We start from the raw sequence: 56,898 nt of genomic DNA, 5'->3' as shown, positions 1-56,898 counted from the left end.
GCACGAGCCTACGTTGTTGGGGGGTCCGTCGCCCAAGCACTCTTTCGAGTGAGTCGGTCTAGAGGCCTATACCTGATCAAGACCCTCTTCCGGGCGAAAAAGTGATGCAACCCGGGCCATCGCCACCCATTGGGCGGTAGGAAAGGTGCGGCGCTTCAGCACCACGCGTCACGTGATGTCACGCATCGTGACCAGTACCGTCACCACTGTCGTCAGTACCGTCATCAGCGTCGTCAGTACCGTCATCACCGCCGTCAGTAGGGAGTGCCGGGTGAGCCAGCCGGAGATGCAGCCCGAGGGGCCGCCCCAGGACGGGCGGGACGACGGGGCGGCAGGGCCCCGGCAGGGCGACCTGACCGGGCGGCCGTTTCCGCTCGGGGACTGGGGGGAGCCGGCGGAGCGGCTCGAGGAGCTGTACCGGTGGGTGGAGCGGGGGGCTCTCGACACGGCTTCCTGGTATCTCGCGGATCGGGTGTGGAAACGGTGGGGCGCTCGGGGGCTGCGGGGCGGGGCCGCGCTCGGGGCGGTGGCCGGGGCGGCGCTTCCGCTGCTCGATCTCGCCGGGGTGGCGGGCGGGATTGCCCCTTGGGGGTATCTGGGGCTGCTGCTCGGGGTCGCGTGCGTCGCGGGGGACCGGTTCTTCGGGGTCACTTCCGGGTGGATAAGGGATGTGGCCACCGCTCAGGCCGTGCAGCGGCGGCTTCAGGTGCTGCAGTTCGACTGGGCGTCCGAGAGTGTGCGGGAGGTGCTGGGGCCGACGGAGGGGATGGCGAGTGAAGCCGCTGAGCGGTGTCTCGGGGTGCTGCGGCGGTTCTCCGAGGACGTGACCGAGCTGGTGCGGGCCGAGACCGCGGACTGGATGGTGGAGTTCCGGACGGGGCCCGCGCCGCTGGGGATCCAGTCGTCCCTGGCCGGGGCGCCCCGGTCCGAGGGCGCGGCGCCCGGGCGGCTGCCTCTGCCGCCGGGAACCCGGCCGAACATGCCTCGGCAGCGGCCGCCAGAGCCTCGGTGAGAGCCGGTTGTTTTTCGCCCCCTCCGCGCCTACCCGTCCCGTGCCTGAGGGCTGCGCCCCCAGACCCCCCGCTATCGGCCTGAACGGGCCGCGCCCGCCGTGCCCGCCGCGCCCAGCGCCACCGCGCTCGCCGCCGTCGCGGTCAGGACCGATCTTCTGCTGGGGCGCATGTGTCCTCCCGGGGCTGACGCGAACCATTGGTACCGGACGGCTTCACCAATCGTCGTGTACGCGACAACCCGCGGGCAAGAGCCCCTCACCCGTCGCCGCAGATCTTCAGGCCCACCGGCGTCCCGCACGGCAGATGCCCGTGGGTGCGGATCACGTCCTGGCCGCTGCCGCGGCTGATGTAGGAGAGGAAACTGGAGGCGAGGGAGTCGGCGGGCGGCTGGCCGTAGGTATAGGCGTACTCGATCTCGCGGTACGGGTAGTCGCTGGTGCCGTGCTCCAGGTCCTCGACGGACGGGGTGTGGCCGTCGAGGTTCAGCTCGTGCAGGCCTTTGTAGCCGGTGGCGCTGTTGAGTTCGCTGTAGCCGATCGCGCCGGGGAGCCGGGCGACCGTGCTCAACACCTGGTCGGTGGAGTCGAGTTCGCAGCGCACGACCGGGGCCGTGGTGTCGTCCTTGTGGACGCAGTCCAGCGAGGAGTTCGCGATTTCCCCGCGGGCCAGGACCCGGCGCTGGAACACCTGCCGGGTACCGGAGTTGGCGTCCCGGCTGACGAGGAGGACGGGCCGGTCGGGGCCGCCGAGCTTCTTCCAGTTCGTGATCTCGCCGCGGTAGAGGCGGCGTACGTCGGTGAGCGAGAGGTTCTTCAGCGGGATGTCGTCGTTGACGACGAGCGCGAAGACCGAGACCGCGATCCGGTTCTCGCGCAGTCGCGGGAGGCCGCTGGTCTTGGGGCCGTCGGAGAGGGCGACGACGGGCGGGGAGCCGTTCTTGGACTTCGCTCCGGCGGCGTCGAGTTCCCGTACACCGGCCGTGCTGCCGTGCGGATCGACCGTGATGGTGGAGCCCGCGCAGTCCTCCTCGTACTTCTTGGCCAGTTCGCGCATCACGGGTTCGAAGGCGGTCGAGCCGGTGACCGTGAGCGTGCCCCGCTCGCAGCCGATCGGGGGCGGTGAGTCGTCCCGCAGGACGACGATCAGCGCGAGGGTGACGACGCACGCGGTCAGCAGCACGGTGATCAGCCGGGCGGCGCGGCTGAACAGCGGCGGCTGATCGTCCGGTGTCGTACTGCGGTTGGGGCTCACCTCGCCGTCCCGCAGCCCGCCGATCAGCCGTATCCCGCGGCCCACGTCGCCGCCCGACAGCAACACGAGCAGCTTGAAGTGCTCGCCCCGGTTGAGTGGGACGCGCGGGATGCGCAGGACGCCGTCCTCGTAGCTGAGGCCCGCGGCCGGGGTGAAGTGGTCCATGAGGTGGTCGGTGCCGGGGGGCTGGGTGACGGACACGCCCCGGATGGTGCGGTCGGTGAACACCGCGGTCAGGCCGTGCCGTTCACGGCTCGTGTAGTCGTCCCCGGCGATGCTCTGCGAGCCGTCGTTCTCGATCCGCAGCAGCACGAGGGTGGCGTCGGTCATGCCCGGCGTCTCGTCGAACAGCCCGAGCCGTACGTTCGCGCGCCCCGAGCGCACGTCGTCGCCGATCGGGTTGTCCATCTGGACCCGGTACCCGATCCGCTTGCGCCGCGGCACCCGGCGCTCGTACCAGACCATCACGGCGGACGCGGCGACACCGATCACGGCGGTCCCGACGGCCACCACGTTCTCTGCGCTCAGCCACTCCATTTCGAGCCACTCCCCCGAGCCGACGGTGCGGTCACCGTACGGCTCGGGGCGGGAACAGCCGGGATACGCCGGATGAACTTCAACACCCTTTCAAAACAAGGCAGTTGGTCGGTTCTCCCGTTGTCGCGTCAGCCGCTCTTCGTGTACGTCAGCGCCTCGCCCGAGTCCGTGTTCACGCGGCGCAGGCTGCCGTCCGAGAGGAGGGTGATCTCGGAGGCGGCGCCCGGGGAGCAGGAGGAGGCGGGTTCGCCGACGGTGACCTCGGAGGGGCCGATCTCCAGGGGGCCGCCGTCAGCCGGGGCCGCCGTCAGCGTGGCCTGGAAGACACAGTGGTACGTGCCACTGCCGGCCGGGCCGTCCGCGGTGAGCGAGAGCACCGTGTCGCCGACCTCGCCCTGCTGGATGACCAGTTGGCGGGTGTTGTGACCCGTCGCGTTGTCGATGCTCGTGTCCCAGGTGCCGAGGTACCCGTCCGGGATCGTGCCGCTCGCGGGGGACTGCGTGGTGGGCGACTCCGACGTCGGGGAGGACGGCTCCGACGTGCTCGGGCCCGGTGTCGTGGGCGCGCTGGAGCCCGGGGACGCCTTGGCGTCGCCGGTCTTGTCGCTCCCGCCGCCCTTCATCAGCGCGTACACCGATCCGCCCGCGCCGAGCGCGACGACCAGGGCCACCGCGATCAGGGCGACGGTGGAGCGGCCGCTTCTGCGGGAGGGCTCGGGGTGCGGGGCGAGCGGGCCGCCGCCCGGCCCGTACGGAGGTGCCGCGCAGCCCGGCCCGTACGGGGGCGTTGCGCTCCCCGTGCCGTACGGGGTCGTCGAACCGTGGGCGGGAGGCCCGCCCCAGCCGCTCTGCGGATAGCCGTACGCGGGGTGCGGGGCGCCCGGACCAGGGGGCTGGGGGTGCTGCTGGGGATAGCCGTAGGCCGGGTGCGGGGTGACGGGCGGGGTGGCCTGAGGGGCTGACGGAGGGGCTGCCTGGCCCGCGTCGGCACCCGTGCCCGCGATCGCCGTGGGGAGGTGGTCGAACGGGGCGGGTTGTCCCGGTGGGGGCTGGGTGGAGCCCTCCTCGGCGGGGGTGGGGGCGTGTTCCGGGGAGGCCTCGGGCGGGGCGGCGGGGCTGGGCACCGGGGCGGACGGCGGCTTGGAGAAGTCCGGAGGCAGGGGCGGGGGCGGAGTTGGGGCTGCGGCTGGGGCCGAGGGTGAGGCTGAGACCGGCGGAGGCGCGGACGGGGCGCTCGACGCGGGGGCCGTACCCGGCGCGAGAGCGGCACCCGACGGCACGGAGGCCCCATCCGGCGAGATGGGAGCCACACCCGGCGGCACAGGGGGTACACCTGGCGCCACGGGAGCCCCACCCGGCACCCCAGGCCCCGCCCCCGTCCCCTCATCCGGATTCTCCGTATCCAGCAACTGCACCGCATGCCGACCGAGTTGGGCCACCAGCGCGCTCGGCAGCCACGGGTCACGCGTCCGCCCGCCGGAGACGGTGTCCTCCGCGCCGGTGCGTTCCAGGATCTGGTCGAGGGTGGGCCGGGCGGCGGGGTTCTTGCGCAGACAGTCGCGTACGAGGTCGGCGAGGCCCTCCGGCACTCCCTCCAGGTCGGGTTCCTCCTGGGCGATGCGGAACATCATCGCGTGCACACCGCTGCCGGCCGCCCCGAAGGGAAGGGCGCCCGTGGCGGCGTACGAGAGGACCGAGCCCAGGCAGAAGATGTCGCACGCGGGTGTGACGCGGTCGCCGCGGACCTGCTCGGGGGCCATGAAACCGGGCGAGCCGACGAGCGCGCCGGTCCGGGTGAGGCCGCCTTCGGTGACGGTTTCCAGGGCGCGTGCGATCCCGAAGTCGATGACGCGGGGGCCGTCGATGGTGACGAGCACGTTCGAGGGCTTGAGGTCGCGGTGGATGAGGCCCGCGGCGTGGATGTCCTGAAGGGCGTGGGCGAGCCCGGCCGCGAGGATGCGGACGGACCGCTCGGGGAGCGCGCCGTGGTCGTGGCCGACGACGGTCTGCAGGCTGGGCCCGGCAACGTAACCGGTGGCCAGCCAAGGGATCTCGGCCTCTGTGTCGGCGTCGAGCACGGGCGCGGTCCAGTACCCGCCGACCCGTCGCGCGGCCTGCACCTCCTGGCGGAAGCGGGCCCGGAACTCCTCCTGTTCGGCGAGCTCCTGGCGGACCAGTTTGACCGCGACGGTACGTCCCCGGTCGGACCGGGCGAGATACACGTGCCCCATCCCGCCGGCACCGAGCCGCGCCAGCAGCCGATACGCCCCGATCCGCTGCGGATCCCCCGACCCCAGCTTCTCCATGGCCGCGCCCACCCTCCCCCGCACGTGTGCAACAGACCGAGGATAGTGCGGCCGTACGGGGAGGTGGATGAGGCGGTGTCTACGGTTCCGTAACAGCCCGCGCCGTTTCTGTGACGGCCGTCGTAGCGTCCGTCCCGGCGCCCGTCCCGGCGCCCGCCGCGAGGTCGTCGAGCACCGCGGAGAGCCGCTCCAGCACCCGTACGGTCTCGGCGAATCCGTCCTCACCGAGGGCCTCCGCCAGCCGGTCGGCGAGGGCCGCGTGGCCGGGACCGATCTTGGCGACGGCGGCGCGGCCGTCCTCGGTCGGGGAGAGCAGTTTGGCGCGGCGGTGGGCGGGGTTGGGGAGGTACTCCGCCAGGCCCTTCTCCACGAGCAGATCGGCGATGCGCTGCACACTCTGCCGGGTGATGCCCATGACTCGGGCGATCCCGGAGACGGGGAGAGGTTCGGGAAGTACCGCGCCGAGCACCTGCCACCAGGCGGCGGTCAGTCCGGCGGGCCGGGCCAGCTCATCGGCGACAGAAAGGAATTGGCCGTTCAGCCGGAAGACGCCGAGGGCGGTGCGGCTGAGCAGGTCCTGGCGCTCCCGGCTCACTGCCCCGCCTTCTCGAGTACGGCGTACGCCTCCGCGTCGGAGTCGTGGAACAGCCGGTACCAGGCGTCCAGCACCTCCCCCTCGTAGACACCGAGGAGCCGGAAGACCTCCCGCGCGAAGGCGACGGGTTCGGTCGGGCCCGCGGTGATCAGGTTCCCGTCGGTGACGGCGTCGGTGTCGACGTACCGCTCGCCGCCCTCGTACCCGGTGGCGGCGAGGTAGAAGGACACGGCGCTGGTGTGGGCACGGTCGTCGAGCAGGCCTTCGCGGGCGAGACCGGCGGTGGCCCCGCAGATGGCGGCCACGGGCACGCCCACGTCGAGGAATTCCCGCGCCTTGCGGGCGAATGGCGCGAGGTCGTCGCCCGTGTCCCAGAGGTCCGCGCCGGTGAGAATCAGCAGCGAGCTGTCGTCGGGGCGGACCTCGTCGAGGGCGAGGTCGGGCTGGATACGGACCCCGCCGATCGTCTTCACCGACTCCCTGGTGGGACCCACCGTCCGGATCTCGTGTCCGGCGCGGGCGAGATACGCGGTCGTGTGACCCGTCTCCCAATCGGCGAAGGTGTCGTAGACGGCGAGGTGCACCGGCTTGCGGTTCATGACGCTCACGGCGGTCATGGCGTTCATGGCTCCTCCTCGGGCAGGCCCAAGCATTATGTAAGCATGCTGTCAATTCGACAGCATGCTGTCAATTACCCTTGGAGGGCGGATCCCAGGCGACCAAGCCCGACAGACTGTCGCGGAAAGCCCCGGACCGCAGACAAGACGCCGATGTCGCGTCCACACCGTGGACATTTACGCTTCGGCGCATGACCCCTCAGCCCAACCCCCAGGTCGGCGCCGCCGTGAAGGCCGCGGACCGTGCGCACGTGTTCCACTCCTGGTCCGCGCAGGAGCTCATCGACCCGCTCGCCGTCGCCGGCGCGGAGGGGTCGTACTTCTGGGACTACGAAGGCAAGCGGTATCTGGACTTCACCAGTGGGCTCGTCTTCACCAACATCGGGTACCAGCACCCGAAGGTCGTCGCCGCGATCCAGGAGCAGGCCGCAACCCTGTCCACGTTCGCGCCCGCCTTCGCCGTCGAGGCGCGTTCGGAGGCCGCGCGGCTGATCGCCGAGCGGACCCCGGGCGACCTGGACAAGATCTTCTTCACCAACGGTGGCGCCGAGGCCGTCGAGAACGCGACGCGCATGGCCAAGCTGCACACCGGCCGTCCGAAGGTGCTCTCCGCATACCGCTCGTACCACGGTGCCACTTCCGCCGCGATCAACCTCACCGGTGACCCGCGGCGCTGGCCGAACGACAGCGGCGCGGCCGGTGTCGTCCACTTCTGGGCGCCGTTCCTCTACCGCTCGCCCTTCCACTCCGAGAGCGAGCAGCAGGAGTCCGAGCGGGCGCTTCAGCACCTCGAGGACACCATCGCCTTCGAGGGGCCGGGCACGATCGCGGCCGTCATCCTGGAGACCATCCCGGGCACGGCGGGCATCATGACGCCGCCGCCGGGCTACCTCGCGGGCGTGCGGGAGATCTGCGACCGGTACGGGATCGTCTTCATCCTGGACGAGGTCATGGCGGGCTTCGGCCGTACGGGCAAGTGGTTCGCCGCCGATCACTACGACGTGACGCCCGACCTGATGACCTTCGCCAAGGGCGTGAACTCCGGGTACGTGCCGCTGGGCGGTGTCGCGATCTCGGGCGCCATCGCGGAGACCTTCGCCCGTCGGCCCTACCCCGGCGGGCTCACCTACTCCGGGCATCCGCTGGCCTGTGCCGCCGCCGTCGCCACGATCAACGTGATGGAGGAGGAGGGCATCGTCGACCAGGCCGCCCTCATCGGCGAGACCGTCCTCGGGCCCGGGCTGCGGGACCTCGCCGAGCGCCACCCCAGTGTGGGTGAGGTGCGCGGTACGGGTGTCTTCTGGGCCCTGGAGCTGGTGAAGGACCGGGAGACGCGGGAGCCGCTGGTTCCCTACAACGCCGCCGGTGAGGCCAACGCGCCCATGGCCGCGTTCGGGGCCGCCGCCAAGGCGCGTGGCCTGTGGCCCTTCATCAACATGAACCGCACCCATGTCGTGCCGCCGTGCAACATCACTGAGGCCGAGGCCAAGGAGGGGCTGGCGGCGCTGGACGAGGCGCTGTCGGTGGCGGACGAGCACACGTTGTGACCGCGTAGGGAGTTTTTCGCCCCCTCCGCCCCTACCCGTCCCGTACCTGGGGGCTGCGCCCCAGACCCCCCTTCGGCCTGAACGGCCTCGTCCTCAAACGCCGGACGGGCTAAGAATCAGCCCCTCCGGCGTTTGAGGAGCGGGGTCTGGGGCGGAGCCCCACGGACGGGAAGGGAAGGGGCGGCGGGGGCGGGGGCGAAAAAGCCTCTCCGTAACCGCACCGCGTATGGTGGCCTGCTCGAAGAGATATGCGAGTAGACCACTACGTACCCGTACGCGGAAGGGAAACGAGACACCATGCCCGGCACCGGCGGCAATGGCGCCGTAACCCGCAGCACCCTGCGCCAGCAGATCGCGGACGCGCTCCGCGACGAGGTGCTGGCAGGCCGTCTCCAGCCGGGCCAGGAGTTCACGGTGAAGGAGATCGCCGATCAGTACGGCGTCTCCGCGACCCCCGTCCGGGAAGCCCTCGTCGACCTGTCGGCGCAGGGCCTGCTGGAGGCGGACCAGCACCGCGGCTTCCGCGTGCACGAGTACTCACTGGCCGACTACCGCGGCATGATCGAGGCCCGCACCCTCGTCACGGACGGGATATTCCGCAGTCTCACCGAGGGCGCCATGAAGCGGGCCGATGACAACCCGCGCGCGAGCGCCGCCCTCGCGGGCGTCCGCCGCCGCGGCGAGGAGGCCCAGCGCGCGGCCACCGCCGGCGACCTGAACATCCTCATCGGCTACGACCTCCGCTTCTGGCGCGAGCTGAGCGGCCTCTTCGGCAACCCCTACCTCGCCGACTTCCTGCACCGGCTGCGCGTCCAGACCTGGGTCTGCACGGTCCAGCACCTGCGCCAGGTGGCCGACCTGAAGGGCCACCTGTGGTCCGGCCACACAGAGCTCGTGGACGCGCTGGCCCGCCGTGACGCGGTCGCGGCGCACGCCATCGTCACGGCGTACAACGAGCACTCGCTCGCGCTCATCGAGCGCCTGGCCGCAGAGTGAACCTCGCAGCAGGACCGAGCGGAATCATCAGCCCGTCCGGCGGCGGAATCGGCAGCACGTGCGGCGGCGGAATCTTCAGCCCGTGACACGGCAGAATCTTCAGCCCGTCCGGCGTTTGAGGACGAGCCCTTCGGGCGATCGGGGGTTTGGGGGCGGAGCTCCCGAGCACGGCCACCCCGACCTCGGGTCACCAGGAACCCGAGTTGTGCACCAGGACTTCCCAAGACCGCCGCGCGCACTACGCTGCCCTGACCACCGTGCACCCCAAGGAGCTAGAGGAGCCGTCTGTTGGCCTGTGACCTGTGGCTGGTCCCGCTCGTCGACGTGTTGTGCCACACCCCCGACAACCCCTTCGCCGAGGAACTCGCGCTCTACGACAAGGTGCTGGGCGAGGCCGGACTCCCGCCGGTGCCGGTGTACGCGTACATGCCGGGGCTGTCCGGCGATGTGGCCCCGGTCGCGGGGTTCGACTACGACGCACTGCACTTCCTGCGCCGGGCGTATCTGCTCCAGATGTGCGGGCTCGCGGTGACTCCGGTGGACGAACTGGGCGGCGACTACGAGCAGTTGCTGGAGATGTTCGAGACGAACGCCCAGCAGTCGCACCTCGTCTGGCACTACGACCACGCGGGCGCGTACGTCCCGGTCGACTTCCCGCACCCGCTCGCCAACGACGAACTCCTCGCCGGGGGCGGCCCCCTGGGCTCCTCCCACACCCTGCTGCGCGAACTCGAATTCGTCGCCCCGTCGATCGGCATCGACCCGGCGAACCCTCCGGCCGCCCCGGAGCCCCCCATGGCCCCCACGGAGTTGGAGGAGCCCGCGGCGCCCGCCCCCTACGACTCCAGTCCCTTCGCCCGCGAACGGCACGTCTGGCTGGGCCTGCACGCGGCGGCGACACGGAGCCTCGCCCAAGGGTCGATGATCATCTTCAGCTAGGGCGACTGTCCGCCCGCGCGAGACCGACGGCCGGGCAGCGGCGACACCAAAGCCGCCGCCCGGCCGAGGCGACCGGACGGGCACCGTGCCATCGGGTGGCTCGCGGCGAGATATCGTCACCCACTGCGCCCGGCGCGAGGCGGCCCTCGTCAGGGGTGGGCAGCCCCTTGCGCCGTCCGGCGGCGGCCAGGCAGAGCGCGGGTGTGGTCGGATGGCTGCCGGACCAGGTCCACCCAGGCGATCGGCCCGCACGGCCGGAGCCGTACGGGCCGAAGCCGGCAAGGGCAGCGGTCAATGGACGTGCTCGCCTGCGGTCCAGCAGGCGGTCCCGCTAGAACACCGCCGTCCCGTCCTGCGTCAGCTTCCAGTTCGTGACCGCGAAGTCCGCCGGGTCCAGCGAGCCCTTCTCCGTCACGTAGTCGATCATCAGCTGGCGGATCTCGTTGGTGGAGCTGTAGGCGATGTCGGCGGAGGCGATGTGCGGGTAGCCGCTGCCGCCGTTGGCGCGGTAGTTGTTGACGGCTACGACGAAGACCTGGTCGTCCGCCACCGCCGTGCCGTTGTAGGTGAGGTTCTTGATGCGGGAGCCCTCGGCCTGGGCGATGTCGATGTCGTACGAGACGCCGGCGGCGGTGTCGTACATGTAGTCCCAGAAGTTGTTGGCGTTGGTGAGGGTGGCGGTGTCCACCTCCGTGCCGGAGGCGACCTGGTGGTAGTACTTCGCCGCGTACTCCAGGTAGTCCTTGAGCTGGGCGCCGGTGAGCTTCTTGCCGTACAGGGTGTTGTCGTAGATGTAGAGGCCCGCGACATCTCGGATGGTCACGTCGCCCTGGGGGATGTCGGCGGTGCGGCTGAAGGGTGCCGCGACCGAGATCAGCGGGAGTGCGGCGTCCGCCGTGGACAGGCCGGTGGCCACCGTCGCCATCTGGACCTGGTGGATGAAGTCCATCACCGGGACGTCCTTCCAGCACGCCTCGGCCGCCGACAGGTCCGCCGTACAGGTGCCGACGGCCGTGTTGACGTACTTCACCACCAGGTCGTGGTCGGCCTTGAGGAGCTCGGTGATCTCCTCGTCCTCCGCGACCGTGTTGCTGTTGAGGGTCTGCGCCTTGGTGCTGGTGACCTTCCACTGGCCGCGGACGAGTTCGAGCTCGAAGTCGAAGACGGTCAGGCGCATGCCCCAGCAGTACGGCTCCGACAACACCACGTCCTTGCCCGTCTCGGTGTTCGTCACCGTGTACGACGAGACCTCGGTGTGCGTGTGGCCGACCAGGATCGCGTCGATGCCGGGGACCTGCTCGGCGACGAGGTTCGACGCGTTCTCGACGTACGGGAGCTCGGTGCCGTACGACGAACTGCCGTCCAGGCCCGAGTGGTCGGTGAGGAAGACGACGTCACAGCCGAGCGCGCGCATGCGGGGCACGTACTTCTTCGCCTGCTCGACCAGGCCGGTGAAGGCCATCTTGCCAGACACGTTGTCCTTGTCCCACAAGGCGATTCCGGGGTTCGTGAGCCCGAGGATGCCGACCTTGATGTCGGGGGCGCCGGGGACGCGGATGCACTTCACGGTGTACGGCTGGAAGGCGGGGCGGAGGGTCTTCGCGTCGAGCGCGTTGGCGCCGAGCAGCGGGAAGTGGCACTGCTTCTCGAACTTGCGGAGCGTCTCGATGCCGTAGTTGAACTCGTGGTTGCCGAGCGCGGCGGCGTCGTACCGCATGGCGTTCATGGCGACCGCCATGGGGTGCTTGGGGCCCTTCTTCCCGTCCGTGCCGAGGATCGGGTCGACGCGCGCGTAGTAGTACGCCAGCGAGGTGCCCTGGATGATGTCGCCCGCGTCGACGAGCAGCACGTGGTCCTCGCCCTTGGCGGCGCGCTGCTGCTTGATGAGGGTGGCGACGCGCGCGACGCCGACGGAGTTGCCCTTGCTGTCCTTGTAGGCCGCGTCCGTGTAGTAGTCCCAGTCGAAGACGTGGCTGTGCAGGTCGGTGGTGCCGAGGATGGAGAACGTCCAGGTACGGGGGGCCTTTTCGGGGTGCCGGTCGGCGGCCTGGGCGGGGGTCGCGGCGGCCGTCCCCGCGACGGCCACGGCCGCGCCGGTGACGGCCGACTTCTTCACGAACTCCCGGCGGTTCAGGGGATTGACGGGCATACGGGACTCTCCTGGGACTGGGGTGGCGCGGGCAGGGGAACGAGCCGTGCGGGGACTACACGCGTAGATCGTGGTCGCGGACGTACCCCTTCCGAAACCAGGAACACCCCATCTCCCGGTCAATTAAAGGTCAGTTCGCGCCGTCCCCGACGTGCCGGCCCCGCTCCCGGGCCCGCTCCCGGGCCCCGGCCGCACTGACGCCGGGCTCAGCTGGACTCGCGCACCACCAGTCGGCACGGAACCGTGTGCACGCCCGGCACCGGTTCGTCGGAGTCGATCGCCTCCAGCAGTCGCAGCGCCGCGATCCGGCCGATCTCGGTGAGGTCCATGTCGATCGTGGTGAGCGGCGGGCGGCAGGCCAGCGCCATGGTGTCCCAGTTGTCGTAGCCGACGACCGCGATGTCGCCGGGGACGTCCACGCCCCGCTCGCGGAGCGCGTCCGCCACGCCCCGGGCTATCTGGTCGTTGCCGCAGAAGAAGGCCTCCGTGTCCGGTGCCGTGCGCAGGACCGCGTCGGCTGCCCGGCGGCCCCACGCCTCGCTCCACTCGCCGAAGTGAACCCGGCCGGTGGCCAGTTGGAGCGAGGAGCGCCCCAGGTGCTCGACGGCGTGGCGGGCGCGGTCGCGGGCGGCGGCGTGGTGTTCCGGGCCCGTGACGTGCGCGATCCGGGTCCGGCCCGCGGCCAGCAGGTGTTCCACGGCGAGCTGCGCGCCGCCCCGGTCGTCGGAGACGACGGAGGTGTCGGCGGGGTCGGTGGACGGGGAGAGCGCGTAGACGATGGGGATCGGGTCGACGCCGGTCAGCGGTGGGCGGGGATCCGTCCTGCGGCCGGTGACGATGATGCCGTCCACCCGGCGATCCATGAGGTTGCGCAGATGGTGCTGCTCCCGGATCGCGTCGCCCCGGGTGTCGCACAGCAGCACGGAGATCTTCCCGGCGCCGAGCGCGTCCTCGGCGCCGAGCAGCACGGGGGTGCTGAAGCGGCCGATGCCGTCCGTCGTCATCAGCCCCACCGTCCAACTGCGGCCCGTGTGCAGGCTCTGCGCGTGCTGGTTGGGCCGGAATCCGAGCGCCGCCACGGCGTCGAGAACCCGCTGCCTGGTTTCGGGCCGCATCCGCCCGCCGCCGTTCAGCGCCTTCGATGCCGTGCCCACGCTGACGCCCGCGAGGGCGGCGACGTCGGAGAGCTTGGCCCGGCCGGCGGAAGGTGAGTGCGGAGCAGAGGTCACGGGCAATCCTTTTCCTTCGCGTCTGCTGCGACATCGTCGTCGACAACGGACGACAGTAGCGGCCTCATCGTGCCAGTCACCAGAACCGCGTGCCAGATCCTGAGCAAGCAGAAAAATATCTGTCACGAGCCTTGACCCGATTCCGCCAACTCCCCTCTACTTTCCGGCAGGAAAACGGTTGCCCAAACGCGTTTCCGACGAGAACCGGAGAACCATGCCCCGCACACGCCCCGCCCAGCCCGTCACAGGCCCGGTCCGCCTCGGCCCGGACGCCCGCGCCGCGCTGCGCCCCGCCCCCGCCTCGATCACCGAAGGCTTCTGGCGCACCCGGCGCGAGGTCAACGCGCGCACCTCCATCCCCCAGGGCCCGGAGCTGCTGGAGTCGGCGGGCAACCTGCACAACCTGCGGCTGGCGGCCGGCACGGCCGAGGGCGAATTCCAGGGCGCGTACCCGTTCGTCGACACCGACGTCTACAAGTGGCTGGAGGCCGCGGCCTGGCAGCTGGGCCAGGAGTCCTCCGCCGACGGTGACCTGGGCGCCGAGGTCGAGCGGATCACCGCCCTGGTCGTCGCCGCCCAGCAGCCCGACGGCTACCTCAACACCTGGTTCCAGCTCCTCAAGAACGGCGAGCGCTACCAAGACCTGCGCTGGGGCCACGAGTTGTACTGCGCGGGCCACCTGATCCAGGCGGCCGTGGCCCACCACCGGACCACCGGCCGCCCCGAACTCCTCGACGTGGCCCGCCGTTTCGCCGACCACGTCGACTCGACGTTCGGCCCTCCCGGCAGCGGCAAGCAGATCGACGGCATCGACGGCCACCCCGAGGTCGAGACCGCCCTGGTGGAGCTGTACCGGGAGACCGGCGAGCGCCGCTACCTCGACCTCGCCGGCTACTTCGTCGACCGCCACGGCCACGGCCTGCTCGGCGGCGAGGCCTACTGCCAGGACCGCGTCCCACTGCGCGAGGCGACCGACGTCGAAGGGCACGCCGTACGACAGCTCTACCTCCTGGCCGCCGCCGCGGACCTGGCCACCGAAACCGGGGACCTCGAACTGCGCACCGCCGCCGAGCGGTTGTGGCAGGCCATGGTCGCCACCAAGACCCACCTCACCGGCGGGCTCGGCGCCCACCACGACGAGGAGGACTTCGGCGACCCCTACGAACTCCCCAACGAACGTGCCTACTGCGAGACCTGCGCCGCCATCGCCTCGATCCAGTGGAGCTGGCGCATGGCCCTGCTGACCGGTGAGGCCCGCTACAGCGACCTCATCGAGCGAACCCTCTACAACGGCTTCCTCGCGGGCGTCTCCCTGGACGGCGAGAGCTGGCTGTACGTCAACCCACTCCAGGTCCGCGACGGCCACACCGACCCCGGCGGCGACCAGTCGGCCCGCCGCACCCGCTGGTTCCGCTGCGCCTGCTGCCCGCCGAACGTCATGCGGCTGCTGGCCACTCTGGAGCACTACCTCTCCTCCACCGACGACGACGGCCTCCAGATCCACCAGTACGTCACCGGCCGCTACACCGGCGACCTGAACGGCACCCCGCTCTCCGTCCGCGCCGAGACCGACTACCCCTGGCACGGCTCCATCGCCCTGACCGTCGAGGAGACCCCGACGGACCGCCCCTGGACGCTCTCTCTCCGCATCCCGCAGTGGTGCAACGAGTACCGAGTCCGCTGCGGCAACGAGACGTACGACGCACCCGTCACCGACGGCTGGCTCCGCCTGGAACGCACCTGGACCCCCGGCGACGAGCTGCTCCTGGAACTCGTCCTCGACCCCCGCCTCACCACGGCCGACCCGCGCGTGGACGCCGTACGCGGCTGCGTGGCCATCGAACGCGGCCCCCTCGTGTACTGCCTGGAACAGGCGGACCACCCCGGCGGCGGCCTGGACGACATCGTCATCGACACCACACACCCGCTCGCCGTGAAGCACCGCCCGGACCTGCTGGGCGGAGTCACCACGGTCGTGACCGCCGGAAGCCGACGCCGCATCCCCGAGACGGGCTGGTGGCCGTACACCCCCGCCTCCGACGCCGCCCCCGACGACGGCGCCCCCGTCGAACTGACCGCGATCCCCTACTACGCCTGGGCCAACCGCGAGGACGGCAGCATGCGCGTCTGGCTGCCCACCTCCTAGGCCCGCCCCCTCCGCTTCTCGCCCCGCCCACGACAACGAGGTCACTCCGTGAGAAACACCCGCCGCACCCTGGTCGCCGCCATAGCCACCGCCTGCGCACTCGCCTCCGTCACCGCGTGCGGCGGCGGCTCCGGCTCCTCCTCGTCCGGCAACTCCGGGACGTACACCTTCTGGGACCCGTACCCGCAGTTCGACGCCTCCTCCGACTGGGGCAAGCGCATCGCGAAGTGCGGTACCGACGCCGGAGTCAAGGTCAAGCGCACCGCGTACGACACCACGGACCTGGGCAACAAGGCGCTGCTGGCCGCCCAGCAGGGCAACGCACCCGACGTGATGCTGGTGGACAACCCGGTCGTCTCGACCCTCGTGGAGGCCGGAATCCTCAACAAGACGAGCGACCTCGACCTGGACACCTCCTCGATCCAGAAGAACATCATCGGCGCGGGCACCCTCGACGGCTCCGCCTACGGCGTACCGATCGGCGCCAACACCCTCGCCCTCTACTACAACAAGAAGGTCCTGTCGGCCGCGGGCGTCGACCCCGCCTCCATCAAGGACTGGACGTCGCTGACAGCGGCCTTGAAGAAGGTCAAGGCAGCCGGCAAGAAGGGCATCACCTTCTCCGCGATCAACACGGAGGAAGGCAGCTTCCAGTTCCTGCCGTGGTTCTGGGGCGCCGGCGGTGACCTGACCAAGCTGAACTCGGCCAAGGGCGTGGCCGCGCTGTCGCTGTGGAAGCAGTGGGTCGACGCGGGCTACGCGCCCAAGGACGTCATCAACAACACCCAGACCACCAGCTGGCAGGAGTTCGCCACCGGGGACTACGCGTTCGGCGAGAACGGCACCTGGCAGCTGGCCAACGCGGAGAAGGCCGGTTTCCCGTACGGCGTCGTCAACATCCCCGCGCAGAACGGCGGTTCGGCACCGGTCCCCACCGGCGGCGAGTTCGTCACCGTGCCCATCCAGAAGGACACCTCCCGCTACGACGTCAGCAAGAAGATCGTCACCTGCCTGACCAGCTCCGAGAACCTCCTGGCAAGCGACACCACGCTGACGTACGTCGCCGCCACCGCCTCCGTCCAGACCCAGCAGGTCAAGGCGAACCCGAAGCTCAAGCCGTGGGTGGAGGCGGTCGCCGCGGCCCGGGGCCGCACCAGCAACGGCCTCGGCACCAAGTACCCCACCATCTCCCAGCCCCTCTGGACCGCCGTACAGGCAGCCCTGTCCGGCGCCAAGGGTCCCCAGTCCGCCCTGGACACGGCCCAGACGACCGCGTCGAAGGGCTGACGGTTCTCGCCCCCTCCGCCCCTGCCCGTCCCGTACCTGGGGCTCCGCCCCAGACCCCGCCAGGGGGCGCTGCCCCCTGGACCCCCGCTCCTCAAACGCCGGAGGGGCTGAATGGGCGAACCACCCACACCCAGGAGCTCGCATGACCACCGCCCGAGTCGACCGGCGGTCCCCGGCCGCATCCCGGGTGACCCGGCACGACGCGCAGTCGCTGCGGCGCCGCACACGCCGCAGGAGCCGCCTCACCGCGCTCGCCTTCCTCACCCCGCTCATCGCCTACCTCGCCGCCTTCTACGCCTACCCGCTCTACCGCAACCTCGACCTGAGCCTGCGCGACTACACCGTCAGGTCCTTCGTCGAGGGCGACGCGCCCTTCTCCGGGTGGGACAACTTCTCCAAGGTCCTGGACGACCCGACCTTCGCCCCGGCCCTGCGCCACACGATGGTCTTCACCTTCGTGTCGATCACCATCCAGTACGCGGCCGGCCTCGCCCTCGCCGTCTTCTTCAACCGCCACTTCCGCCTGGCTCCCACCCTCAGGGCCCTGTTCCTGATCCCGTGGCTGCTGCCGCTGATCGTGTCGGCCTCGACCTGGTCCTGGATGTTCAACAGCGAGTCCGGCGTGATCAACTACGCCTTGCACCTCGTCGGCGCGGACCCGGTCGGCTGGCTCACCTCACCGCACTGGGCGCTGACGTCGGTCATCATCGCCAACATCTGGATCGGCATCCCGTTCAACCTGGTCATCCTCTACAGCGGCCTGCAGAACATCCCCGCGGAGCTGTACGAGGCAGCGGCCCTGGACGGCGCGAGCGCCTGGCAGCAGTTCCGGCGCATCACCTTTCCACTGCTGCGCCCGGTGTCGGCGATCACGCTCCTGCTCGGCCTCGTCTACACCCTCAAGGTCTTCGACCTGATCTGGATCATGACCAAGGGCGGCCCGGGCGACTCCTCGTCCACCCTGGCGACCTGGTCCTACCAGCTCGGATTCGGCACGCTGCTGCCCAAGTTCGGCCCGGGAGCAGCGGTCGGCAACATCCTCATCCTCATCGCGCTCGTCTTCGGGCTGCTGTACATCCGCGTCCAGAGGAGGCAGGAAGCGTGAAGACTCGTACGCGCGGCCGCCGTTACACGGTCATCGGCATCCTCCTCACCGCGCTGATGCTGTTCCCGGTGTACTGGATGCTGAACGTGTCCCTCACTCCGCAACAGGACATGCGTAAGTCCCCACCCGACCTGCTGCCCCTGCACCCGACGTTCGAGGGCTACCGAGCCGTCCTGAACGACCAGTTGCCGTATCTCGGCACGAGCCTGCTCATAGGCCTCGGCACAGTGGCCCTCACCCTGGTCCTCGCCGCCCCCGCGGGCTACTCACTGGCCAAGCTGCGCCCCCGAGGCGCAGGAGCCCTCGGCCTCCTCCTGCTGATCGCCCAGATGATCCCCGGCATCGTCATGGCGATGGGCTTCTACGGAATCTTCCTCGACCTCGGCCTGCTGAACTCCTGGTGGGGGCTGATCATCGCGGACTCCACCATCGCGGTGCCCTTCGGCGTCATGATCTTCATGGCGTTCATGTCGGGCATCCCCGGCGAACTCACCGCCGCGGCCCGCATCGACGGCGCCGGCACCTTCCGCACCTTCTGGTCCGTCGTCCTCCCGGTGAGCCGCAACGCCATCGTCACCGTCTCGCTCTTCAGCTTCCTGTGGGCCTGGTCCGACTTCGTCTTCGCCAACACCCTCGACGGCGGCGGCGACATGCGCCCGATCACCCTCGGCATCTACCACTACATCGGCAACAACAACCAGGAATGGAACGCGATCATGGCCACCGCCGTCGTCGCGTCCGTACCCGCCGCCGCCCTCCTCGTCCTCGCACAGCGCTATGTGGCCGCGGGCGTGACCGCGGGCGCGGTGAAGGACTGACAGCACCTCATTTCCCGCACCTCCCCACCCCCATCCGTGAGGAGAAACCCTTCCATGAGCCGCACGAGCCGCACGACAGCCCCCGACCACCACAGACGCCGGCGCGTCCACCGCACCGCCGTCCTCGGGACGGCCGCCCTGGTCGCCACCGCCGTCCTCGGCACCGCGACCCCCTCCCAGGCCGCCCCCACCTCCGCCACGACCCTGGTCGTCAACGCCGACCAGACCCTCCGCTCCGTCACCCACGTGGCGACGGGCAGCCTGTACGGCCTGGCCGACGCGAGCACTCCCGCCGACAGCCTGGTCACCGCCCTGAAGCCGAACACGTTCGTGCAGATGGCCCCTGGCGGTTCGCAGCTGCCCAACGGCGAACCCGCGCCCGCGGGCGACGCGCTGGTCGTGGCGTCCAAGGCCGCCCGGGCCGGCGCCAAGGTCGTCGTCCGCATGCCGGACTGGTACCCGAACTTCCCTTACAAGTGGGTTAGTTGGAGCGACTGGCTGTCCGCCGTCGACACCCAGATCGCCTCGGTCAAGTCCTCGTCCGCCACCAACATCGCCGCCTACGAGCTGTGGAACGAGCCCGACTGGACCTGGGACACCACCAACGCCGGTGCCTTCGACGCGGGTTGGACACGCACGTACAAGGAAGTCCGCGCCAAGGACTCCACCACGCCCATCCAGGGCCCGAGTTACTCGGCGTGGAACCAGAGCTGGATGACCCAGTTCCTCACCGACGCCAAGGCCTCCGGCACCGTCCCCGACATCATCGCCTGGCACGAACTCCAGGGCTCCCAGGACATCGCCGCCCATGTCGCCGCGTACCGCTCCCTGGAGACGAGCCTCGGCGTCAGCCCGCGCCCGATCTCCATCGAGGAGTACGCCACACCCACCGAGATAGGGGTGCCCGGCTCCCTCATCGGCTACGTCGCCAAGTTCGAGCGGGCGGGCGTCCACGACGCGGAACTCGCCTTCTGGAACCACTACGGCACCCTCGGTGACACCCTCACCGACACCGGCGGGTCGCCCAACGGCTCGTACTGGCTCTACAAGTGGTACGGCGACATGTCGGGCACCATGCTCACCACCACGCCCCCGGCCCAGACCGGCATCGACGGAGCCGCGTCCCGCACCGGCGACGGCAAGCAGATCAGCGTCATCTTCGGCGGCGGCACCGGCTCGACGGCCGTCACCGTCAAGGGCCTCGGCTCCCTGTCGGCGTTCGGCGGCACGGTGCACGCCAAGCTGGAGTACACGCCGTCGAAGGGCCGCACCACGGCGGTGTCGACCCCGTACACGATCTCCGAGGCCGACTACACGGTGACCAACGGCTCCATCACCGTGCCGGTGGCGATGAACGCCTCCGACGGCTACCACCTGGTGATCACCCCCAGCGGCACGTCCACGTCACTCGCCGGGACCCACCAGATCACCAACAAGAACAGCGCCCTCGCCCTTGACACCCAGAGCGCGGGCACCGCCCAGGGCACCTCGGTCGTGCAGGCGACCACCGGCACCGGCACCACCCAGTCCTGGACCCTGACCCCCGCGGGGTCGGGCCTCTACAAGATCACGAACAAGGCGAGCGGCCTGCTCCTCGGCATCAAGGACGCGGGCACCACCGACGGCGGCACCGCGTTGATCTGGGGTGACAACGGAACGGCCGACCACCTCTGGCAGCTCATCCCCACCGACGGCGGCTATTACAAGATCGCCAACTACAACAGCGGCCTGCTGCTCGGCGTGAACAACATGAGCACCTCATCCGGCGCCCAGGTCCTCCAGTGGGACGACAACGGCACCGCCGACCACCTGTGGAAGCTGACCTCGCGCTGAGGCCGGATCCCCAGGTACGAGTACGCCCCCGGATGTCGGCCGGGGGCGCACTCGTATGAGCAACCGCTCTAGATGAACGAGTTGATCTCGATCGTCTCGTCGCGGCCGGGGCCGACGCCGATCGCGGAGATCGGCGCGCCCGACATGTCCTCGAGGGCCTTGACGTACGCCTGGGCGTTCTTCGGGAGGTCCGCGAAGGTCTTGGCCTTGGTGATGTCCTCGGACCAGCCGGGGAGGGTCTCGTAGACCGGCTTCGCGTGGTGGAAGTCGCTCTGGGAGTACGGGAGCTCCTCGACGCGCTTGCCGTCGATCTCGTACGCCACGCAGACCGGGATCTCCTCCCAGCCGGTCAGGACGTCCAGCTTGGTGAGGAAGAAGTCCGTCAGACCGTTCACGCGGGTCGCGTAGCGGGCGATGACGGCGTCGAACCAGCCGCAGCGGCGGTCACGGCCCGTCGTCACACCCCGCTCGCCGCCGATGCGGCGCAGCGCCTCGCCGTCCGCGTCGAAGAGTTCGGTCGGGAACGGGCCCGAGCCGACGCGGGTCGTGTACGCCTTGAGGATGCCGATGACCCGGCTGATCTTCGTCGGGCCGACGCCCGCGCCCGTGCAGGCGCCGCCCGCGGTCGGGTTCGACGACGTCACGAACGGATACGTGCCGTGGTCGATGTCGAGGAGCGTGCCCTGGCCGCCCTCGAAGAGCACGACCTTGTCCTCCTCCAGCGCCTGGTTGAGGAGCAGGACCGTGTCCGCGACGTACGGCTTCAGCCGGTCCGCGTAACCCAGCAGCTCCTCGACGACCTGGCCCGCCTCGATGGCGCGGCGGTTGTAGAGCTTGGTGAGCAGCTGGTTCTTGACCTCGAGGGCCGCTTCGACCTTCTGCGTCAGGATCGACTCGTCGTACAGGTCCTGGATGCGGATGCCGACGCGGTTGATCTTGTCCGCGTAGGTCGGGCCGATACCGCGTCCGGTGGTCCCGATCTTCCGCTTCCCGAGGAAGCGTTCCGTCACCTTGTCCACCGTCACGTTGTACGGCGTGATGACATGCGCGTTTCCGCTGATCAGGAGCTTGGACGTGTCGACGCCTCGCTCGTTCAGTCCGTTCAGCTCGGAGAACAGGACCGACGGGTCGATGACGACACCGTTGCCGATGACCGGAGTGCACTCCGGTGTGAGGATCCCGGAAGGGAGGAGGTGGAGGGCGTACTTCTGATCGCCCACGACTACCGTGTGGCCGGCGTTGTTGCCGCCCTGGTAGCGCACCACATAATCCACCGAGCCACCGAGAAGGTCGGTGGCCTTTCCCTTGCCTTCGTCACCCCACTGAGCACCGAGCAGCACAAGTGCGGGCACGCGCGTACACCCCTTCCGGGCGGGGCATGTCCAAGGTCGGGGACGTACGCGGCTGGATTTTGGTTACGGCTGCGTACGCCGGCGACCTCCTTTGGCCGCGACCGTCGGACCGGATGCCCCGGAATAGACGAAGCCCCTGGCGCAATAGCGCAAGGGGCTCTTGCACAAAGATGCTACCCGAGGAAGCGAGGCATGACCGAGGTGGCGACTTCCGACCAGCTCCTGGTGGTCATCGACCCGGTCGCCCGTCACAGTGACGGTGAGTCGGTACGGATCGCAAAAGACGTGCTCAGCGCGGGTGCGGCGACGAAAGTGTGCCTTCCTGAGGGGCCCGAGGAATTCGCTCGGGCGCTGGCCCGACGGGGTGGGCGGCGGCCGGTGGTCGTGGGGGACGACCGCGCCCTGCTGCGCGCCGTGTCCCTGCTCCACCGGCAGCGGGAGCTTGCCGCGTGTGCGCTGTCGCTGGTGCCGGTGGGGGGTGTGCTCTCGCTGGCCCGCTCCCTGGGGGTGCCCATAGGGGCCGTGGCGGCGGCTCGGGCCGTGCTCGACGGGGCCGAGCGGCGGCTCGACCTGCTGGTGGACGACAGTGACGGCGTGGTGCTCGGCACGCTGCGGATACCGTCGGCGGTGTCTCCGGTCGCCGTGCCCTCGGAGGCGCCCGCGCGCCCCTGGCTGCGCACCTGCCAGTCCCTCGTCCGCACCCTGGCCGCCCGGCCCCCTCGGCCGGCCTCCGTGCCCGGATCGGGGGCCTCGCGGCTTCGGGTCGAGGTGGACGGGGTCACGGTGGTGGATCTGGACCAGCCTGTGGAGGCGCTGTCGGTGACGCCGGGGGTGGGCGGGGGCGCGGTGGTGGAGGTGCGGCTGGTGTCCATGGGCGCGGAGATGTCGCCCCTGCGGGTTGTGGGGTGGCGGGTCACTGTCTCCGGGGCCGATTTCCGGTATCGGGCGGATGCGGTGGTGGGCGGGCCTGTGCGGACTCGGACGTGGGTGGTGCGGGAGGGGGCGTGGGGGCTGATGTTGCCGACGGTGGGGTGAGCGTGGGGGGGTGTTTTCGCCCCCGCCGCCCCTACCCGTCCCATCCTGGGGCTCCGCCCCAGACCCCGCTCCTCAAACGCCGGAGGGGCTGATTCTTAGCCCGTCCGGCGTCAACCCCACCCCAGCCCACCCTCACGCGCTCACATCCCGCCGTCGCAGTCCCCCCAGCCCCACCCCGGTGAGCAGCATGATGAGGGCCGCGCCGCCGAAGGCGATGGCGAGATGGCCGGAGGCCCAGCGCAGGCGGCCCACCGCATTCGCCAGCACCGGCTCGGCCCGCTGCGAGGTCTCCTCCCCGTGCAGCCGCAGCACGGACGAGACGACGTACAGCGCGGCGACCATGCCCAGCATCCCGACCATCGTGGCGAGAGCTCGCGCAGCAGCACATGGTCTCGCGCGAGCGCGAGCGCGAGCGCGAGCGCGAGCGCGAGCGCGAGCGCGAGCGCGAGCGCGAGCGCGAACGCGAACGCGAACCCGGCTCACGGCGCGAGCGGTACCGGGTGCACAGCAACCAGTGGTACGAGGCGCTGACCAATCGTGAGGCGGTCCTCAAGCGCTGGGAGTACGCCCTGCGCGAGGGTGTCGAGAGCCTCGGCGGCGAGACCCCCGCGGGGCGGCGTCTCGCCGAGACGCTGGCCTTCTTCGAGTTCGTCGACGGCGAGATCGCCCAGATGATGGAGCGCTGGCGCGTGCATCGGGAGAAGGTCTTCGGCGCGGGGTGACAACCGCGGTTGGGAAGTGCGGTTGGGGAAGTGCGGTTCAGGAACTGCGGTTGGAGAACTGCAGTTGGGGAACTGCGGACCGTCTGTGGCTGGTCGCGCAGTTCCCCGCGCCCCTGAAGGGCGCTCCCGACAAGGGCGATTCCCCGCTACCGCTCCTTCGTCTCCTCCAGCACCGTCCGGCCCAGCAGCGCGTACCGCTCCGGGGCCCGGCGCTTCAGGTAGGTCGCGTAGGCCACTCCGCCCACCGCGATCAGGGCGACGATCCAGGGCGTGGACTTCAGGATGAGCGAGCCGGACTCCGTACCGGCCGCGGCGCCCATGTTGGACACCAGCAGGACGACCACGCCGAGCATCGCGAGGCCGCCGATCAGCGGGGCCGTGAAGGTCTTGAACCAGTGCTTGCTCTCGGGGTGGTGGGTGCGGAAGTAGGCGAGCACCGCGAAGGAGCAGACCGCCTGGACCACCAGGATGGCCATGGTGCCGAGGATGGCGAGCAGGACGTACGTACCGGTGTAGGGGTCCTTGCCGGCGGCCCAGAACGCGCCGATCAGGATGGCGCTGACCACCGTCTGGACGAGGCCCGCGATGTGCGGAGAGCCGTGCTTGGGGTGGGTGCGGCCGATGGTGCGCTGGAGCTTCGGCAGGACGCCTTCGCGGCCGAGGGCGTACATGTAACGGGCGGCGCAGTTGTGGAAGGCCATGCCGCAGGCCAGCGAGCCGGTGATCATCAGCCACTGCATGACGTCGACGGCCCAGTGGCCGACGTAGTGCTCGGTGGGGTTGAAGAAGAGGGCGAGGGGGTTGGAAGAGGAGGCGGCCGTGACGGCCTCCGACTCGCCGTTGCCGATGATGGCCATCCAGGAGACGAAGACGTAGAAGACGCCGACGCCCAGGACGGAGATCATCGTCGCCTTGGGGATGATCTTCTTCGGGTCGCGGGACTCCTCGCCGTACATCGCCGTCGACTCGAAGCCGACCCACGACCAGAAGGCGAAGAAGAGGCCGAGTCCGGCGCTCGTGCCCTTGAAGGCGTTGACCGGGTTGACCGGGCCGAAGGTGAAGCCGTGCGGGCCGCCGCCGTGCAGGGCGACGGAGATCGCCATCGCGGCGAGGACGGTGACCTCGGTGGCCAGCAGCACGACGAGCAGCTTCTCGGCGACCGAGACGCCGAACCACGTACCCGTCGCGTTGACGGCCAGCATCAGGATCGCGAAGGCCCACCACGGCACGTCAAGTCCCGTCTGGTCCTTGAGGGTTCCGGTGGCGAAGGTCGAGAAGATGCCGATCAGAGCCGGCTCGAACACGACGTACGCGAAGGTCGCCAGGAGGCCGGAGGCGAGTCCGGCGGTGCGTCCGAGGCCGTACGAGATGAAGCCGTAGAAGGCGCCGGTGGAGGTGATGTGCTTCGCCATCGACGTGAAGCCGACCGCAAAGATCGCCAGGACGACCATTGCGACGAGGTAGCTCGCCGGGGCGCCGATCCCGTTCCCGGCGGAGACCATGAAGGGCACGTTGCCCGTCATGGCGGTGATCGGGGCCGCGGTGGCGACGGCCATGAAGACCACGCCCAGCAGACCGATCGCGTTCGGCTTCAGCCGGTGGACGGTGCCCTCGCCCGCCCCCGCGCTTGCCCCTTCAACAGGGGCTACGCCCTCTTGTACTGCCATCGGGTGGCCCCTCTCCTTGATCACTCTCCGCACTGGCGATGGCTCGGAATCCTGCGGCCCGAATGAGTCCTTTTGCAGGTTGCGGCGTTAAATGTTTGTCAACCAGACCTTTAGAAGGAACATCTGGGTTAACTCTCCGTCGGCCCGTGGACCGGGCTCACCGGCCCCTCGTACGGTCGCCGACATGAGCACGTACACCTCGAACCTCGGCGGCCGCACCTACCGCTTCACCGGCCTCGCGCCGCTGCTCGCCGCCGCGAGCCCGGAGCGGTCCGGCGACCGGCTGGCGGGGCTCGCCGCCGAGTCCGCGCAGGCACGGGTCGCGGCGCGGTGGGCGCTGGCCGAGGTGCCGCTCGCGCGGTTCCTCGCCGAGCCGGTGATTCCGTACGAGGACGACGACGTGACCCGGCTGATCATGGACAGCCATGACGCCCTGGCCTTCGCGCCCGTCTCCGGGCTCACCGTCGGTGAATTCCGGGAGTGGCTGCTGTCGGACGCGGCGGACGCGGACGCGCTCGCCGCGCTGACCCCCGGGCTGACGCCCGAGATGGTCGCCGCCGTCTCCAAGCTCATGGGCAACGCGGACCTCGTCGCCGTCGCCCGCAAGGTCCGGGTGGTCACCGCCTTCCGCTCCACCATCGGCCTGCCCGGCCGCCTGGCCACCCGCCTCCAGCCCAACCACCCCACCGACGACCCGGCGGGCGTGGCGGCGGCCCTGCTGGACGGGCTCCTCCTCGGCTCCGGCGACGCGGTCATCGGCATCAACCCGGCGACGGACAGCCCCAAGGCGGTACGGGATCTGCTGGAGCTCCTCGACGGGGTGATCGAGCGCTACTCCATCCCCACCCAGTCCTGCGTGCTGTGCCACGTCACGACGAGCATCGATCTGATGGAGCGCGGCGCCCCCGTCGACCTCGTCTTCCAGTCCATCGCCGGTACGCAGGCCGCGAACGTCTCGTTCGGCGTCACGCTCGGACTCCTTGACGAGGCGTACGAGGCGGCGCGCTCGCTGGGCCGGGGGACCGTCGGGCAGAACGCCCTGTACTTCGAGACCGGCCAGGGCAGCGCGCTGTCCGCCGACGCGCACCACGGCGTGGACCAGCAGACGGTGGAGGCACGGGCATACGCGGTGGCCCGCCGCTACGACCCGCTCCTCGTGAACACCGTCGTCGGCTTCATCGGCCCGGAGTACCTGTACGACGGCCGCCAGATCCTGCGGGCGGCCCTGGAAGACCACTTCTGCGGAAAACTGCTCGGGCTGCCGATGGGCCTGGACATCTGCTACACCAACCACGCCGACGCGGACGACGACGACATCGCCACCATGCTGACGATGCTCGGGGTCGCGGGCGCCTCCTTCGTGATCTGCACGCCGGGCGGCGACGACATCATGCTCAACTACCAATCCGCCTCCTACCACGACGCGTTGTACCTGCGCGAGGTGCTCGGCCTGCGCCCGGCACCGGAGTTCGAGGCCTGGCTGGAACGGATCGGCCTCCTCGACGACCACGGCGGCATCCGCGACGTCACGGGCACGGCCCACCCCTTGATGACCATCGGCAGGGAGCTCGCCGCATGACAGACCGTCAACTGGCCTCGCTTGTACGCGCTTTGGTGGCGCCCCCCGACTCCGACGCCGCCCTGTGGGCCGCCCTCCGCAGCCGCACCCAGGCCCGGATCGGCCTCGGGCGGGCGGGCTCGGCGCTGCCGACCCGCCACCGGCTGGAGTTGCAGGCCGCGCACGCCGCCGCCCGGGACGCGGTGCACTCGCCCTTCGACCCCGACGCGGTCGCGGCCGCGCTGCCGGGTGTCCCGACCGTACGGGTACGCAGTGCCGCCCCCGACCGGCTCACCTACCTCCAGCGGCCCGACCAGGGGCGTCGGCTGGACGACATCGACCGCGCGCATCTGCCCCGGGACGACTGGGACCTCGTGTTCGTGGTCGCCGACGGTCTGTCGAGCCGGGCGGTGCACGAGCACGCGGCCTCGATGGTCCGGGCGACCACCGCCCTGCTGCCGGCCGACTGGCGCGTCGCCCCGGTCGTCCTCGCCGAACAGGCCCGAGTCGCCCTCGGCGACGACATCGCCCACGCCCTCGGCGCCACCCTCGTCGTCGTCCTCATCGGCGAACGACCCGGCATGTCCGCCGCGGACTCGCTGGGCGCCTACCTCACCTACGACCCCCGCCCGGGCCACACCACCGACGCCGACCGCAACTGTCTCTCCAACATCCGCCCTCCGCTCGGCCTGACGCACACCGCCGCGGCCGCCAAGCTCACGGCCCTGATGCACCGGGCGCGCGAACTCGGCCGCACAGGAGTGGCCTTGAAGGACGAGTCGGATGCGGGTGTGGTGTTGCCGGTTGCGTGAGTGTGGATGGGTGATGTGGGTGGGTGATGTGGGTGGGTGGCGTCGGTGGGAGTAGGTGCGGCTGGGTGGGGGTGTCGGTGGGTGGGGGTGTCGGCCTGACGGGCTCGTCCTCAAACGCCGGACGGGCTAGACGCCGACGCGCAGGCCCTCCAGGCCCCTGATCACGAAATTCGGCTTGCGTTGCGGCTCGGCGGCCAGGCGCAGGGTCGGTGCGTGGGTCAGCAACGCGCCCATGGACGCCGCCAGTTCGAGGCGGGCCAGCGGGGCTCCGATGCAGTAGTGGATGCCCGCGCTGAAGGAGATGTGAGGGTTGTCGGTGCGGGAGAGATCCAGCTTTTCCGGGGTGGCGAACACGGCCGGGTCGTGGTTGGCGGAGCCGAACAGCATGGCGATCTCCGCGCCCCGCGGGATGACCGTGCCGTCGATCTCGACGTCGTCCAGGACCCAGCGCTCGAAGAGCTGAAGCGGGGTGTCGTAGCGCATCAGCTCCTCCACGGCGGTCGGGATCAGGGAGTGGTCCGCGCGAAGGGCGGCCAGCTGGTCGGGGTGACGGAACAACGCCCACCAGCCGTTCACCGTGGCGTTGACCGTCGCCTCATGGCCCGCGTTCAGCAGGAGGACGCAGGTGGAGATCATCTCCTGCTCGGTGAGCCGGTCGCCCTCGTCATGCGCCGCGATCAGACCCGAGATCAAGTCGTCGCCGGGCTCCTTGCGGCGAACCTCGATCAACTCCCGCAGGTACTCGGTGAATTCCACCGACGCCCTGACCGCCTTGGCCGCCGTCTCCTCCGACGGGTTCAGCTCGTACATTCCGCAGATGTCCGCCGACCACGGTCGCAGTGGCGCCCGGTCGGACTCCGGGATGCCCAGCATCTCGGCGATCACCGCCACCGGCAGCGGCTCGGCGACATCGGTCAGCAGATCCCCGCCGCCCGCCGCCACCAGCCCGGAAACCAGCTCGTCCGCCAGCCGGTTCACATACGGCTGTAGCTGCTCCACCGTGCGCGGCGTGAACGCCTTGGAGACCAGCCGACGGATCCGCGTGTGGTCCGGGGGTTCGAGGTCGAGCATCCCGTGGTCGTTGAGGACCTGGAACGGCTCGTGCTCGGGCGCCGGCGCGCTGCGTCCGAAATCCTCGTGCGTGAACCTGTGCTGATACGTCCGGCCCAGGCGGCGGTCCCGCAGCAACGCCGACACGTCCGCGTGATGCGGCACCAGCCACTGGTTGGTGGGCTCGTAGTAGTGCACCCGCCCGCGCGCACGCAGCTCCTCGTAGGCGGGATACGGGTCCGCCACGAACGCCGGGTCCCACGGGTCGAAGGCCTGCGGAGTCTCCAAAGCTGCCATGAACGGACGCTAGCCCGACCTACCCCCCTCTGAACAGGGGCGTCTTGCCGAGCGGCCCTGCGCCGGCCCATCAGGTCAGCGCGCCCGCGCCAGCACGCCATCACGCCAGCGCGCCGTCGGGCGTCAGGCGTCAGGCGTCGGGCGTCGGGCGTCAGGCGTCAGGCGTCAGGCGTCGGGCGTCAGGCGTCAGGCGTCAGGCGTCAGGCGTCAGGCGTCGGGCCAACAGCCCACCGACGGCTCCCCCTGGTCACCTCGGCGTGACCAGCCTTGCCTCGTAGGCGAAGACTGCTGCCTGGGTGCGGTCGCGTAGGCCCAGCTTCACCAGGATGCGGCTCACATGGGTCTTGATCGTCGACTCGGCGACGAACAGCCGCGTGGCGATCTCCGCGTTCGACAGACCCTGCGCGATGAGCACCAGCACTTCCGTCTCCCGCTCGGTCAGCTCTCCGTACGCCGCCTGCGCCGTGGCCGAGAGCCTGGGCACGTCCGCGAGCTTGGAGAACTCGGTGATCAGCCGCCTGGTGACAGAGGGGGCGAGCAGCGCCTCGCCGGCCGCCACCACCCTCACCCCGTCGGCCAGCTGACGTGCCGAGGCATCCTTGAGCAGGAAGCCGGAGGCCCCCGCGCGCAGCGCCTGGTACACGTACTCGTCGAGGTCGAACGTCGTCAGGACCAGCACCTTCGCGGCGCCGTCCGCGGCGACGATCTCCCGGGTCGCCTCGATCCCGTTCATCTCGGGCATACGGATGTCCATCAGCACGACGTCCGGGCGGAGCTCACGGACCCGCTCGACCGCCTCCCTGCCGTTGACCGCCTCGCCGACCACCTCGATATCCGGCATCGCGCCAAGCAGTACGGAGAAGCCCTCGCGGACCATCACCTGGTCGTCAGCTATCAGGACGCGGATGGTGCCATCCGTCATTCGGACTCCTCGGTGGCGGGTACGGGGAGGAACACCGTGACCTCATAGCCCCCGTCGTCCGTCTCCCCCGTCGTCATCTCGCCGTCCAGCATCGTGACGCGCTCGCGCATACCGGTGATGCCGTGCCCCGCGCCGTGCGTGGATTTCGTCAGGCTCGTCGCCGGCGCGGGGCCGTTGACTATGCGCAGGCCGAGCCCGCCGAGGACGTAGCCGATCTCGACCCGGGCCGTCGCGCCCGGCGCGTGCCGCAGGGCGTTGCTGAGGGCCTCCTGGACTATGCGGTACGCCGACAGCTCGACGCCCTGCGGGAGTTCGCGCACCGCGCCGGTGACCGCCTTCTCGACGGTCAGGCCCGCGTCCCGGACGTTGGCGAGGAGGGCGTCGAGGTCGGCGAGTGTGGGCTGCGGGGCGTCCGGGGCCTCGTAGTCCTCCGCCCGGACGACACCGAGCACGCGGCGCAGCTCGGTCAGTGCCGCCACCGCGTTCTCCCGGATCGTGACGAAGGCCTGCTCCAGCTCCGGCGGCGGGTTCTCCACCCGGTAGGGGGCTGCCTCGGCCTGAATGGCGACGACCGACATGTGGTGGGCGACCACGTCATGCAACTCGCGGGCGATCGTCGTGCGCTCTTCGAGGAGGGTGCGCTTGGAACGCTCGTGTGCCGTCTCCGACTGGTGGGCGGTGACCTCCTGCTCGGCCTCGCGGCGTATGTGCAGGACGGTGACGACCAGGAGAGCGAGCGCGGAGACGAACAGCAGCGGCACCGTGTTGGTCCCGTAGTAGCCCGAGCCGAAGACGGTCTCAGCGGCGATCCCGTACGCCGCGGTCAGCACCCACATCCACGCGGCGGTGCGCGGCCTCGTCCGCAGCGCCACGACCGTCAGCACCACCAGGTGGGCGGCGAAAGCGCCGGGCGGCCACGGCCAGTCGCCCCAGCTGCCGCCGAGTACGGCCACGACCGGGGTCGCTGCCATGGAGAACCAGAAGGCGCCGACCGGGCGGATCAGGGTCAGCAGGACCGGGAGCAGTGCGAGGAGGGGGGACACCAGTGTCCTGACGCTGGCGTCGCTGTTCGTGCTCGCGATGGCCATCGCGAGCAGCCCGGCGGCCGTCACCACGGCGTGCGGGGTCCAGACCGCGTACACCCTTATCCCCTCAGGCAGGCGTCGGGTGAGTGGGCCGTCCACCCGCATGCGCGGCAGCGGGCGGTAGGCGAAGGCGTCGTGGAACAAGTCCTGCCGCAGCCCGCGCAGGGCGTCCGCGGCCAGCCGGAACTCCGGGCTGCGTGGCTTGGCCCCGCCCGGCGGCGTCATCTGCGTCTGGGTCGTCTCGGTCACATTCAAAACGGTAGGCCGCCGTGGGGGTCTCGGTCGTCACCTGCGAGGAGGGTCCTTGCGGGTCCGTCTCAGGTACTACGGGTAGGGGCGGGGTCCGTCGGTGGCGGGGGCGGGGGCGGGGGGGCGGGGGCGTTTGCCGGTGGGTGTCTTCCGCCGGTGGCGCCTTCCGCCGGGTGGTGGGTCGGGGCCGCGCCGGTACATCCGCCCGCATCCGAACGGATCGGCTGTGGGTGAGAAGGGTGCTGTCTTTTTTGGATCCGTTCGGCTGCGGGCATTTGATGTACCGACACGGCCCCTTCCGTGCGTCGGCGGGTGCGGGTGCGTGGGGGATTGGGCGTCAGCCCCGGCACGGCCCCTTCCGTGCGTCGGCGGGTGCGGGTGCGTGGGGGCTGGTGGCGGTGGGTGCGGGTGGCTGGGGACTGCGGCTGGTTGAGGACAGGTGGGTGGGGGTGGTGGGGCTCGCGGGTCAGTAGCCCGAGGGGCGGACCAGGCCCGACTCGTAGGCGAAGACTGCGGCCTGGGTGCGGTCGCGCAGGCCCAGCTTCACCAGGATGCGGCCGACGTGGGTTTTCACGGTCTGTTCGGCGACGACGAGGCGTTCGGCGATCTCCGCGTTCGACAGGCCCTGGGCGATGTGGGCGAGGACCTCGGTCTCGCGCTCGGTCAGCTCGCCCACGCGCTGTTTGAGGGGGGTGCGCGGGGTGGAGTCGAGGCGGGAGAACTCGGCGATGAGGCGGCGGGTGATGCCGGGCGCGAGCAGGGCGTCGCCCGCCGCGACCACGCGTACCGCCTCGGCGAGCTGGTCGGCGGACGCGTCCTTGAGCAGGAACCCGGAGGCGCCGGCGCGCAGGGCTTCGTACACGTACTCGTCGAGGTCGAAGGTGGTGAGCACCAGCACCTTGATCTGGGGTGTCTCGTCGGTGATGCGGCGGGTGGCGTCGATGCCGCCGAGCTCGGGCATACGGATGTCCATCAGGACGACGTCCGGGGCGAGTTCGGCGACCTTGGCGATCGCGTCCAGGCCGTCGACCGCCTGGCCGACCACCTCGATGTCGGGCTGGGTGTTGAGCAGCACGGTGAAGCCCTGCCGGACCATCTGCTGGTCGTCGGCGATCAGTACGCGGATGGTGCCGCTCGTCATGGGGTCTCTTCTCCTGGGAGGCCTGTGGAGTTGTGTTCGGTGGAGCCTTCGGCGGTGGCGGCGGCTCCGTTGCGGGGGAGGAAGGCTGCCACCACGAAGCCGCCGTGCGAGGTCTCCGAGGTCACGAGGGTGCCACCGAGCATCGCGGCGCGCTCCCGCATTCCGAGCAGGCCGTGCCCCGCGCCCGGGGACGGCGGGGCGGGGCGCTCGGGTCTGGAGTTGATGACCCGTACCTGAAGGCCACGCGGGAAGTGCCAGAGCTCGACGCGGACCGTGGAACCCGGCGCGTGCCGCAGGGCGTTGCTGAGCGCCTCCTGGATGATCCGGTACGCCGACAGCTCCACTCCGGGCGCCAGGGGCAGCTGCTCGCCGGTGATCTCCGTGGTCACGTCCAGTCCGGCGGCGCGGGTGTTCTCCACCAGGGCGTCGAGGCGGTCGAGGGTGGGCTGCGGGGCGTCCGGGGCGACGCCGGTGCCGGCGCCGAGGCCGTACGGGTCCTCGGGGTTCTCCGAGCGCAGCACGCCGAGGACGCGGCGTAGCTCGGTCAGCGCCTCCAGCGCGTTCTGCCGGATGCCCTCCAAGTTCTCCTTCAGTTCCTCGGAGGGGTTCTCGACCAGGTGCGGGGCGACCTGGGCCTGGATGGAGATCACCGACATGTGGTGGGCGACCACGTCGTGCAGCTCGCGGGCGATACGGCTGCGCTCCTCCAGGAGGGTGCGGCGGGCGCGCTCCTCCTCGGTCAGCGAGGCCTGCTCGACGAGCTGAGTACGAGCCTCGCGGCGGCCTCGGAGGGCCGTGCCGAGGAGGACGACGGCGGCGAAGACGACGATCGCCAGCATTCCCGTCGAGCGGTATACCGGTCCGCCGACCAGTCCCTGCACGAAGTAGGTCGCCAGAGCGGTCACGGACAGCGCCCCTACTGCCACCCGGGTGGGCACCCGCAGGGCGAGGAGGAAGAGCACGAAAGCCTGCCCGATGATCGCGGGCGGGCTCCATGGCCAGTCGGGCCCCGGGGGCGGGATCTCCACCACCATGTGCGACCGCGTCGCCGCGGCGGCCACGACAGCACCGGTCAGGGACAGCCACCAGGCCGGAACCGGCCGCCACAGGACGAGGACCATCGCCACGCCCTGCGCGAATCCGGTCAACACGCCCAGCCCGATGCCCAGTCGATAACTGCTGCTCAGCTCGTCGGTGCCTGCGAGCGCGACACCGAACGCGATCCAGCAGATCACCACGTGCGGCAGCCACCGAAGCCACCGGGGCCGGGACATCGGCGGCAGCGGCGCGGCGGACGGCGACGCGAGGTCGGCCAGGACCGCGCGCAGGAGGGTGCCCATGCGGTGCGCACGGGTGGGGTGCGTGGCGGAGGGTGTGGCGGGGGGTGTGGGCTTGCGGGTGGGGTGGGGGCTGGGCGGAGTTGGACCACTGGAGTCCGGGGGCGGGGCGTCGGGCGTGGAGGGGTCGCTGTTCGGGTCCTCGGGCTCCGCGCTCGTCACGTGGGCAACCCTAGGCACGGCGGGCCGCCCGTGCCCCCGTCGAGCCCGGGTGGTGGACGCGGACGACTCGGGAAGGGCGGCCGGTGCGGCGGCGGGGACCCTGTTCGTAGGTGCGAAAGGCGGACCAGCAGACGGTGAGGGCGAGGGTGAAGACGGGGAGCCAGGCGAGGCGGGCGGCCACCCAGGACAGTCCGTCGGGGGTGGTGTGCAGGCCGGGGAGGCGGCCCGCGAGGAGGCCCAGGGCGGTGACCGCCATCATGGACGTCTGGTGCCAGAGAAATATCGTCATCGCGGAGAGATTGGCGAAGGCGATGCCCGCCCAGGCCGCGGGGCGCCTCATCGACCGGCGCAGCGGCTCGCGCAGCAGCAGGGCGAGGCCGCACTGTGCCAGGCCGAAGGTGACCGCGGCCAGCGTCGGCGGGTTCAGGTTGGAGACCGCGGCGCCCGGGACGCCGACCATCGACGCCGGGTAGCCCGCCCACGCCACCAGCGCCGCGGTCGCTGCCGCGCCGCCGGTGAACAGCACCCAGCCCGCGCGCCGACGCTCCAGCTCGCCGCGCGTCCAGGCCGCGCCGAGCGTGTACGGCACCAGCCAGCCCGCCGCGACGTTCACCCAGCCGAGCCAGGACGGGCCGCCGAGACCGAAGCGAATGAGGTCCACGTGGAGAACGACGGCCAGCGGCCACAGCGGGTTGATGCGCGTCAGCAGCGGCGTCGCCGCGGTCAGTACCGCGAAGACCACGAGGAACCAGAGCGGTGACAGGGCCAGCTTCACCAGCGTGTGCACCGTCTCGAAGCCCGTGCCCGACGCGAGCAGGCAGGCCGCGGCCACCGTCCAGAGCGTCAGCACCGCCGCCACCGGCCTGAAGAGGCGGGTCAGACGGGTGCGCAGCCACTGTCCGTACGTCGTGCCGCGTGCTCGCGCCGACGCGTAGCTCTTCGTCGCCACATGACCGCCCACCAGGAAGAAGACGGCGAGCGTCTGGAAGGCCCAGGAGATGAGGACCAGCCAGGGCATGTGCTGCAACGGGCTCGCCGTGTGCAGCGCGCCGCCGTCCGCGACCAGGGCCGTCACCAGCCAGTGGCCGAGTACGACGCCGAGGATCGCGAGGGCGCGCAGGGCGTCGACGGCTCGGTCCCGCTCCACGGGGGTGGCCTTGTCGATGCGCTGTGCCGCGGTGCGTATGGCGTTCAGTGCGGGGCGGAGGTGGGGGCGGGGGTGAGAGTGGGGGTGGGGGTGGCGGTGAGGGTGAGGGTGAGGGTGAGGGTGGGGTGCGGGACCCGGTGGGGTGTCAGCGGTGTTGGCGGCTGCCGGAGCCTTCTTCCGCGGGCTCGCTTCACGCACGGGTCACCTCCGAGGTGTCACCGAGGACGATGCGGGCGAGGTTGCCCAGGGACACCGAGCCGGTTTGAAGTAGTCGCTGTGGCCGCCGTCTCCGGCGGCGAAGACATGGGCACCGAAGGCTGGGGACACCGGGTCGGTGCCGAAGCCGACGGTCGTGCCGAAGAGGTCGGCGCGCGTGTGCGGGACGTCCGCGATCCAGTCGTCGGCGCCGCGGGCCGCCCAGACGCGGGCGGCCGTGTGCAGCGCCGCCGCGGAGTCCACGCCGGTGCCCGGGCTGCCGACGAGGGCGATGTCGTCCACGTCCAGCCCCTGTGCCGCGCGGCCGCAGACGACCGTGCCGTACGAGTGGCACAGCAGGGAGATGCGCGCGTTCTCGCCGACGACGCCGCGCAGTTCGCGTATGAACCCCTTCAGGCGCGGGGCCGCGTCCTCGGCGCGGCCCGTCGTCAGCACGGTGGTGCTCACCGTGCCCGGCGTCTCGTAACCGAGCCAGGCGACGACGGCTGTGCGCGGGCCCAGGCGGTCGTGCAGGGCGAGGGCGCCGGCGCGGAAGCGGTCGTACGTCTCAAGGGTTGTGTCGGAGCCGGGGACCAGGACCGCGACGCGGTCGGCGTGGGCGAGGTCGCCGAGGATCTCGACGGCCCGGCCGGAGCCTCGGCCGTCGAAGGAGAGGAAGCGGCGGGAGGGGTCGGCCATCGCGCGGTCCGCGGCGGCGCGGGTGCGGTCGCCGTGGTCCGCGGCCATGCGGGCCGCCTCCGTGGCGTTCGCACGGTTGGCCGCGTAGGCCTTGTCCAGCGACGACGCCGTCACCGCTGTGATCTCCGCGGGCGCCGGGGCGGGGATCTGAGGGCGGGCGGCGGCGGATACGGGGACGACGACGGCGCCCATGACCAGCGCGGCGAGCAGCGTGCGGCGCAGCCGCCGGGCGACTCGGGTCGCGAATCGGGCAGGGGCTGGGACAGGGGCTCGGGTCGCGGCTCGGGCAGGGGCTCGTGCCGGGACTCGGCTCGTGCCCTGGTCCGTGCCTCGGCCCGCGTCTTGGTCCGTGCCTCGGTCCGCGTCTCGGCATGTGTCTTCGCCAGGTCCTCGGCGCGCTGGCCGCTCCCTCTCCCGTCCTGATGAACGGTGAGACCCCGGCTCCTCCGTCGCGGTCGGCTTCGCCCGGAATCCCATGGTGTCCTTCCCGTCCAGTTCGCCCGCTCATCGGGCGTCTCTGGAATGGAAGTTACGGACCGTGACGTGTCGTCGGCGTCCCGCCAGGGAGCTCACCTGGGAGGTAGCTCTCAGGTATTACGGGTATGACCGGGGTGGCGGGAAAGGAGGAGCAAATTCCTTTGTTACCAAGCCAGTTGGGCGATCTCCTCGGCCACCACCGCGCACGCGTCCGCCGCCGGATCGATCAGCGGGAAGTGGCCGACGTCCTCCAGGAGCGTCAGGCCGACCACCTCGCCCGACTTCGCCGCCGCATCGGCGTACGACTCCGCGACCGCCTGCGGGACTACGACGTCGGTGCGGCCCTGTACCAGGGTCGTCGCGATGCCGGTGGGGAGGAGGTACGCGGGGTCGGCGTACGGCTGACGTTCCGCGAAATTGCTCTCCCCGCCCAGGAATTGGCGGACCGCCCCGGAGCAGACGTCCAGTTTCTCGGCCACCTGGAAGTCCGCGATCGGGGCGAGCGCGACGACGCCGCGCAGCGGGGCCGGGCGCTCGGTGTACCAGGGGGCGTCGGCGGGCAGAAGGTGGCGGGCGGCGGCCCACAGGGCCAGGTGGCCGCCCGCCGAGTGGCCGGTGATCACCGTGCGGCGGGAGTCGGCCTGCGGGAGGTGCTCGCGTACGAGGGCGGGCAGCGCGTCGAGTGCGGCCGCGATGTCGTCGAGGGTCTCCGGCCAGCGGCCCGCGATCGGGGCTTCGCCGCCCTGGGCGGGGGTCGGCCCGTCCTGGGCGGGGATCGGCTCGTCCTGGGCGGGGATCGGCTCGTCCTGGGCAGGGGTCGGTCCGCCCTGCGCGGGGATCGGCCCGGTCTGCGCGGGGGGCACGCTGCCCCGGCGGTACTCGACGTTGGCTACGGCGAAGCCGCGGCGGGCCAGGAAGTCCGCGAACGGGGTGACGTGGCGGCGGTCGTACGGGGCGCGCCAGGCGCCTCCATGCAGGACGACCACCAACGGGGCGAGGGCCGAGGGGTCGGGCTCGCCGAGCAGGGGTTCGCGTGACGCGTACTCGCGCGGCTCGTGCTCGCGCGGGGCATAGAAGTCGATCACCTGGTCGGGGTGGTCGCCGTATGCGGCGGTGGCGTCGGGGTCCACCGGCGGGTGCGAGAAGGCTGACGCCTCTTCCTCGGCGTCGCGCGCTGCGGCTGCGGCTGCGTCTCGCTTCGCGGCGTCGTCCCGGGCTGCGGCGTCGTCCGGCATGCTCCAACCTCTCAGCGGTGAAACGGATTTGGCGGACCAGGTGAGAATTCGGCCGTTGGCGGGGACGGTATCAGGCCCGTGACGTGCGTCTACACGGGGCTGTCACGCTCGGTGAGGGTTAAACGGTTCTATTGTTTCGTTACGCTGACCAGGGAGCGGCCGTGTGATCGGCTTCCATGGTCCGCTTGCGTGGTCCGTTTCCGTGATCCGCTTGCGTGGTCCGTGTCTGTGAAGGAGGTCGTCATGTCAGCCGAGCCTGGCACCGTACGTCCCGGGGGGCGTACCGCCCGTGTCCGTGCGGCCGTGCTGCGGGCCGCCGGAGACGTGCTCGCCGAGCAGGGGTTCGCGCATCTCGATCTGGCCGATGTGGCGCGGCGGGCGGAGGTCGGGAAGACGACGGTGTACCGGCGGTGGGGGTCGGTGACAGGGCTGGTCGCCGATCTGCTCAGCGATATGGCGGAGCAGTCGCTGCCGCGTACGGAGACGGGGAGTGTCCTGGGTGATCTGCGGGCCAATGCCGCGCTGGTGCGGCGGACGTTGGCCGATCCTCGGCAGGGGGCGCTGTTTCGGGCGGTTATCGCTGCGGCTGCGTGCGACTTGCGTACGGCGGAGGCGTTGCGGCGGTTCTACGAGGTCCGGGTAGCCGAGTGGGCGCCGTGTGTGGAGCAGGGGGTTGCCCGGGGGGAGTTGCCGGTGGGGACCGACGCCGCGCTGGTCGTGCGTGCGGTGTCGGCGCCGCTCTACTACACGTTGCTCACCACCGGGGTGGTGCCGGATGCGGTGGCGGGCGATCGGGCGGCCTCGGCCGCGTTTGCCGCTGCCGCGGCCGGGGTGTACGTCGTCTCCCAGTGAACCGGCGTCGGGCTCGGCGTCGAGGGTTTTCGCCCCCTCCGCCCCTACCCTCCCCCACTCTCGGCTTCGCTCGAGCGGGGGGGACCCCCATCGTCCCGGGGGGCTGCCCCCCCAGGCCCCCGCTATCGGCCCAACGGCCTCGTCCTCAAACGCCGGACGGGCTGAATTCATCCGGCCCGCACTGAAGAGCGCAGCGGATCGCCGGCCAGGATGAGCGCGTGCGGCTACCCCACCACTTCCCCCAAAACCCCCGCCGCCCTCTCCACATCCCCAAACCCCACGTACAACGGCGTGAAGCCGAAGCGCAGGACGTCGGGGTGGCGGAAGTCGCCGACGACGCCTCGCTCGATGAGGCGCTTCATCACCTCGCCCGCGTCGGGGCAGCGCAGGGCGACCTGGCTGCCCCGTCGGCCGTGGGTGGACGGGGTCAGGGACTCCACGCGGCCCTCGGGGACGTACGCGGTGACGCATTCCAGGAAGAAGTCGGTGAGGGCGAGGGACTTGGTGCGGACGGAGTCGATCGAGATGCCCTCCCACACCTCCAGGGCCGCTTCCAGGGCCAGCATCGACAGGATGTCCGGGGTGCCTACGCGGCCTCGTAGCGCGCCCGGTGCCGGGGCGTACGACGGGCTCATCCCGAAGGGGTCCGCGTGCGAGTTCCAGCCGGGGAGCGGGGAGTCGAAGCGCTCCTGCAAGTCGCTGCGGACATAGAGGTACGCCGGTGAACCGGGGCCCCCGTTCAGGTACTTGTACGTGCAGCCGACCGCGAGGTCGACCCCGTGCGTGTCCAGGCCAACCGGCAGGGCCCCCGCGCTGTGGCACAGGTCCCAGACCGCCAGGGCCCCCGCCGAGTGGATCACGGAGGTCAGGGAGGGGAGGTCGTGCAGCCGGCCCGTGCGGTAGTCGACGTGGTTGAGCAGCACCGCTGCCGTGCGCGGGCCCACGGCGTCCGGGACCTCCGCCGGTTCCAGCGGGCGCAGCTCGCAGCCCGTCAGGCGCGCCGCAGATGCCGCTATGTACCCGTCGGTCGGGAACGTGGTCGCATCCACGATGATCTCGTCCCGGCCCTCGCCCGCCAGCCGGACGGCGCCCACAAGTGCCTTGAAGACGTTCACACTTGTGGAGTCGCCGACCACGATCTGGCCGGGAGCCGCCCCGACCAGCGGAGCGATCCGGTCGCCGATCCGCTCCGGCGCCGTCCACCAGCCGCTCTCGTCCCAGGACCGGATCCGCAGCTCGCCCCACTGGCGGCGTACGACGTCGTCGACCCGGCCGGGGACGGAGACGGGCAGCGCGCCGAGCGAGTTCCCGTCCAGGTACACCACCTCGTCCAGCACGAACTGCTCGCGCAGCTTGGCGAGTTCGTCGGCGGAGTCCAGCTCCGCGGCCTTGATGCTCAGGTCGGACATCAGCTCAGACATGAGACCTCGCCGTCCACAGCTCGGGGAACACGTTCTTCTGCGCGCGCTTCTCCAGCCAGGCCACCCCGGCGGAACCACCCGTGCCCGTCTTCGCGCCCATCGCGCGCCGGGTGGCGACGAGATGGTCGTTGCGCCAGCGCCACACCAGCTCGGCGACGTCCGTCAACGCCTCACCGAGACGGGCGAGTTCGTCCTGCGAGTCGCCGGAGTAGAGCGCGGTCCACACCGCCTCCACCTCCGCCGAGGGCTCGTAGCGCAGCGACACGTCGCGCGACAGCGCGGACGCCGGGATCGCGTGCCCGCGCCGCGCCAGCAGCCTGAGCACCTCGTCGTACAGGCTCGGCTCGTGCAGCGCCTTCTCCAGTTCCGCGTGGACGCGCGGCGCGCCCCGGTGCGGGACCAGCATGGACGCGGACTTCTCGCCGAGCAGGAACTCCATGCGGCGGTACATCGCCGACTGGAAGCCGGAGCCCTCGCCGAGGGCGGAGCGGTACGAGTTGAACTGGGCCGGCGTGAGCTGGCCCAGGGGTTTCCACGACGCGTTCAGCGCCTCCAGCTCCCGTACGGACCGCTTCAGCGCGGCCACGGCCTTCGGGACGTCGTCGGAGCGCAGGGCGAGAGCCGCCGTCTCCCACTCGTGGACGATGACCGTGAACCACAGCTCCATGACCTGGGTGGTCACCAGGAAAACCATCTCTCCGGGGTCGTCGGAGAGGGTGTGCTGGAGGTGGGTCAGGACGTCCGCCTGGACGTAGTCCTCGTAAGGGGTCGTTCCCTGGAAGTCGAGATGCGGGGTCTCGGGCTCCGAAGCCTCGTGGGGCTGAGCCTGGTGGGACATCGCTGTCTCCTGTTACGTACTCCGGGTAGCGGTCCGCCCCTGCCGTGTTCGACAGGGGGCCCCGGTCCCCACCGGCATCCTCCGCAATCGTCCCCCGAAAACGCAAGGCCCGCCTGGTCACATCACACCAGGCGGGCCCGCACGTCAAAAGACCGACCAGCCCACGACTAGCCCAGCGTCTGCGCCGCCGTCGGCGAGGAGTCCTTCAGGAACTGGCTGCAGCGCTCGTACTCCTCCCGCTCCCCGATCGCCTGCGCGGCGCGGGCGAGGGCGTGCAGGGCGCGCAGGAAGCCGCGGTTCGGCTCGTGCTCCCAGGGCACCGGGCCGTGGCCCTTCCAGCCGCTGCGGCGCAGGGCGTCCAGGCCGCGGTGGTAGCCCGTACGGGCGTAGGCGTACGACTCGACGACGCTGCCACGCTCGTACGCATCGTCGGCGAGCTGCGCCCAGGCGAGCGAGGAGGTGGGGTACTTGGCGGCGACATCGGCGGGCGCCGTGCCGTTCGCGAGGAGCTCGCGCGGCTCCGGGTCGTCGGGGAGGTGGGTCGGGGGCGGCCCCCCGAGGAGGTTCTCGTGAATCGTCATGGTCTCCAGTCTGCTGCATGGTGCGTGATCGGTAACGGTTGGCTGTGGGCTTTCCGGAACCCGAGATTCCCGGTCCGGACCTGCCGCCACGCAATTGACGATCATGCTCACAACAATTGACGACCGTGCTCACAACAACGGAGGGCTGCGTGCGCACCATCACCGCTGCCAGAAACCGCAGAATCGCCGCCCTGACCGCCCTGGCCGTCGCCACGCTGCCGGCGACGACGGCCTGCCGGCCGGAGGCCGACGCCAAGGGCCCCAGCTCTCCGTCGGCCTCTCCATCGGCCTCTCCATCGGCCACTGGCTCTGCCCGAACCCGAAACACGACGCCGCCAAGGACAAGGGCGACCTGCTCGTCTTCGCCTACCAGCAGGGCATCGACGTCTCCATCACTCAGCTGGCCCAGCGCTGGAAGTCGTAGCCGGGACGCGCCCCGGCTCCAGGGGCGGCGCGGTCACCGAGCCGTGCGTACGGCACTCGGGGCGCCGGCAGTCGGGCGCCGGGCGCCGTACGGTCGCGAAGGCCAGCACCGCCCCGGCCACCAGGACGCCGGCGCACAGCGGCATCGCCCGCCGGAAGGCGGAGTTGAAGGCGTCCGCCGAGCGGTAGGCCTCCGGGCCCATCCCGGCGAGCAGCGGCAGCGCGGCCACCGCGATGAGCCCGGCCGCGCGGGCCGCCGCGTTGTTGATTCCGCTGGCCAGGCCCGCCCGGCCGGTGTCCACGGAGGCGAGGACGGTGGCGGTCAGGGGCGCGACCAGGGTGACCATGCCCAGGCCCATCACCAGCAACGCGGGCAGCACGTCGACGACGTACGACGCGTCGGGTCCCACCCGCAGCATCAGCAGCATCCCCGCCGCGCACAGCAGGGGGCCCACCGTGAGCGGGATGCGCGGGCCGATGCGCTGGGCGAGTTCGCCCGAGCGTGCGGAGAACAGCAGCATCAGGACGGTCGTCGGCAGCAGCGCCGTACCGGCGCCGAGCGCCGAGTAACCCGCCACGACCTGGAGCTGGAGCGCGGTCAGGAAGAAGAAGCCGCTGAAGGCCGCATACACGCACAGGGTGACGAGATTGACCGCCGTGAACTGGCGGGACGCGAAGATGTCGAGCGGCATCATCGGATCGGGGCGCCGCCGCTCGACGTACACGAAGGCCACCCCCGCGGCCACGCCCGCGACCGCCGTCACCGGGACGAGCACGGAGCCACTGCGGGCCTCGATCAGGGCGTACGTGACCAGGGCCAGCGCGAGTGCGCCGAGGACGGCGCCGAGGATGTCGAAGCCGCGGTGCGCGAGCTCGTCGGACGACTCGGGGACGTGCCGCAGCGCGATCGGGGCGCACACCAGCGCCACCGGGATGTTCAGCAGGAAGACCCAGCGCCAGCCGGGGCCGTCCACCAGCCAGCCGCCCAGGAACGGGCCGACCGCCGCGCCGACGCCGCCGAAGCCCGACCACAGGCCGACGGCTCTGGCCCGGTCGTCCGGGTGGAAGGACGCCTGGATGAGCGCGAGCGAGCCGGGGGTCAGCAGCGCCCCGCCGACGCCCTGCAGGGCGCGGGCCGCGATCAGCACGCCCCCGCTCGGCGCGAGCCCGCACAGCAGCGAGGCGAGGGCGAACCACACCACGCCGATGACGAAGACCTTTCGGCGCCCGAAGCGATCCCCGAGGGAGCCGCCCAGCAGGATCAGCCCGGCCAGCGTCAGCATGTACGCGTTCACGGTCCACTGGAGGGCCTCGAGGCTCGCGTCCAGGTCACGGCCGATGGTCGGCAGCGCGACGTTGACGACCGTCGAGTCCAGCATGGCCATGCTGGAGCCGAGGACGGTGGTCAGCAGGATCCACTTTCCCGTGCGGGAGGCGATCCGTACGGCCGGTTTCTCTCCTGGTCTCTCCTTCGGAGCGTCAGCCATACCTCGGAGGATACGGAAGGGCCCGGCACCGCGCGGGTGCCGAGCCCAATCCGGAAGTGATCGCTACTTGAGCTTGGTGCCCGTGGAACGCAGCGCCGCGCAGGCCTCGGTCACGCGCTTGGCCATGCCGGCCTCGGCGAGCTTGCCCCAGGTGCGCGGGTCGTACTTCGACTTGGTGCCGACCTCGCCGTCGACCTTCAGGACGCCGTCGTAGTTGCGGAACATGTGGTCCGCGACGGGGCGCGTGAAGGCGTACTGCGTGTCGGTGTCGAGGTTCATCTTCACGACGCCGTTCTCCAGCGCGGTGGCGATCTCCTCGGCCGTGGAGCCGGAGCCGCCGTGGAAGACGAAGTCGAACGGAGAGGCCTTGCCGTACTTGGCGGCGACGCCCTCCTGGAGGTCCTTGAGGAGCTCGGGGCGGAGCACGACGTTGCCCGGCTTGTAGACACCGTGCACATTGCCGAAGGACGCGGCGAGCAGGTAGCGGCCCTTCTCGCCCAGGCCCAGGGCCTCGGCGGTGCGCAGGGCGTCCTCGACGGTCGTGTACAGCTCGTCGTTGATCTCGTGGCTGACGCCGTCCTCCTCGCCACCGGTCGGGGTGATCTCGACCTCGAGGATGATCTTCGCGGCGGCGGCCTTGGCGAGCAGCTCCTGGCCGATGGCCAGGTTGTCGGCGAGGGTCTCGGCGGAGCCGTCCCACATGTGCGACTGGAACAGCGGGTCCTCACCCTTGGCGACGCGCTCGGCGGAGATGTCGAGCAGCGGACGTACGTAGCCGTCCAGCTTGTCCTTGGGGCAGTGGTCCGTGTGCAGCGCGACCGTGATGTCGTACTTCGCGGCGACGATGTGCGCGAACTCGGCGAGCGCGACGGCGCCGATCACCATGTCCTTGTTGTACTGGCCACCCAGGAACTCCGCACCACCGGTGGACATCTGGATGATGCCGTCGCTCTCCGCCTCCGCGAAGCCGCGCAGTGCAGCGTGCAGGGTCTGGGACGAGGTCACGTTGATGGCCGGGTAGGCGAACTTGCCTGCCTTCGCCCGGTCGAGCATCTCGGCGTAGACCTCGGGGGTTGCGATGGGCATCTGTCCGCTCCTTGTATGTGCGGGTCTGCGTACTGCTGCTGCGGTACGACGGGACTGGTGCTTACGGCCCTGACCTAGGGGGGCGACGTCATCGTCGGCCCCATCTTTCCAGACTTGACCGGATGGTCCAGACACGGTGTCCGGGATACGGGACCCCGCGTTCGGCGGGATCCCGCGCCGGGCCCTAGTCCAGGCCGAGATCCGTCTTCGAGTACGCGAAGACGTACGGCACTCCGGCCTGCTCGGCGACCGCCTCGGCTGCACCGGTGTCCCGGTCCACGATCGTGGCCACGGCGACGACCTCGGCACCGGCCTCGCGCAGCGCCTCCACCGCGGTCAGCACCGAGCCACCGGTGGTGGAGGTGTCCTCGACCGCCAGGACACGGCGGCCCTTGACCTCGGCACCCTCGATGCGACGCTGGAGGCCGTGGGCCTTGCCGGCCTTGCGCACGACGAAGGCGTCCAGCGTCTTCCCGCGCGCGGCGGAGGCGTGCAGCATCGAGGTCGCGACCGGGTCCGCTCCGAGGGTCAGACCACCGACGGCGTCGTAGTCGATGTCGGCCGTCAGGTCGAGCATGACCTGACCGACCAGCGGAGCGGCCACACCGTCGAGCGTGATCCGGCGAAGGTCGATGTAGTAGTCGGCTTCCTTGCCCGACGAGAGGGTCACCTTGCCGTGCACCACGGCCTTGTCCTTGATCTGCTGCAGCAGCGCGCCGCGTACGTCACTCATGTCCGCCAGCTTAGAGGCGCCGCCAGCTCCAGGTCGTGGTCGCCTCCAAGGGGTCGATGGGGGTGACCAGGCGGGGGTGGGTGTTGAGCCCGTTGGGCGGCCCGGTCTGGGGCTCGACGCACACCGCGGCCTCCTGCTCGTCGTACACGACGACCCACTCCTCGCGGCTGGCGACCTTCAGCTCCAGCTGCCCCGGCCAGGTGAGCGTGACGTCGACTCCGTCGGGCATGCCGAAGCAGTCGTCCCAGGGGCTGGGCTTCGGCTCGATCCGCCGCCCGGTGGGCAGGTGGTCGTCGCCGCGCTCCTCCTGCCAGGCGGGGGTGAAGTCGACGCGGACGTCTTCCTGTCCCAGATTGCGGTGGAACCAGGGGTGCCAGCCGACCTGGGCGGGGAAGGAGGAGTCGTACGTCTCCACGGACATGGTGAGCGTGAAGGCGTCCTCGGTCAGGGTGAAGGCCTGGGTGACGCGGCCGGGGTGCGGCCAGGGGGCGACGAGGTCGTAGGTGATCACGGCCTCGTTCTTCGTCGTGCGGGCGGTGCGCCAGGCGCCGTCGCGGGCGGTGCCGTGGATGGCGTGCGGTGGGGAGTTGAGCGGCATCTGCTGGACGACGGCGCCGTCCAGGAACCGTCCCTCGCGGATCCGTCCGCACCAAGGGACCATCGGGAAGCACCCGAACTTCTCGCCCTGCCGCAGCAGTTCGACGCCGCCGACCTTCAGACTCCCGACCCGTCCGCCGTTCCCCGGCGCCACGGTCACCTCCGCGTCGCCCGCGGTCAGCGTGATGTCTTCGTTACTCACGGAGTTGACCCTACTGGGCTGGGAGCGTGGGGTGGGTCTTCGCCCCAGCCGCCCCTGCCTTTTCCAGTCCCCAGGTCCGTGGCGGCGGCGAAGAGGCCGGCGAAGGCGGCGGTGATCTTCAGGGTGAGCGGGTAACGGTCCGCGGTGCCGCGGGACAGCCTCAACGCCGAAGTCCAGAACAAGCCCGCCGGCCAACGCCGCGCTTTCAGCCCGTCCGGCGTTTGAGGACGAGGCCGTCCAGGCCGATAGCGGGGGTCTGGGGGCGCAGCCCCCAGAGGCGATGGGGGTCCCCCCGCTCGAGCGAAGCCGAGAGTAGGGGAGGGTAGGGGCGGAGGGGGCGAAAGAAACTCAGCGGCGCTTACGCAAGGCCCGGCCCAGGGCGATGGCCGAGGCCAGGGCGAGGGCCGCCGCGGGGGCCGCCCAGCGGAGCGTGGCGCGGGCCGCGGTGGCCTCCGGGGCCGGAACCGGCGCGTAGCGGCCACGCGGCGGAGCGTGGTCCACCTCCTCCGCGCTCCGTCCGATCATCGTCCGCCGCGCGTGCGCCGCCTCGGCCATGGCGTCCTCCCTGCCCGACGGGAGCGGAACATCTGCCCCCAGGGACAGCTCCTCCTCCCCCACGAGGTCGTCGTCGGCCAGCGGATCCAGTGACGGAGGCGGAACCTCGGCGTCGAAGACCGAGGCGGCGGAGGCGTCGGACTCGCCCTCGGCCTCGGACGCCGACTCCGGCTCACTCTCGGGCTCGACCCCGGACGCCGCCTCCGGCTCGGCCTCAGCCTCGACCTCGGACTCCGACCCGGCCGGGGACTCCAGCTCAGCCCCGGACTCCGACCCGACCGGGGATTCCAGTTCGCCCCCGGACTCCGACTCGCCCCCAGACGCCGGCTCCTCCGCGGATCCACCCCCCACAGCGAACCCAGCCCCCAAACTCTCCGCAAAGCGATTCAGCAGCCGCACCCCCGCTGAGGACACCGCATCCGGTGGCAGCTCCGCCACGCGCCCATCCCCCGTGGCGGTCCCGTCGAAGGCGAGCGTCGTGCCGCCCTCCGCGGGGACGAGGCGCACGGTGAGCGCCAGTTTCACCGAGCCGGCGCCGCGGGCCTCGGTCGCGTCGCCCTCGACGGCGTAGGAGCCGTCGTCCTGGGCGGTGACCCGGAGTGTGCCGCGATAGGTGATCGTGTGGCCGCCGACGCGGACTTTCAGGCGCCCGGAGACGGGCGGCGTCCCCGCGTCCTGCTGGAGGCCGGGGACCGCGCGGGCGACCCGTGCGGGGTCGGCCAGCGCCTCCCGCAACCGCTCGGACGGAACCGGAACGAACACCTCATGCTCCATGTCAGCCGAGCCTACCCAGCGCGACCCGAACCGCACCCACGTATCACGGGATTCCTCCACCTCCGCCTCAGTCGGCGTACCGCGGATGCACCAGCGTGGAGGGCGCGAGGCCGGTGACGCGGGTGCGGAAGGCCGCGCGGGCGTCCGCGAAGAGAGCGGCCTGCGTGAGCGTGTGCGGACGCGGCCCGTGCGGGGCGAGGCGCAGGGGTACGCCCGTACGGGAGGCCAGGACGAAGCCCCAGTCGCGCGGCGCCTTCGACGCGCCCGTCGTACGGTCGGGGCCCGCCGCGAACCCGGAGTCCCGGCCGCCCACGCGGTAGGGAGCGGTACGCAGACCGGCGGCCCGGAGCGTCGCGTCGACCGTCCAGAAGACCCGGCGGCGGGAGGAGACCGGGCCCGCGTGCACCGCGAGGCGGCCGTCGGGGGCGAGGACGCGGCGGGCGAGACCGTAGAACTCCTGCGAGTACAGCTTCGTACTCGCCGTGATCCCGGGGTCGGGCAGGTCGGAGATCACCACGTCGTACATCGCCTGGGCGCCGCGCAGCCAGTGGAAGGCGTCCGCGGTCACGACGCGCACGCGTGGGTCGTCGTACGCGTGGCCGTTGAGCGAGGACAGCGCCGGGTCGCGGCGCGCCAACCGCACCACGCCCGCGTCGAGTTCGACCACGTCGACGCTGCGCACGCCGGGGTAGCGCAGCACTTCGCGCGCGGCGAGCCCGTCGCCGCCGCCGAGGATGAGTACACGCGCGTGCGGCCCGTTCATCGCGGGGTGCACGAGCGCCTCGTGGTAGCGGTCCTCGTCGCGGCCGCTGACCCGCAGGCGGCCGTCGAGGAAGAGGTCGAGCGGGCGGCCGTGCGTACCGCCGGTGAGGACGACCTCCTGGACGCCGGTCTGGAGCGCGACCCGCACGTCCGCCCCGTACACCGCGTGCCGCGCCGCCCGTTCGAAGTCGTCGACCAATACCGCGGCCGAGGCGAGGAGTCCGAGCACGACGAGGTTGGCGACCAGCAGCACCCAGCGCGCGCGGTGGGTCAAGTCCCTGCGGAACAGGCCGAGTACGAGGGCCCCGCCGGCCACCACGTTCACCGTCCCGGTGAGCAGCGCGCCGGTCAGCTGGCCGAGCAGGGGCAGCAGCAGGAAGGGGAAGGCCAGGCCGCCGACCAGCGCGCCCACGTAGTCCGCCGCGAAGAGGTCCGCCACCGCGCCGCCCGGGTCCTGGCGGCGGATGCGCTGTATCAGCTCCATGAGGAGGGGGACTTCGGCGCCGATCAGCAGGCCGATGGTGAGGGAGAAGGCCACCAGCAGGTAGCGGGATCCGTTCGCCCAGGCGCCACCCCAGGCGCCCGTCCACGCGAACACCGCGTACAGCGCCATCGCGCTGCATCCGCCGACCAGCGCGAGCACCGCCTCGATCGCGCCGAAGCCCGCCGCGGCGCGGGGGCGCAGCCGCTTCGCGACGAGGGAGCCGATGCCCATGGCGAAGACCATGACGGACAGCACGACGGAGGCCTGGGTGACCGAGTCGCCCATCAAGTACGAGGCGAGGGCGACGAGTTCGAGTTCGTACACGAGTCCACAGGCCGCGCAGACGAATACTCCCGCGAGGACGAGGAACCGCCCGATGCCCGGGCGGACGGGCAGCCGCGCCTGACCCTGGACGCCCCAGTGCGGCGGCGCGCCGGGGGGAGCGGGCGCGTGCGGTTCGATCACGCTGCGAACGCTACGTCACGCTGGCACTACGCTTCGTCACCCACACGAGTGGAACTGGCGCGTTTGAGTGTCATCCCGTGTTGGTGTGGATGTCCCCTGGGGGTTCCGCCCCGGACCCCCGTATCGCGCTGCGCGCTCGTCCTCAACCGTCGGACGGGCCGAAGACCACCGCCCGAACCCCCACCCGCGTGCGGGTGGCGACCAGTTGACCGTCCTGCGGATACGCGTGCCACGTCCGCCAGTGGACCTGGCCCTCATGGCGCTGGGCGAGCATCGCCGTGAAGGCGTGCGGGCTGCCGGGGAAGACGCCCGCGAGGCCGTTGGGATGGTCGGAGACCAGGGCCAGCAACTCCTGGGCGCGGCCCGCGAAGGAGCCGGGGGAGAGCATTTCGACCCGGGCCGCGAACTCGTACTCCCAGTCGCCGACCCGTTTCGCCACGCCGAGCGGAAGGGGCGTACTGCTGCCGGGGATGCACGCGACGGTCTCCGAGCAGCTGCCCCGCTCCTCCTCCAGGAGCACCTGGTGGGATGCGCCGAGGAGTCTCAACTGGAGCTTTGCACCGCCAAGTTCGAGATCGAGCGTGGCGAGGGCGGGCAGCGGCTCGCGGCCCAGAGTCCAGGCGAGATCGGCCGCGCGCGTGTCGGTGTACGAGGTCTTCAGTGTCGTGAGCATGGGTCGGCTCCGCTAGCACGCAAAGGGAGGTGGGGGTCCGGCGCACCCGGTCGGCACCGGGGGAACGGCCTGGTCAGCCCGGTCAGGAAGGACGACCCGACGCCAAGATGACGACAGGGCCTCGGGGCTGCGTTGGTGATTTAGAGGGAATCATGAACTGTGGCGCCGCCACAGCGTTTTTACCCAACTTCGTAGGGTTTCCATCCCCCCGAGGGCTCCACAGCTCAACTGTTCAACTACGGCGTGCGCCCGGCGCCCGGAAGTACCCGTCGGCAGCCGTTGCCCGACGGGCACTTCCGTGTGCTCCGGATGCGCTTCCCCCACTGGGAGCTCAGCTGCCCCGTGTCAGCTGCCTCCGCCGCATCCGCCCCCGCCGCCACAGGAGGACCCGCCTCCGCAGGACGAGCCCCCGCCGCACGACGAGCCCCCGCCGCACGAGTGACCGCCGTGGTGCCCGCCGTGGTGTCCGGACGAACCGCTGTCGCCGGCCCACCAGCTGCCGCTGCCGCTGCTGCTGCCGCTGCCCGAGGAGCCGCGGTACGAACGGCGGCCCCCCTTCGAGAGGCTGACCTTCTGGCTCCGGTCGGTGGCCATGAAGGCCACGACGAACACGACACAGACCACCGCCAGGATGATGCCGATGACCATGGCGCCACCCTCCTTTCGTTCCCCCGAAGCGGCCCCCCGTGGGCCTTGCTTCCTGTGTCACTTCTTGGATCGCTTCTTGGATCGCTTTCTTGGATCGCTTCTTGCGTGAGAGGGGGATGCCCGCGCGTCTCACAGGCCAAAGCAGAGTTGAGGAAGTCCAGAGCTTGGGCGCAGGATGACCGGCATGACCTCCAGCGCACGCCCCTTCCTCAACCGCCGGCTCGCCGAGTTCGGGACGACGATCTTCGCCGAGATGTCCGCCCTCGCGCTGAGCACCGGTTCGATCAACCTCGGCCAGGGCTTCCCCGACACGGACGGCCCCGAGGAGATCAGGGAGGCGGCCGTGCGGGCGCTGCGGGACGGGCGCGGCAACCAGTACCCGCCGGGGCCCGGCGTCCCCGAGCTGCGCACCGCGATCGCCGCGCACCAGGAGCGCCGGTACGACCTGTCGTACGACCCCGACACCGAGGTCCTGGTCACGGCGGGCGCCACGGAGGCCATCGCCGCCACGCTCCTCGCCCTGCTCGAACCCGGGGACGAGGTGATCGCGTTCGAGCCGTACTACGACTCGTACGCGGCCTGCATCGCGATGGCGGGCGGCACCCGGGTCCCGGTCACACTGCGCCCGCACGAGGACACCGTCGACGGAGTCGCACAGCGGCGCTTCCGCCTCGATCTCGACGAGCTGCGCGCCGCCGTCACCGACCGCACCCGGCTGCTGCTGATCAACACCCCGCACAACCCCACCGGCACCGTCCTCACCCGCGAGGAGCTCACCGAGATCGCGCAGCTCGCCGTCGAGCGGGACCTCCTGGTGGTGACGGACGAGGTCTACGAGCACCTCGTCTTCGACGACGCCGAGCACCTGCCGCTGGCCGCCTTCCCGGGGATGCGCGAGCGGACGGTCACCATCGGCTCGGCCGGAAAGACCTTCTCCTTCACCGGCTGGAAGGTCGGCTGGGTGACCGCGCCGCCCGCCCTGGTCACCGCCGTGCGCTCGGCCAAGCAGTTCCTGACGTACGTGTCGTCGGGGCCGTTCCAGTACGCGGTGGCCGAGGCGCTCGCGCTGCCCGACACCTATTTCGAGGCGTTCCGCGCCGACATGCGGGCCAAGCGGGACGTCCTGGCGGCCGGGCTCACGGAGGCGGGCTTCGAGGTGTTCCGTCCGCAGGGCACGTACTTCATCACCACCGACATCCGCCCCCTCGGCGAGTCCGACGGCTTCGCCTTCTGCCGCGCCCTGCCGGAGCGCGCCGGCGTCGTCGCCATCCCGAACGCCGTCTTCTACGACCACCGGGAGGCGGGCGCGCCGTTCGTACGGTTCGCGTTCTGCAAGCAGACGGAGGTGCTGGAGGAGGCGGCTAAGCGCCTCAAGGCCGCGTGGTAGCCGAGGCGCCGTGGTAGCCGAGGCGGAGCGCCACCGCGCGCTTACCCGGTAGCACCGCGGGCGCCGGCCGCGCGGACGGCGCGCCGGGGGCGGGTGAACCGTACCCGCGCGGACGCGCACAGGTCGCAAATGCCGCGTGCGAACCGCACGGTTCGGGTGTGACCCACCCGAGTACGCTTGCCCGCTTCGGCCTCACGGAGCCCGGGGAAGAGGCCCGTCCGTCCCGCGCCGCGCGCTGTCTGCCGCGTGCCGTGGTGGCCGCGCTGGGGCTGTTCGCCGCCGTTCGCCTCATCGGCGTCGTGGTGCTGGCCGCGACGGCCTGGGTGACCGGCGGGCACCCGCTGGAGCTGCTCGCGCGGTCCTGGGACTCGGTCTGGTACCTGGAAATCGCGGCGCACGGCTATGGGCAGACGCTGTACTTCGAGCCCGCGGTCGTCCACAGCGACCTGGCGTTCTTCCCGCTGTACCCGGCGCTGGTGCGCGTCGTCACCGCGCTGACCCCGCTGCATCCGGGCGCGGCGGGCCTGCTGCTCTCCTGGCTCGCGGCCGGAGCCGCCGCGTGCGGGGTGTACGCGGTCGGGGCCCGGCTGGAGGGCCGTGCGGTCGCCACCGCCCTCGTCCTGGTGTGGGGGCTGCTGCCGCACTCGGTCGTGCTGTCGATGGCGTACACCGAACCCGTCCTCGCCGCGCTCGCCGCCTGGGCGCTGTACGCGACGCTCAGCGAGCGCTGGCTGTGGGCGGGCGCGCTGGCGGCGCTCGCGGGGCTGTCCCGGCCGAACGGGGTCGCGGTGGCCGCGGCGGTCCTCGCGGCGGCGGCGTACGAGGTGGGGCGGCGCCGGGGGCGGAAAGTTTCCCACAGGCTGTGGACGGGCGCCGCGCTCGCGCCGCTCGGCTGGGGCGGCTACGTGCTGTGGGTGGGTGCGCGGGAGGGGGATCCGCTCGGCGGGTACTTCCAGGTGCAGCGGCTGTGGGGCTCGCGCTTCGACTTCGGGGGAGGGTCGCTGCGCTTGATCAAGCATCTGCTGCTGGACGGGGACCGCTTCGTGTTCCCCATGACGATGGTGATCGTGGCGGCGGCCGTGCTGCTGTACGCGCTGCTGATCCTCGACCGCACGCCGCTGCCGCTGATCGTCTACAGCGGCGTACTCCTGCTGATCGCGCTCGGCGGCTCCGGGTTCTTCGAGTCGAAGCCGCGTTTTCTGCTGCCCGCCTTCCCGCTGCTGCTGCCGCTGGCGCGGGCGCTCGTACGGACGGCGAGAGCCCGGCCCTGGCACGCGACCGTGGTGGTCGGCGCCCTGGCCGGGCTCTCGTGGGCCTATGGGGCGTACCTGGTGGTCGTCGCCCACACGCCCCTGTGAGGAGTAACTACTACTCCTCGTCGTCCTCGGGCTTCTCCGCCTCGTTGATCTCCTGCTCGAGGCCGAGCTGCTCGACGAGCCACTTGTCGAACTCGATGGCCGCCCGCACCCAGCTGACCGTGGAGGACACGAAGTGCTCCAGCGCGACGCCGGTGCCGATCAGCATCTGCGCCTCACCGATCAGGCGGACGGTGCCGTCGTCGTGGGTGTGGCTGTAGACCTTGGGCCACAGCGTGCGGCGGTTCCAGTCGTCGATGGACTCCAGCAGCGTGGGCTTCTCGTCGATCTGGTGCGGCCGGTCGTAGAACGTTCGCACCGAGAAGACCTGCTGGTCACCCTCACCGCGGAACATGAAATACGTACGGAACTGCTCCCACGGCGCCGCGAGGTCACCCTCGTCGTCGACGACGTACTTGAGCTCCATCTGGTCCAGGAGCTGCTTCACGAGGTCCTGATCCGGGACGACGGGGCCCGCGGGGCCGCCGGGCTGCGGCTCGGGCTGGCCCCCGAAGTTCGGAATCGAGGACGGGTCGATGCTCACCGTGTATTTCCCTTCGTACGGATCCTGCCATCCTCCCCCATCCGGGGCGGGGGGTGGCAACCCCTGGCCGGGCCTGTCGGCCTGGGGCTGGCAAGATCCGGTCATGAGCATGCAGAGGGGACCGTGCCCGCAGAGCCTGGGCACCCCCGCCCCGTGAGTCGGGTGCCCGGATCTACGGGCGCTACTCGGCGACGCCCGTCGCGGATTACAAGGTCTTCCCGGTCGCCGGTCCCACGATCAGGCCGTCTCCGAAGGCGTCCACACGGACCGTGTCGCCGTCCTTGACCTCGCCCGCGAGGATCTCCTTGGCGAGGCGGTCGCCGATGGCGGTCTGGACGAGGCGGCGCAGCGGCCGGGCGCCGTACGCCGGGTCGTTGCCCTCGTCCGCGAGCCAGGCCAGAGCCGCGTCGGTGACCTCCAGGGTCAGGCGGCGCTCGGCGAGGCGCTTGGCGAGCCGGTCGATCTGGAGCTTGGCGATGCGCTCCAGCTCCTCCTTGTTCAGGGCGGAGAAGACCACCAGGTCGTCGAGCCGGTTCAGGAACTCCGGCTTGAAGGAGGCCCGGACGACCTCCAGCACCTGCTGCTTCTTCTCCTCCTCGGAGGTCAGCGGCTCGACGAGGAACTGGCTGCCCAGGTTCGAGGTGAGGATCAGGATGGTGTTGCGGAAGTCGACCGTCCGCCCCTGACCGTCCGTCAGCCGTCCGTCGTCCAGCACCTGGAGGAGGATGTCGAAGACCTCCGGGTGCGCCTTCTCGACCTCGTCGAGCAGGACCACGGAGTACGGCCTCCTGCGCACCGCCTCCGTCAGCTGGCCGCCCTCCTCGTACCCGACGTACCCGGGCGGGGCGCCCACCAGGCGGGCGACGGTGTGCTTCTCGCCGTACTCGCTCATGTCGATGCGGACCATGGCCCGCTCGTCGTCGAAGAGGAAGTCCGCGAGCGCCTTGGCGAGTTCGGTCTTGCCGACGCCGGTCGGGCCGAGGAAGAGGAAGGATCCGGTGGGCCGGTCGGGGTCGGCGATTCCGGCACGCGAGCGCCGTACGGCGTCGGACACCGCCTGCACGGCCTCCGTCTGCCCGATGAGCCGGCGCCCCAACTCCTCCTCCATGCGCAGGAGTTTCTGCGTCTCGCCTTCGAGGAGGCGTCCGGCGGGGATGCCGGTCCAGGCGCCCACGACGTCGGCGATGTCGTCGGGGCCGACCTCCTCCTTGACCATGGTGTCCTTGGAGGCTTCCTCCTCGGCCTCGGAGGCTTCCTCCAACTCCTTTTCGAGGGCCGGGATTTCGCCGTAGAGCAGCCTGGAGGCGGTGTTCAGGTCCTCGTCGCTCCGGGCGCGGCTCTGGGCGAGTTCGGCCTGGCTGCGCAGCTCGTCGAGCTTCTTCTTCAGCTCACCGACGCGGTTGAGGGACTGTCGCTCCTTGTCCCAGCGGGCGTTGAGGCCGCGCAGCTGCTCCTCCTTGTCGGCGAGGTCGCGGCGCAGCTTCTCCAGCCGCTCCTTGCTGGCGGCGTCGGTCTCCTTGCTGAGGGCCAGCTCCTCCATCTTCAGCCGGTCGACGACGCGCTGGAGTTCGTCGATCTCGACGGGGGACGAGTCGATCTCCATGCGCAGCCGGGAGGCGGCCTCGTCGACGAGGTCGATGGCCTTGTCCGGCAGGAAGCGGGAGGTGATGTACCGGTCGGAGAGGGTGGCCGCGGCCACCAGCGCGGAGTCCGCGATCTGCACCTTGTGGTGGGCCTCGTACCGCCCCTTGAGCCCGCGCAGAATCGCGATCGTGTCCTCGACGGTCGGCTCGGCGACGAGCACCTGCTGGAAGCGCCGCTCCAGGGCGGGGTCCTTCTCGATCCGCTCCCGGTACTCGTCGAGCGTCGTCGCACCCACCATGCGCAGCTCACCACGGGCGAGCATGGGCTTGAGCATGTTGCCCGCGTCCATGGCGGAATCCCCGCCGGCGCCGGCGCCGACGACGGTGTGCAGTTCATCGATGAAGGTGATGATCTCCCCGTCGGAGTCCTTGATCTCGGCGAGGACGGTCTTCAGCCGCTCCTCGAACTCACCGCGGTATTTGGCACCCGCGACCATCGCGCCCAGGTCGAGCGCGACGAGCCGCTTGCGCTTGAGGGACTCGGGCACATCACCCTTCACGATCCGCTGGGCGAGGCCCTCGACCACGGCGGTCTTGCCGACACCGGGCTCACCGATGAGGACGGGGTTGTTCTTGGTACGGCGGGACAGCACCTGCACCACCCGCCGGATCTCCTGATCCCTGCCGATGACGGGATCGAGTTTCCCCTCCCGCGCGGCGGCGGTGAAATCAGTACCGAACTTTTCGAGCGCCTTGTACTGGCCCTCGGGATCCGAGGTCGTCACCCGGCGCCCTCCCCTGCTCTCCTGGAACGCCTCAAGCAACTTTTTCGCACTGGCGCCCTGCTGGGAGAGTACGTCGCCGCTCTGGCCGCCCTTCGCGGCGATGCCGATGAGCAGGTGCTCGGTGGAGAGGTACTCGTCGCCGAGGTCCTTGGCCTTGTCGGCCGCCTCGGCGATGACGGCGAGCAGCTCGCGGTTGGGCTGCGGGGGCGCGACGGTGGACCCGGTCACGCTGGGCAGGCCCGCCAGGACGCGCTCGGTCCCGGCCCGCACGGACGCCTGGTCGGCGTCGACGGCGGCCAGCAGATCAATGATGTTCTCGTTGTCCTGCCCCTCCAGCAGAGCGAGCAGCAGGTGAGCGGGGGTGAGGTCCGGGTGGCCCTCGGACACGGCCCGGTTGGTGGCCGCGTTGATCGCGTCCCGGCTCCTGTTGGTCAGCTCGGCGTCCACGTTCGCGTTCTCCTCCTCCTGAAATGCCTGACCCAGACAACGTACACAAAGTTGAGTCTATTCCACTCAAGGAGCGGTGTGGAGGGCATGGGGCGTACGGCATCCCGGTCCCGCTGCATTGCGGACCCGGGTTACATTGCGGACCATGGCCTCGTACCCCGTAGACCCGCGCGACCCCGACCCCTCGTACCTCAGCTTCTGGCGGGAGCGCCACCTGTGCACGCTGACAACACTCCGGCCGGACGGTTCACCGCACGTCGTGCCCGTCGGGGTCACTTACGACCCGCACGCGGGTCTGGCCCGGGTGATCACCAACAAGTCCAGCGCGAAGGTCGGGCATGTGCGGGCCTCGGGGACGGACGGCGCACGGGTCGCCGTCTGCCAGGTGGACGGGCGGCGCTGGGCGACGCTGGAGGGGCGGGCGACGGTGTCCGTCCACCCCGAGCGCGTCGCGGAGGCGGAGCGGCGGTACGCGGAGCGGTACGGGCGGGTGCCCTCGCCGAACCCGTCCCGGGTGGTGATCGAGATCGAACTGACCTCGGCGATGGGGCGCGGCTGATTCCGGCCACTGTCGACGGCGGCCGAAACGTGCAGGTTTCACGTAAAACTGCAGCGGGGGGGGGGGGGGGGGGGGGGGGGGGGGGGGGGGGGGGGGGGGGGGGGGGGGGGGGGGGGGGGGGGCGGGGGGGGGAGGGGGGAGGGAGCG

The 56,898-nt window shown here is 71.0% G+C and carries 45 protein-coding genes and 3 pseudogenes; 18 read left to right on the top strand and 30 right to left on the bottom strand.

Going from position 1 to position 56,898, the window contains the following annotated elements:
- The first annotated feature begins 271 nt into the window (after positions 1-271).
- The gene (locus ACZ4WS_RS23810) at positions 272-1,012 is read left to right on the top strand and encodes an SLATT domain-containing protein (protein WP_467983480.1); all 741 of its coding nucleotides are present in this window, start codon (positions 272-274) and stop codon (positions 1,010-1,012) included.
- A 256-nt stretch (positions 1,013-1,268) separates the two neighbouring features.
- Here ACZ4WS_RS23810 and ACZ4WS_RS23805 read toward each other — a convergent pair whose 3' ends face one another.
- The 4 genes from ACZ4WS_RS23805 to ACZ4WS_RS23790 form a co-directional block, all read right to left on the bottom strand.
- On the bottom strand, positions 1,269-2,801 hold the full coding sequence (locus ACZ4WS_RS23805; protein ID WP_467983234.1) for a substrate-binding domain-containing protein: 1,533 nt from the start codon (positions 2,799-2,801) through the stop codon (positions 1,269-1,271).
- A 128-nt stretch (positions 2,802-2,929) separates the two neighbouring features.
- Entirely contained in the window at positions 2,930-5,107 is a 2,178-nt protein-coding gene (locus ACZ4WS_RS23800; RefSeq protein ID WP_467983233.1) for a serine/threonine-protein kinase, read from the bottom strand.
- A 79-nt stretch (positions 5,108-5,186) separates the two neighbouring features.
- On the bottom strand, positions 5,187-5,702 hold the full coding sequence (locus tag ACZ4WS_RS23795; RefSeq protein WP_467983232.1) for a MarR family winged helix-turn-helix transcriptional regulator: 516 nt from the start codon (positions 5,700-5,702) through the stop codon (positions 5,187-5,189).
- On the bottom strand, positions 5,699-6,301 hold the full coding sequence (locus ACZ4WS_RS23790; protein WP_467983479.1) for a type 1 glutamine amidotransferase family protein: 603 nt from the start codon (positions 6,299-6,301) through the stop codon (positions 5,699-5,701). Before ACZ4WS_RS23790 ends, ACZ4WS_RS23795 begins: the two co-directional genes overlap by 4 nt.
- A 209-nt stretch (positions 6,302-6,510) precedes the next feature.
- Here ACZ4WS_RS23790 and ACZ4WS_RS23785 point away from each other — a divergent pair, with 209 nt between their 5' ends.
- The 3 genes from ACZ4WS_RS23785 to ACZ4WS_RS23775 all read left to right on the top strand — a co-directional run bounded on the left by ACZ4WS_RS23785 (position 6,511) and on the right by ACZ4WS_RS23775 (position 9,801).
- A complete protein-coding gene (locus ACZ4WS_RS23785; RefSeq protein ID WP_467983231.1) occupies positions 6,511-7,866 on the top strand; it encodes an aminotransferase class III-fold pyridoxal phosphate-dependent enzyme in 1,356 nt (451 codons plus the stop codon).
- Positions 7,867-8,163: 297 nt separating this feature from the next.
- Positions 8,164-8,862 (top strand): GntR family transcriptional regulator, encoded by a 699-nt coding sequence (locus tag ACZ4WS_RS23780; protein ID WP_467983230.1) that lies wholly within the window; start codon positions 8,164-8,166, stop codon positions 8,860-8,862.
- Between the two features lie 288 nt (positions 8,863-9,150).
- Positions 9,151-9,801, top strand: coding sequence for a hypothetical protein (locus ACZ4WS_RS23775; RefSeq protein ID WP_467983229.1), 651 nt, complete (start codon positions 9,151-9,153; stop codon positions 9,799-9,801).
- Positions 9,802-10,132: 331 nt separating this feature from the next.
- Here the strand turns inward: ACZ4WS_RS23775 and ACZ4WS_RS23770 are convergent, their stop codons facing one another.
- Together ACZ4WS_RS23770 and ACZ4WS_RS23765 are read right to left on the bottom strand one after the other, a co-directional pair.
- Entirely contained in the window at positions 10,133-11,950 is a 1,818-nt protein-coding gene (locus ACZ4WS_RS23770; protein ID WP_467983228.1) for a bifunctional metallophosphatase/5'-nucleotidase, read from the bottom strand.
- A gap of 206 nt (positions 11,951-12,156) precedes the next feature.
- Positions 12,157-13,179 carry a LacI family DNA-binding transcriptional regulator gene (locus ACZ4WS_RS23765; protein WP_467983227.1) on the bottom strand — a complete coding sequence of 341 codons (1,023 nt, stop codon included), beginning with the start codon at positions 13,177-13,179 and terminating at the stop codon, positions 12,157-12,159.
- Between the two features lie 214 nt (positions 13,180-13,393).
- Between ACZ4WS_RS23765 and ACZ4WS_RS23760 the strand changes: the two genes are divergently transcribed.
- The 5 genes from ACZ4WS_RS23760 (at position 13,394) to ACZ4WS_RS23740 (ending at position 20,368) form a co-directional block, all read left to right on the top strand.
- On the top strand, positions 13,394-15,325 hold the full coding sequence (locus ACZ4WS_RS23760) for a glycoside hydrolase family 127 protein (protein WP_467983226.1): 1,932 nt from the start codon (positions 13,394-13,396) through the stop codon (positions 15,323-15,325).
- 48 nt (positions 15,326-15,373) lie between these two features.
- Positions 15,374-16,612 (top strand): sugar ABC transporter substrate-binding protein, encoded by a 1,239-nt coding sequence (locus ACZ4WS_RS23755; protein WP_467983225.1) that lies wholly within the window; start codon positions 15,374-15,376, stop codon positions 16,610-16,612.
- 142 nt (positions 16,613-16,754) lie between these two features.
- On the top strand, positions 16,755-17,717 hold the full coding sequence (locus tag ACZ4WS_RS23750) for a carbohydrate ABC transporter permease (protein ID WP_467983224.1): 963 nt from the start codon (positions 16,755-16,757) through the stop codon (positions 17,715-17,717).
- Between the two features lie 56 nt (positions 17,718-17,773).
- Positions 17,774-18,535, top strand: coding sequence for a carbohydrate ABC transporter permease (locus tag ACZ4WS_RS23745; protein WP_467983477.1), 762 nt, complete (start codon positions 17,774-17,776; stop codon positions 18,533-18,535).
- Between the two features lie 54 nt (positions 18,536-18,589).
- Positions 18,590-20,368, top strand: coding sequence for an RICIN domain-containing protein (locus ACZ4WS_RS23740; protein ID WP_467983223.1), 1,779 nt, complete (start codon positions 18,590-18,592; stop codon positions 20,366-20,368).
- Between the two features lie 68 nt (positions 20,369-20,436).
- Here the strand turns inward: ACZ4WS_RS23740 and ACZ4WS_RS23735 are convergent, their stop codons facing one another.
- On the bottom strand, positions 20,437-21,720 hold the full coding sequence (locus ACZ4WS_RS23735) for an adenylosuccinate synthase (RefSeq protein WP_467983222.1): 1,284 nt from the start codon (positions 21,718-21,720) through the stop codon (positions 20,437-20,439).
- 192 nt (positions 21,721-21,912) lie between these two features.
- Here ACZ4WS_RS23735 and ACZ4WS_RS23730 point away from each other — a divergent pair, with 192 nt between their 5' ends.
- On the top strand, positions 21,913-22,755 hold the full coding sequence (locus ACZ4WS_RS23730; protein WP_467983221.1) for a diacylglycerol kinase family protein: 843 nt from the start codon (positions 21,913-21,915) through the stop codon (positions 22,753-22,755).
- Between the two features lie 165 nt (positions 22,756-22,920).
- Here ACZ4WS_RS23730 and ACZ4WS_RS23725 read toward each other — a convergent pair.
- A pseudogene (locus ACZ4WS_RS23725) lies at positions 22,921-23,124 on the bottom strand (ABC transporter permease); the annotation flags it as partial.
- On the opposite strand from ACZ4WS_RS23725, the pseudogene ACZ4WS_RS23720 reads away from it, so the two are divergent.
- Positions 23,121-23,477 (top strand): annotated as a pseudogene (locus ACZ4WS_RS23720) (hypothetical protein); the annotation flags it as partial. The pseudogenes ACZ4WS_RS23725 and ACZ4WS_RS23720 sit on opposite strands and share 4 nt — an antisense overlap.
- A gap of 146 nt (positions 23,478-23,623) precedes the next feature.
- Here the strand turns inward: ACZ4WS_RS23720 and ACZ4WS_RS23715 are convergent.
- On the bottom strand, positions 23,624-25,144 hold the full coding sequence (locus ACZ4WS_RS23715) for an APC family permease (RefSeq protein ID WP_467983220.1): 1,521 nt from the start codon (positions 25,142-25,144) through the stop codon (positions 23,624-23,626).
- Between the two features lie 184 nt (positions 25,145-25,328).
- Here ACZ4WS_RS23715 and ACZ4WS_RS23710 point away from each other — a divergent pair, with 184 nt between their 5' ends.
- Positions 25,329-26,723 carry an ethanolamine ammonia-lyase subunit EutB gene (locus tag ACZ4WS_RS23710; RefSeq protein ID WP_467983219.1) on the top strand — a complete coding sequence of 465 codons (1,395 nt, stop codon included), beginning with the start codon at positions 25,329-25,331 and terminating at the stop codon, positions 26,721-26,723.
- The gene (gene eutC, locus ACZ4WS_RS23705; RefSeq protein WP_467983218.1) at positions 26,720-27,514 is read left to right on the top strand and encodes an ethanolamine ammonia-lyase subunit EutC; all 795 of its coding nucleotides are present in this window, start codon (positions 26,720-26,722) and stop codon (positions 27,512-27,514) included. The genes ACZ4WS_RS23710 and eutC overlap by 4 nt, the downstream gene beginning before the upstream one ends.
- Positions 27,515-27,640: 126 nt before the next feature.
- Here the strand turns inward: eutC and ACZ4WS_RS23700 are convergent, their stop codons facing one another.
- From ACZ4WS_RS23700 to ACZ4WS_RS23665, 8 genes and pseudogenes are all read right to left on the bottom strand, one after another.
- Entirely contained in the window at positions 27,641-28,861 is a 1,221-nt protein-coding gene (locus tag ACZ4WS_RS23700; RefSeq protein ID WP_467983217.1) for a cytochrome P450, read from the bottom strand.
- A 247-nt stretch (positions 28,862-29,108) separates the two neighbouring features.
- Positions 29,109-29,783, bottom strand: a complete 675-nt coding sequence (locus ACZ4WS_RS23695; RefSeq protein WP_467983216.1) for a response regulator — start codon at positions 29,781-29,783, stop codon at positions 29,109-29,111.
- Entirely contained in the window at positions 29,780-31,117 is a 1,338-nt protein-coding gene (locus ACZ4WS_RS23690) for a sensor histidine kinase (protein ID WP_467983215.1), read from the bottom strand. Before ACZ4WS_RS23690 ends, ACZ4WS_RS23695 begins: the two co-directional genes overlap by 4 nt.
- Positions 31,118-31,583: 466 nt before the next feature.
- Positions 31,584-32,258, bottom strand: coding sequence for a response regulator (locus ACZ4WS_RS23685; protein ID WP_467983214.1), 675 nt, complete (start codon positions 32,256-32,258; stop codon positions 31,584-31,586).
- Positions 32,255-33,598, bottom strand: coding sequence for a sensor histidine kinase (locus ACZ4WS_RS23680; protein WP_467983475.1), 1,344 nt, complete (start codon positions 33,596-33,598; stop codon positions 32,255-32,257). The genes ACZ4WS_RS23685 and ACZ4WS_RS23680 overlap by 4 nt, the downstream gene beginning before the upstream one ends.
- Before the next feature lie 169 nt (positions 33,599-33,767).
- Entirely contained in the window at positions 33,768-34,952 is a 1,185-nt protein-coding gene (locus tag ACZ4WS_RS23675; RefSeq protein ID WP_467983473.1) for an acyltransferase family protein, read from the bottom strand.
- Between the two features lie 142 nt (positions 34,953-35,094).
- Positions 35,095-35,990, bottom strand: a pseudogene (locus ACZ4WS_RS23670) (alpha/beta hydrolase).
- Positions 35,991-36,439: 449 nt separating this feature from the next.
- Positions 36,440-37,510: an alpha/beta hydrolase family protein gene (locus ACZ4WS_RS23665; protein ID WP_467983213.1), complete on the bottom strand. Its 1,071-nt coding sequence runs from the start codon at positions 37,508-37,510 to the stop codon at positions 36,440-36,442.
- 243 nt (positions 37,511-37,753) lie between these two features.
- Here ACZ4WS_RS23665 and ACZ4WS_RS23660 point away from each other — a divergent pair, with 243 nt between their 5' ends.
- A complete protein-coding gene (locus tag ACZ4WS_RS23660) occupies positions 37,754-38,362 on the top strand; it encodes a TetR/AcrR family transcriptional regulator (protein WP_467983212.1) in 609 nt (202 codons plus the stop codon).
- Positions 38,363-38,586: 224 nt separating this feature from the next.
- Here ACZ4WS_RS23660 and kynU read toward each other — a convergent pair whose 3' ends face one another.
- The 3 genes from kynU to ACZ4WS_RS23645 form a co-directional block, all read right to left on the bottom strand.
- Positions 38,587-39,771 carry a kynureninase gene (kynU, locus tag ACZ4WS_RS23655; RefSeq protein ID WP_467983471.1) on the bottom strand — a complete coding sequence of 395 codons (1,185 nt, stop codon included), beginning with the start codon at positions 39,769-39,771 and terminating at the stop codon, positions 38,587-38,589.
- Between the two features lie 4 nt (positions 39,772-39,775).
- On the bottom strand, positions 39,776-40,621 hold the full coding sequence (locus ACZ4WS_RS23650) for a tryptophan 2,3-dioxygenase family protein (protein WP_467983211.1): 846 nt from the start codon (positions 40,619-40,621) through the stop codon (positions 39,776-39,778).
- A gap of 167 nt (positions 40,622-40,788) precedes the next feature.
- Positions 40,789-41,202 (bottom strand): DUF3151 domain-containing protein, encoded by a 414-nt coding sequence (locus ACZ4WS_RS23645; RefSeq protein ID WP_467983210.1) that lies wholly within the window; start codon positions 41,200-41,202, stop codon positions 40,789-40,791.
- Between the two features lie 103 nt (positions 41,203-41,305).
- Here ACZ4WS_RS23645 and ACZ4WS_RS23640 point away from each other — a divergent pair, with 103 nt between their 5' ends.
- The gene (locus ACZ4WS_RS23640) at positions 41,306-41,626 is read left to right on the top strand and encodes a hypothetical protein (RefSeq protein WP_467983209.1); all 321 of its coding nucleotides are present in this window, start codon (positions 41,306-41,308) and stop codon (positions 41,624-41,626) included.
- On the opposite strand, the gene ACZ4WS_RS23635 is transcribed toward ACZ4WS_RS23640, so the two are convergent.
- From ACZ4WS_RS23635 to ACZ4WS_RS23600, 8 genes are all read right to left on the bottom strand, one after another.
- Complete coding sequence (locus ACZ4WS_RS23635; RefSeq protein WP_467983208.1) at positions 41,595-43,112, bottom strand: MFS transporter; 1,518 nt, start codon at positions 43,110-43,112, stop codon at positions 41,595-41,597. The two genes, ACZ4WS_RS23640 and ACZ4WS_RS23635, sit on opposite strands and share 32 nt — an antisense overlap.
- A gap of 63 nt (positions 43,113-43,175) precedes the next feature.
- Positions 43,176-44,198: a class II fructose-bisphosphate aldolase gene (gene fbaA, locus ACZ4WS_RS23630; protein WP_467983207.1), complete on the bottom strand. Its 1,023-nt coding sequence runs from the start codon at positions 44,196-44,198 to the stop codon at positions 43,176-43,178.
- Positions 44,199-44,382: 184 nt separating this feature from the next.
- The gene (gene pyrE / locus ACZ4WS_RS23625; RefSeq protein ID WP_467983206.1) at positions 44,383-44,931 is read right to left on the bottom strand and encodes an orotate phosphoribosyltransferase; all 549 of its coding nucleotides are present in this window, start codon (positions 44,929-44,931) and stop codon (positions 44,383-44,385) included.
- Positions 44,932-44,941: 10 nt separating this feature from the next.
- Positions 44,942-45,730, bottom strand: a complete 789-nt coding sequence (locus ACZ4WS_RS23620) for an aldose epimerase family protein (RefSeq protein ID WP_467983205.1) — start codon at positions 45,728-45,730, stop codon at positions 44,942-44,944.
- A gap of 348 nt (positions 45,731-46,078) precedes the next feature.
- On the bottom strand, positions 46,079-47,059 hold the full coding sequence (locus tag ACZ4WS_RS23615; RefSeq protein WP_467983204.1) for an SRPBCC family protein: 981 nt from the start codon (positions 47,057-47,059) through the stop codon (positions 46,079-46,081).
- 67 nt (positions 47,060-47,126) lie between these two features.
- Entirely contained in the window at positions 47,127-48,770 is a 1,644-nt protein-coding gene (locus ACZ4WS_RS23610; protein ID WP_467983203.1) for a polyamine aminopropyltransferase, read from the bottom strand.
- A gap of 142 nt (positions 48,771-48,912) precedes the next feature.
- Entirely contained in the window at positions 48,913-49,443 is a 531-nt protein-coding gene (locus ACZ4WS_RS23605) for a DUF2617 family protein (RefSeq protein WP_467983202.1), read from the bottom strand.
- Between the two features lie 345 nt (positions 49,444-49,788).
- Positions 49,789-50,091 carry a hypothetical protein gene (locus tag ACZ4WS_RS23600; protein WP_467983201.1) on the bottom strand — a complete coding sequence of 101 codons (303 nt, stop codon included), beginning with the start codon at positions 50,089-50,091 and terminating at the stop codon, positions 49,789-49,791.
- 175 nt (positions 50,092-50,266) lie between these two features.
- Between ACZ4WS_RS23600 and ACZ4WS_RS23595 the strand changes: the two genes are divergently transcribed.
- Together ACZ4WS_RS23595 and ACZ4WS_RS23590 are read left to right on the top strand one after the other, a co-directional pair.
- Positions 50,267-51,478, top strand: a complete 1,212-nt coding sequence (locus ACZ4WS_RS23595) for a pyridoxal phosphate-dependent aminotransferase (RefSeq protein WP_467983200.1) — start codon at positions 50,267-50,269, stop codon at positions 51,476-51,478.
- Between the two features lie 158 nt (positions 51,479-51,636).
- Positions 51,637-52,836 (top strand): hypothetical protein, encoded by a 1,200-nt coding sequence (locus ACZ4WS_RS23590; protein WP_467983199.1) that lies wholly within the window; start codon positions 51,637-51,639, stop codon positions 52,834-52,836.
- A gap of 10 nt (positions 52,837-52,846) precedes the next feature.
- Here ACZ4WS_RS23590 and ACZ4WS_RS23585 read toward each other — a convergent pair whose 3' ends face one another.
- Complete coding sequence (locus ACZ4WS_RS23585; RefSeq protein WP_467983198.1) at positions 52,847-53,377, bottom strand: YbjN domain-containing protein; 531 nt, start codon at positions 53,375-53,377, stop codon at positions 52,847-52,849.
- Positions 53,378-53,582: 205 nt separating this feature from the next.
- The gene (gene clpB / locus ACZ4WS_RS23580; protein ID WP_467983197.1) at positions 53,583-56,192 is read right to left on the bottom strand and encodes an ATP-dependent chaperone ClpB; all 2,610 of its coding nucleotides are present in this window, start codon (positions 56,190-56,192) and stop codon (positions 53,583-53,585) included.
- A gap of 145 nt (positions 56,193-56,337) precedes the next feature.
- Between clpB and ACZ4WS_RS23575 the strand changes: the two genes are divergently transcribed.
- Positions 56,338-56,751: a pyridoxamine 5'-phosphate oxidase family protein gene (locus tag ACZ4WS_RS23575; protein WP_467983196.1), complete on the top strand. Its 414-nt coding sequence runs from the start codon at positions 56,338-56,340 to the stop codon at positions 56,749-56,751.
- The last annotated feature ends 147 nt before the right edge of the window (positions 56,752-56,898 follow it).

The sequence above is a fragment of the Streptomyces sp. NPDC029292 genome (genome assembly GCF_055569295.1).
The sequence above is the reverse complement of the archived record's forward strand: the minus strand, read 5'-3'. Positions and strand labels throughout refer to the sequence as shown.

What these genes read in the sequence shown, in the direction of transcription:
- ACZ4WS_RS23745 (WP_467983477.1), top strand. Translation starts at nt 17,774, where the DNA reads ATGCTGTTCCCGGTGTACTGGATGCTGAACGTGTCCCTCACTCCGCAA.
- ACZ4WS_RS23800 (WP_467983233.1), bottom strand. Translation starts at nt 5,107, where the DNA reads ATGGAGAAGCTGGGGTCGGGGGATCCGCAGCGGATCGGGGCGTATCGG.
- kynU (WP_467983471.1), bottom strand. Translation starts at nt 39,771, where the DNA reads ATGTCCGACCTGAGCATCAAGGCCGCGGAGCTGGACTCCGCCGACGAA.
- ACZ4WS_RS23805 (WP_467983234.1), bottom strand. Translation starts at nt 2,801, where the DNA reads ATGGAGTGGCTGAGCGCAGAGAACGTGGTGGCCGTCGGGACCGCCGTG.
- ACZ4WS_RS23790 (WP_467983479.1), bottom strand. Translation starts at nt 6,301, where the DNA reads ATGAACCGCAAGCCGGTGCACCTCGCCGTCTACGACACCTTCGCCGAT.
- ACZ4WS_RS23645 (WP_467983210.1), bottom strand. Translation starts at nt 41,202, where the DNA reads ATGACGATTCACGAGAACCTCCTCGGGGGGCCGCCCCCGACCCACCTC.
- ACZ4WS_RS23695 (WP_467983216.1), bottom strand. Translation starts at nt 29,783, where the DNA reads ATGACGGATGGCACCATCCGCGTCCTGATAGCTGACGACCAGGTGATG.
- ACZ4WS_RS23650 (WP_467983211.1), bottom strand. Translation starts at nt 40,621, where the DNA reads ATGTCCCACCAGGCTCAGCCCCACGAGGCTTCGGAGCCCGAGACCCCG.
- ACZ4WS_RS23700 (WP_467983217.1), bottom strand. Translation starts at nt 28,861, where the DNA reads ATGGCAGCTTTGGAGACTCCGCAGGCCTTCGACCCGTGGGACCCGGCG.
- ACZ4WS_RS23595 (WP_467983200.1), top strand. Translation starts at nt 50,267, where the DNA reads ATGACCGGCATGACCTCCAGCGCACGCCCCTTCCTCAACCGCCGGCTC.
- ACZ4WS_RS23685 (WP_467983214.1), bottom strand. Translation starts at nt 32,258, where the DNA reads ATGACGAGCGGCACCATCCGCGTACTGATCGCCGACGACCAGCAGATG.
- ACZ4WS_RS23770 (WP_467983228.1), bottom strand. Translation starts at nt 11,950, where the DNA reads ATGCCCGTCAATCCCCTGAACCGCCGGGAGTTCGTGAAGAAGTCGGCC.
- ACZ4WS_RS23615 (WP_467983204.1), bottom strand. Translation starts at nt 47,059, where the DNA reads ATGGAGCATGAGGTGTTCGTTCCGGTTCCGTCCGAGCGGTTGCGGGAG.
- ACZ4WS_RS23660 (WP_467983212.1), top strand. Translation starts at nt 37,754, where the DNA reads ATGTCAGCCGAGCCTGGCACCGTACGTCCCGGGGGGCGTACCGCCCGT.
- ACZ4WS_RS23600 (WP_467983201.1), bottom strand. Translation starts at nt 50,091, where the DNA reads ATGGTCATCGGCATCATCCTGGCGGTGGTCTGTGTCGTGTTCGTCGTG.
- ACZ4WS_RS23780 (WP_467983230.1), top strand. Translation starts at nt 8,164, where the DNA reads ATGCCCGGCACCGGCGGCAATGGCGCCGTAACCCGCAGCACCCTGCGC.
- ACZ4WS_RS23575 (WP_467983196.1), top strand. Translation starts at nt 56,338, where the DNA reads ATGGCCTCGTACCCCGTAGACCCGCGCGACCCCGACCCCTCGTACCTC.
- ACZ4WS_RS23760 (WP_467983226.1), top strand. Translation starts at nt 13,394, where the DNA reads ATGCCCCGCACACGCCCCGCCCAGCCCGTCACAGGCCCGGTCCGCCTC.
- fbaA (WP_467983207.1), bottom strand. Translation starts at nt 44,198, where the DNA reads ATGCCCATCGCAACCCCCGAGGTCTACGCCGAGATGCTCGACCGGGCG.
- ACZ4WS_RS23710 (WP_467983219.1), top strand. Translation starts at nt 25,329, where the DNA reads ATGAGCACGTACACCTCGAACCTCGGCGGCCGCACCTACCGCTTCACC.
- ACZ4WS_RS23605 (WP_467983202.1), bottom strand. Translation starts at nt 49,443, where the DNA reads ATGCTCACGACACTGAAGACCTCGTACACCGACACGCGCGCGGCCGAT.
- eutC (WP_467983218.1), top strand. Translation starts at nt 26,720, where the DNA reads ATGACAGACCGTCAACTGGCCTCGCTTGTACGCGCTTTGGTGGCGCCC.
- ACZ4WS_RS23715 (WP_467983220.1), bottom strand. Translation starts at nt 25,144, where the DNA reads ATGGCAGTACAAGAGGGCGTAGCCCCTGTTGAAGGGGCAAGCGCGGGG.
- ACZ4WS_RS23785 (WP_467983231.1), top strand. Translation starts at nt 6,511, where the DNA reads ATGACCCCTCAGCCCAACCCCCAGGTCGGCGCCGCCGTGAAGGCCGCG.
- pyrE (WP_467983206.1), bottom strand. Translation starts at nt 44,931, where the DNA reads ATGAGTGACGTACGCGGCGCGCTGCTGCAGCAGATCAAGGACAAGGCC.
- ACZ4WS_RS23640 (WP_467983209.1), top strand. Translation starts at nt 41,306, where the DNA reads ATGCTCACAACAATTGACGACCGTGCTCACAACAACGGAGGGCTGCGT.
- ACZ4WS_RS23635 (WP_467983208.1), bottom strand. Translation starts at nt 43,112, where the DNA reads ATGGCTGACGCTCCGAAGGAGAGACCAGGAGAGAAACCGGCCGTACGG.
- ACZ4WS_RS23730 (WP_467983221.1), top strand. Translation starts at nt 21,913, where the DNA reads ATGACCGAGGTGGCGACTTCCGACCAGCTCCTGGTGGTCATCGACCCG.
- ACZ4WS_RS23665 (WP_467983213.1), bottom strand. Translation starts at nt 37,510, where the DNA reads ATGCCGGACGACGCCGCAGCCCGGGACGACGCCGCGAAGCGAGACGCA.
- ACZ4WS_RS23750 (WP_467983224.1), top strand. Translation starts at nt 16,755, where the DNA reads ATGACCACCGCCCGAGTCGACCGGCGGTCCCCGGCCGCATCCCGGGTG.
- ACZ4WS_RS23680 (WP_467983475.1), bottom strand. Translation starts at nt 33,598, where the DNA reads ATGGGCACCCTCCTGCGCGCGGTCCTGGCCGACCTCGCGTCGCCGTCC.
- ACZ4WS_RS23740 (WP_467983223.1), top strand. Translation starts at nt 18,590, where the DNA reads ATGAGCCGCACGAGCCGCACGACAGCCCCCGACCACCACAGACGCCGG.